This window comes from Eggerthella sp. BIOML-A4 (assembly GCF_009875575.1).
Lineage (GTDB): Bacteria > Actinomycetota > Coriobacteriia > Coriobacteriales > Eggerthellaceae > Eggerthella > Eggerthella lenta.
In genome coordinates, this window is record NZ_WWRX01000004.1 from 57,672 (window position 1) to 115,342 (window position 57,671).

The following is a 57,671-nucleotide window of genomic DNA, read 5'->3' on the forward strand; positions in this document are numbered from 1 at the left end:
GCTTTCGTCTTCCGGCGTCATGCAGACGGGGTGGTTGAAGCTGGGTGGAACGTGGTACTGGCTCGATCCGCAGACTGGCAAGATGGCAACGGGCTGGACGACGGCTTCGGACGGACATCGCTACTACTTCGACGGATCGGGGGCCATGCAGACGGGTTGGGCGAAGGTAGGCGGAACCTGGTACTACCTGTCCGGCTCCGGGGCGATGCAGACGGGCTGGCTGAGCAAGGGCGGCTCCTGGTACTGGCTCGACCCGGAATCCGGCGCCATGGCCACGGGCTGGGAGAAGGCCTCGGACGGCAAGTGGTACTACTTCGAAGGCTCCGGCGCCATGCGCTCCGGCGGCTGGATGAAGCAGGGATCTTCCTGGTACTACCTCTCCGGCTCCGGGGCGATGCAGACGGGCTGGCTGAGCAAGGGCGGCTCCTGGTACTGGCTCGACCCCGAGAGCGGCAGGATGGCCACGGGCTGGGAGAAGGCCTCGGACGGCAAGTGGTACTACTTCGAAGGCTCCGGCGCCATGCGCTCCGGCGGCTGGATGAAGCAGGGATCTTCCTGGTACTACCTGTCCGGCTCCGGCGCGATGCAGACCGGCTGGCTGAGCAAGGGCGGCTCTTGGTACTGGCTCGACCCCGAGAGCGGGAGGATGGCCACCGGCTGGGCGAAGGCGGCCGACGGCAAGTGGTACTACTTCGAAGGCTCCGGCGCCATGCGCTCCGGCGGCTGGATGAAGCAGGGCTCCTCCTGGTACTACCTGTCCGGCTCCGGGGCGATGCAGACGGGCTGGCTGAGCAAGGGCGGCTCCTGGTACTGGCTCGACCCCGAGAGCGGCAGGATGGCCACGGGCTGGGAGAAGGCCTCGGACGGCAAGTGGTACTACTTCGAAGGCTCCGGCGCCATGCGCTCCGGCGGCTGGATGAAGCAGGGCTCCTCCTGGTACTACCTCTCCGGCTCTGGGGCGATGCAGACCGGCTGGCTGAGCAAGGGCGGCTCCTGGTACTGGCTGGACCCCGACTCCGGCGCGATGGCCACGGGCTGGGAGAAGGCCTCGGACGGCAAGTGGTACTACTTCGAAGGCTCGGGCGCCATGCGCTCCGGCGGCTGGATGAAGCTGGGCGGAACCTGGTACTACCTCTCCGGGTCGGGCGCCATGCACACCGGCTGGCTTGATCTGGGCGGCAAACGCTACTACCTAAACGAGTCAGGGGCGATGATCACCGGAAAGGCGACTATCGACGGCGAGACCTACCGCTTCGATTCGTCGGGCGTGCTGCTGCCGTCCGACTCCATCATGGGTCCTTCACTTGCGACGGTGGACCAGATGGTGGCGCTCTTCAACGCACAGGGTGTTCCTTATCCTGTTGATAAGTACACGTCGCGAGGGGCTGCCACCATCAAGGACTTTTGCCAGGCGCTGCTGGACCAGGCTCGATCCGAGGATGTCCGCGCCGAGGTGCTGTTCGCTCAGGCCATGGTGGAGACCGGATGGCTGCAGTTCGGCGGAGACGTGGACAAGAACGGCAAAGTGCAGTGCAATTTCGGAGGACTAGGCGCAACGGGCAACGGCGTTGCCGGAGACGAGTTCCCCGATGTGAAGACGGGGCTCTTGGCTCAGGCGCAGCACTTGAAAGGATACGCCTCGACGGCACCGCTCAATCAGCCCTGTGTCGACCTGCGGTTCAAGCATCTGAACGGCAAGCGCGGCTCGGCACCCACGGTCGACAAGCTTTCCGGCACCTGGGCGGCTGACAAGACCTATGGCACGAAAGTCATGAACGTTGTAGACAAGCTTTTGGGTTATTGATTCGGCGGCGACGGGCATCTCCTGCATTAATTCGGCGCGCTCTCCGAGAACGGGGAGCGCGTTTTCTATGTGTTCATATTTTGTAGTAGAAAAATATAAATGAACATACCGTTCAGATTCTTTAAAATACAATAAAAAATGAACTTCGACGCACGATCGAGATCGTCTGAATCTGCCATGAAAGGATGCTCCGTTTTGATCACAAAGAACGAATTCGCGGTGCTCGCTGCGCTCGAACGCGAACCGGGGACGAGCCAGCGGGCGATCGCCGCTCGTAAGGCCATGTCGTTGGGTTCGGTGAACGCGGCCTACAAAGCGCTGGTCGACAAAGGGCTTGTCGTCGACGGCGCACTGTCCGACGCCGGGTTCGAGGCGCTCGCTCCTTTTAAGGTGGACAACGCTATCATCTTGGCAGCTGGCCTGTCGTCGCGGTTCGCTCCTATTTCCTACGAGAAGCCCAAAGGTCTGCTGCATGTTCGTGGAGAGATTCTGATCGAGCGTCAGATCCGCCAGCTTCAGGAGTCCGGCATCGACGACATCACTGTGGTGGCAGGGTACAAGAAGGAGTACTTCTTCTACCTTGAAGAGAAGCACGGCGTGTCCATCGTCGTGAACGAGGAATACGCCACGCGGAACAACCATTCCTCTCTCATGGTGGTGCGCGAGCGTCTGGGCAACACGTTCATATGCTCTTCCGACAACTACTTCGTCGAGAATCCCTTCGAGCCGTACGTGTGGAAGGCCTATTACGCTGCCCAATACCAAGAGGGCCCTACGAACGAATGGTGCATGCGTTTGGGTTCGGGCAACCGCATCGTTTCGGTCGATATCGGTGGCAGCGACTCTCTTATCATGCTCGGCCATGTTTACTTCGATAAAAACTTTTCCCGTGCCTTTTCCCGAATACTCGAGGAGGAGTACGATCTGCCGACGACGGCCGATAAGCTGTGGGAAGAGCTGTACGTCGACCATATCGCGGAGTTGGACATGGTTGCGCGCGAGTACCCCGTCGGAACGGTATTCGAGTTCGACACACTCGACGAGCTGCGCGAATTCGATCCGCGTTTCCTGGAAAACGTCGATTCCGAGGCGTTCGACAATATCGTTGCAGCGCTCGGGTGCGACAAAGACGATATTCGCGACGTGTATCCGCTGAAGCAGGGCCTCACCAATCTATCGTGCCATATCCGTGTGGGCGACTCCGAATACGTGTATCGCCATCCCGGCATCGGGACGGAGGGCATCATCGATCGCCGAGCCGAGGTGGTGGCTCAAGGCGTGGCGCGCGATCTGGGGCTTGATCGTACGTTCATCACCGAGGATCCCGAAAAAGGCTGGAAGCTGTCGCGCTTTATCCCCGATTGCCGCCAGCTCGATCCGCATGACCCTGAGCAGGTCAAGCGTGCAATGGAGATGGCTCGTCGCCTGCACGAATCCGGTGCGAAGGTGGAGCGCTCGTTCGATTTCTTCACCGAGGGCAAGCGTTACGAGCGTCTGCTGGAGCGCAAGTCCGGCCGCATTGAAGTGCCGGGTTATGCTGAGATGGCTGCACGGGCCGAGGAACTCAAGCGCTTCGTGGATGCAGACGATGCGCGCATCTGCCTGACCCATAACGACTTCTTCATGCTGAACTTCCTTATCGACGACCAGGACGACATGTCGCTCATCGATTGGGAGTATTCCGGCATGTCCGACTACGCAAGCGATTTCGGCACGTTCACGGTGTGCTGCCAGCTGAGCGAAGAGGAGGCGTCGCGTGCCCTTGCGTATTATTTCGGGCGCGAGCCGTCTGCGGCGGAGCGCCGTCACAACTTCGCCTTCGTGGCGCTTGCGGGATGGTGCTGGTACGCGTGGTCGCTGCTCAAAGAGGCAGAAGGGGACATGGTTGGCGAGTGGCTGTACGTCTATTACCGTTACGCGAAGGATTATCTGGACAAGGTGCTGGACTGGTACCGTCAGGGAAGCGACTAAGGGGAGCGCCATGAAGGGTTTTGGAAGAATGAAGTTCGGTCTGACGAGCGGCTTGCTCTGGGGTCTTGACACGGTCGTCCTCGGAATCGGATTGTCGATGAGCCCTTTCATCGGCACTGCCGAGGCGATTGCGTTTGCAGCTATCGCGAGCGCCGCTTTGCATGACATCTTCTGCGCGATCTGGCTGTTGATCTACATGGGCGTGCGGGGTCGTCTGGGCGACACGTTAGCGGCGCTTAAAACGCGCAGCGGCAAGGCGGTCATTCTGGGGGCGCTTTTGGGCGGGCCTATCGGCATGACCGGCTACGTGATAGCCATCAACAATATCGGTGCCGGCTATACTGCCATCATCTCGTCGTTCTATCCTGCAGTTGGAGCCTTCCTCGCCTTCGTGTTCCTGAAGGAACGCATGGCGCCTAAGCAGTTCGTCGCATTGCTGGCGGCCCTTGCCGGTATCATCGTCATGGGCTATGTGTCTTCCGGCGAATCGGAGCTGGGCAATCCGATCCTCGGTTTGTTCGGTGCGCTGTTGTGCGTTTTGGGATGGGGATCCGAAGCCGTCATCTGCGCTTGGGGTATGCGCGACGATGCCGTCGACAACGAGACGGCGCTTCAGATCCGCGAGACCACGTCGGCGCTCGTGTACGCGATCGCCGTATTGCCGCTATTCGGTGCCTGGGGTTTCACGGCCGCAGTTGTTCCCAGTCTCGCGACGGGCGTGGTAGGGCTGGCTGCTTTGGCTGGAACCGTGTCGTACCTGTTCTACTACAAGAGCATCTCGTCGCCTATCGGGGCGGCGAAGTCCATGGCTCTCAATATCAGCTATTCGGCCTGGGCCGTCCTGTTCGCGCTCGTGTTGCAGGGAACGATGCCGACGCCGATATCGATCGTCTGCTGCGTGGTCATCTTGGCGGGCACTGTATTGGCCGCAAGCGACTGGAACGAGCTGTTCGGCCGTGAGAAGGCGAAAGCGTAGGCGCCTCTGCCTCGATGCCTGCTAGCGCATCGAGGTTGAAAGTCCCCACTCTTCCAGGTTCGTCAGCGCTTCCAGCACGGCAACGTGGCTCTCGCGCAGGTCGGGCATGAGGGCGCGGGCCTGCTCGATATCATCGGCGCGCAGGGCGTCGGTGACGCCCGCGGCCAGGTCGTAAAGGCGCACGAACGACAAGTTGCCGGCGACGCCTTTGAGCGAATGAGCTTCGCGCTCGGCTGCGGCTGCGTCGCCGCTGGCCATCGCGGCTTCGAGCGCATCGACATGCGGGTCGTCCAGGTACTTCACGGCGATGCGGGCGAACAGGGACTCGTTGCCGCAGAATCGCTCCATCGCTTCGGCGTAATCGATGCCGTACCGTGCAAGCATTGCCGTCTGATCGTTCGTCATGGTCTCACTCTCCTGCGTGCTTTTTGTCGAGCGCCCCCATTGCGTGGCGCACGACCATGATAGAGGGTGAGGGGCGTGCGCGTCGGGTCGGCAGGGGTCACGTTAGCCGAACGTTACTTCTCCGACCCGTCCTCTACGAAGACGCCCTCCTGGTTGAATACGGCCGAGAACGTCTTGAAGAACACCTTAACGTCGAGCGGGAAGGACACGTTGCGCACGTAGTGCACGTCGAGCGCCAGACGGTCGTGCCAGGGCAGCGAGTTGCGTCCGTACACGGCGGCGTACCCGGTGATGCCGGGCTTCACGGTGAGTTTGAGGCCTTCCTCTCCCTCATAAAGCTCCGTTTCGCGGCGCAAGTCGGGGCGGGGCCCCACGACGCTCATGTCGCCTTTCAGTACGTTGAGGAACTGCGGCATCTCGTCGAGCGACGTCTTGCGCATGAATGCACCAACCCGCGTCATGCGCGGGTCGTCGGCGCCGTTGTAGGTGGAGCCGTCCTCCATGATGAGGTCGGGCGCGTTCACCCGCATCGAGCGCAGCTTGTACATCTTGAAATCGCGCCCGTCTTTTCCGACGCGCGGCGCGTTGTAGAAGACGGGGCCCTTGTCCTCGAAGTGGATGAACGGTGCCAGCACCGCGATGATCAGCAGCACGAAGGGCAGCGCCACCAGCCCTACGACGATGTCGCACACGCGTTTTCCGAACCTCACGTACATCAGCGGACGCCTTCCGCCTCGAGTCCGTCCAGGGCGCGCTTGAACGATCCCGCCACGTAGTCCACGTCCTCGTCGGAGAGCAACGTGTGCAGCGGCAGCGTCACCTCGTTCTCGAACTGCGCAAGCGCGTTCGGGAAGTCGGCGATGGCGAAGCCGAGGTCGCGGTACGCGGTGAGAAGGGGCAGCGGCTTGTAGTGCACGTTCGTCGCCACGCCGTCGTTGGCCATCCGCTCGATGAGCGCGTTGCGGAACGCCGACGATTTGCCCGTGAGGCGCACGAGCATGAGATGCCCGCTCGACTCGAAGTCTTCGCCGTAATGCCTCAGCAGCTCGACATCGCATTCGCCCAGGTTGCGCTCGTAGCGCTCGACGATGGCGCGCCGACGGGCGAGCGAGGCGGGGTAGCGGCGCAGCTGCGCGAGGCCGAGGGCCGCCTGAATGTCGGTCATGTTGCACTTCCACCCGGGGAAGGCGATGTCGTACTCCCAGGCGCCCGCGCGGTTCTTCGCCAGCGCGTCCTTCGTCTGGCCGTGCAGCGACTGCAACATGAACCGGCGGTACAGCTCGTCGGAATCGAACGCGCCCGCGCGCCATGCAAGCGCGCCTCCTTCGGCCGTCGTCAGGTTTTTCACGGCGTGAAACGAGAAGGCGGTGAAGTCGGCCACCGACCCGGAGGGACGTCCCTGATATGTCGCGCCGAACGAGTGGGCGGCGTCGGCTAAGACGATGACGCGATCGAACGCGCTCTGCAGCTCCGTCGCGGGCTTCCAGCGGTCGCTCGCCGAATCGAGTGCGGCGAACAGACGGTCGTAGTCGACCATGCGTCCTGCGATGTCCACGGGGATGACGGCGCGCGTGCGCTCGGTGACGAGATCGGGCAGGGCGTCGTAATCCATCTCGTAGGAGCCGGGCGCCACGTCGCAGAGCACCGGAGTCGCACCCACATGGCAGATGACCGAGCAAGAGGCCGTGTACGTGTAGGCGCTCGTGATCACCTCGTCGCCCGGGCCGATGCCGAAAGCGCGCAGGGCGCATTCGAGCGCTGCGGTGGCCGACGCGAACGTGGCCGAGCGCTCGGCCTGTGCGAAGAGGGCGATCTCGCGCTCGAACTCCTTCGTCTTCGGGCCGGTGGTTATCCAGCCGCTTCTCAGCGCGTCGGCCACCTCGTCGAGCTCCGCCTGCGTGATGTCGGGCGGTGAGAACGAAATGCGTTTCTGCTCAGTCACGATTGCTCCTTGGTACCCTGTAAACGGCGTGCGACCTGCGTGATCGCACGCAATCGGCGTATGCAAGCTCCCTATTTTGACGCGCTCCGCCCGCTTTGGCGAGTCGTTCGACAGAAATCACAGCAACGTGCGCAGCAAATCCACGATCTCGCGGTACGCGCGGGGTTGGTCGAACTCCTTTTCGGCGACGGCACGCGCCTTCGAGCCCATGATCTTGCGCAGCGACGCGTGACCTGCGAGCTTCGCGATGGCGTCGGCCAGCGCCTGCGCGTCTTCCGCTTCGACGTTCGCTCCGAAGCCGTCGGCGGTCACCTTCGCGCGGAACTCGGGGCTCGAGCCTGTGTTGATCATGGGATTCCCGCTGGCCAGGTAGTCGCCGATTTTCGTGACGATGCTCTGCGCCGCCGATTTGACGAGCGAGTTCACCGTGATGTCCGATGCGCACAAGTACGCCGCCATCAGCTCGTAGGCCGTGTAGCCCAGAAAATCCACGGGGGCGTTCAGCTGCACGGCCAGCGCTTCGAGCTTCTCGCGATCGGGACCATCGCCCAGCACCTTCACGCGCACGGGGGGTAGCGCAGGCGGCAGTTCGTCGTCCTTCGATGCGGCGCGCACGAGGCGCCCGCGCTCGAGCAGCGCGGCGGCTTCGACGAGGGTCGCCACGTCATAGCTGGCGCCGAGCGTTCCGGCGTAGACGACCCACAGCTCGCCTTCCGGTTTGCGTACTGCGGGCGCGTTGATTCGGGCGCCCTCGTCGAACGCCGCCAAGTCGTTGCCCACGTACACGGTTGCCTTCGGGTAGGGCTTCGCGCGATCCTTCGCCGGACGCGCTGCGTATTCGTCAGAGGTTCCGACGGCAGCTGACAGCAGCTGATAGACGCGCTTAGCATCGCGCGAGAAGGGGTAGAAGGCCACGTCGCTGACCACGGGCACGTCCACCACCATGCGCATGGCCTCGGGCCATAGGTCGTTGATGTCGGCGACGAAGGGGATGCCCTGCTTGTCGGCCTCTTCGGCGCATACGCGCGCGACGTCGTTCGGCGGAATCTCCGCGTAGACGAGGTCGTAGGTGCCCGCCGTGCGCTCGAAATGCTCGCGCAAATTCTTCGCCGCCACGCGATGGCTGCGAATGCGCGTGAGATCGAGGTTCTTCGTGTAGCCGGGCTCGTCGATGAACACTACGTTGTAGGGAAGGTTTCGGTAGCATGCTTTCGACGTGTCGCGATGCGCCTTGTCCCAATGCTGGAACGATGACGTGATGAGGTCGACTTCGAAGCCCTCGCGCGCGAGCAGCTCCGACAGGAAGCGAAAGCGCGTGTAGCCGCGCGTCTCGTCGCCCAGCTTCACTCCCATCGTGACGACGGCGAGGCGCTTGGGCTTGCGGGTTTGGTATCGATTGATTTCCATAGCAAGCCAGTATACCAACTTATAGAGCCTTCATGCCCGACGGCCCGCGCGAAAACAGGCGCGAGCCGTCGGGACCGCGACAGCTTCCTTCCGTTGCTACCCTTCCTCGTCCTTCTTCGCCACGAGGACGGGGATCTCGGCGGAGCGCAGGACGCCGTAGCTGACGCTGCCCAGCATGCCGCGCAGCACGCCGAGGCCGCGCGAGCCCATGACGATGAGGTCGCAGCCGTGCTCCTTCGCGAAGTCGTTGATGCCGTCGACGGGCGACGGCGCGTTGACGGCGGCGATGTCCACGTCGTTGAGCATGCCGTCGAGCAGCCCTCCGATGGCCTGCTTCATGTCGTCCTTCTCGCGGTCGAGCGCCGCCTCGACGAGCTTCTTGTACAGGTCGGGCTGGATGACCAGCGGCGGCGCGCTCTCGTACGGGTTCGCGTCGAGACCTAGCGCAGGCGGGATGTCGGAGACGAACACGACCCCGATGACGTGCAGCTTGATGGCGGGATCCTCCTCCGCCAGGCCCTTGGCCAGGGTCAATGCATGCAATGCGTGGTCGGATTTGTCGAACGGCACGAGGATGTTGGTGAACTTCATGGTATACCTCCTGATCGTCGCTGATCGGATGGATAAAGTATAGCACGCGGCGCGCAGCGCGGCGAAGCGGCAAGGTTCTGGCGACGGACCGTCACCATCGTCCCTCTCGCGAAACGCAACCGAAACACCGGCGAGTATAATGGTGGTTCGAGAGAGAAAGGATCGTCCGATGACCGTGACCCCCGAGCAAGACTTCGTCCTGAAAACCATCAAGAGCCGCGACGTCCATTTCGTGCGCTTCTGGTTCACCGACGTGCTGGGGCGCATGAAGTCGTTCGCGGTCATCCCGAGCGAGCTGGAGGACGCCTTCGCCGACGGCATGGGCTTCGACGGCAGCTGCATCGAGGGCTTCTGCCGCACGCAGGAGTCCGACATGCTGGCGTTCCCCGATGCCTCCACGTTCCAGGTGCTGCCCTGGCGGCCGGAGTCCAACGCGGTGGCGCGCATGTTCTGCGGCCTGCGCACGCCCGACGGCACGCCGTTCGAGGGCGACCCGCGTCAGGTGCTGGCCCGCACGGTGGAGAAGGCGCAGGAGATGGGGTATGCGTTCAACGTCGGCCCCGAGCTGGAGTTCTACTACTTCAAGGACGCTGAGGGCACCGAGGTGCTCGACCGCGGCGGCTACTTCGACCTGACCAGCCTCGACTACGCTTCCGACCTGCGGCGCGACACCGTGCTCACGCTGGAGAAGATGGGCATCCCCGTGGAATACTCGCATCATGAGAACGGCCCGTCGCAGCATGAGATCGACCTGCGCTTCACCGACGCGCTGTCCATGGCCGACGCGGTGATGACGTACAAGCTGGTCGTCAAGGAGATCGCCATGAAGCACGGTGTGTACGCGTCGTTCATGCCCAAACCCATGGCGGGCGAGCCGGGCAGCGGCATGCACGTGCACCAGAGCCTTTACGACCTCGACGGCAACAACGCCTTCTACGATCCGGACGATCCCCAGGGCTACCGTCTGTCGAAAGTGGCCAAACGCTACCTGGCGGGCCTGCTCAAGTACGCGCCCGAGTTCTGCGCCATCACGAACCAGCACGTGAACTCGTACAAGCGCCTCATCGCCGGCGGCGAGGCGCCTATCTACCTGTCGTGGGCTCGCTCGAACCGCTCCACGCTCGTGCGCGTGCCGGGCTACCGACCTGCGAGCGAGGGCGCGTGCCGCCTCGAGCTGCGCAGCCCCGACCCCAGCGCGAACCCCTACCTTGCCTTCGCCGTCATGCTGGCGGCGGGCCTCGCGGGCATCGAAGAGGAGCTGGAGCTGCAGGAGCCCAACGAGGACCAGGATCTGTTCATGCTGTCGCGCCAGGATCTGCGCCAGCAGGGCATCGCCACGCTTCCCGAGAGCCTGGGCGAGGCGGTGGAGCTGTTCGCGGAATCCGAGCTGATGCGCGCCACGCTGGGCGATCACATCCATTCGTACCTTGTGGCCGCGAAACGCGCCGAGTGGAACGACTACCAGGGGTACGTGTCGCAATGGGAGCGCGACCGCTATCTCGCGGTGCTGTGACGTGCGAAAGGAGGGGGCATGCAGCGCAAGCAGGTGATATTCGTCGCCGACAGCCTCGACAACGCGCATAAGTTCCAGCAGGTGCTGTCGAGCCTGGACGTGGACGTGGCAGCGGGATCCTCCGCCCAGTTCAAGAAGCTGCTCGGGCGCCATCCCGCATGCGATCTCGTCGTATACGAGGCGCGTGGCGGCGCCTCGGAGGACGTGGCCGGCATCGAGGCGCTGCTGCTCGAGGACGGAACGGCATCGCTCCTGGTCATCGTGGGGGAGGGCCAGCTCGCGCGCTTTCGTCTGCCGGTGCAGGTGAAGAGCGACTTCGTGATGCGAAACGCCTCGCCCGAGGAGTGCGCGGCGCGCATCCGCCAGCTGCTGTGGCCCGGCAACGAGGCCGCCACGTCCGACTGCCTCGTCGTGGAGAACATGACGGTGAACCTGGCAACCTACCAGGTCACCGTGGCCGGCGAGCCGCTCGACCTCACCTACCTCGAGTACGCGCTGCTGGCCTTCCTCGTCACGCACCCCTCGCGCACGTACTCGCGCGACGCGCTGCTGCGCCGCGTGTGGGGCTTCGACTACTACGGCGGCTCGCGCACGGTGGACGTCCACGTCCGCCGTATCCGTGCGAAGCTGGGCCCCGAACTGGCTCAGCACCTGGAAACCGTCCGCGGCGTCGGCTACCTCTGGAGCGCATAGGTCGAGCAGTCCGCCACCCGCCCAAACCTCCCAACAAGAACCTCCTCCACCAAGGTAGCATGAGAGCGTTGCCGCCTCGCAGGTCGTCCCCGCCAGGCGCAGCCGCCTCGCAATATGGTGCTTTCAAGGAGATGCCGGCAGCTTCGGAGGCTGTGCGGTGCTCACCAAGCGAGTTCCGCACGAGCCGAAACGCCCTGTGGGCGTTTCGTGCGAGCAGGACTGCCGAGCGACTGAGCATCGCACAGCCCCCGAAGCGGACAACGCATATGCGCTATACTGAACCCCCGAAAACACCACCCGACGGAGGACAGCCCATGCCGAAGAAGATCGCCGTCATCGACGGCAACTCGCTTATGCACCGCGCCTACCATGCCGTGCCCCAAACCATGAACGCCCCCGACGGGCGCCCCACCAACGCCGTGTTCGGCTTCATCGCCATGCTTCTCAAGTTCATCGACATCGCAAGCCCCGACGCTCTCATCTGCGCGTTCGATGCGGGCCGCCCCGCGTTTCGCATGGAAGCGCTCGAGCAGTACAAGTCCCAGCGCCCTCCCATGGACGACGACCTCAAGGTGCAGTTCCCCATCATCGAGGAGCTGTTGGAGGCCATGAACGTGCCCGTGGTGCGCATCAAGGGCTGGGAGGGCGACGACGTGCTGGGCACCATCGCCGCGCGCGACGAGGAGCTGGGCTACGAGACGCTGCTGGTGACGGGCGACAAGGACGCCTACCAGCTGGCCACCGACATGACGCGCATCGTCACCACGAAGAAGGGCATCACCGACGTGGCCATCTACGGCCCGGCCGAGGTGCTCGAGCGTTACGGCGTGCGCCCCGACCAGTTCATCGACTTCCTCGGCCTCAAGGGCGACTCGTCCGACAACATCCCCGGCGTGCCCGGCATCGGCGACAAGACCGCGGCGAAGCTGCTGCAGACCTACGGCAGCCTGGAGGGCATCTACGAGCATGTGGACGACCTCAAGGGCAAGCAGAAAGAGAAGATCGTCGACAACAAGGACATGGCATTCTTGAGCCGCGACGTGGCCACCATCGTGCGCGACCTCGACTTCCCGCTCGACCTCGAAGCATGCTCGTTCCCCTCGTTCGATTCGGAAAAGGTGACCGAAGCGTTCAAGGGCGTGCAGTTCAACGCGCACCTCGGCCGCGTGCTCAAGCTCGTGGGCAAGGAGCTGGAGAAGAAAGCGGCTCCGCTTGCGGTGGAGCCGGTGGTCTCGGGGTCAGAGGCGCACGCGCTCGTGGACGCGGCCGTCGCGCGCGGCGAGACGGTGGGCGTGGCGTTCATCGAGCCCGAGCAGGTGTCGCTGTTCAACGCGGGGCTCCATTGCGCGGTGAACACGAGCGAGGGCACGGCGCTGTTCGAGGACGACGAGGGCCGCGAGGCGTTCGCGCGCATCGTGCGCGCCGGCTCGTTCGCCGCCCTCGACGTCAAGCGCGAGGTACATCGCGTCTATCCCGCCGACACGGCCAAGATCGCGCTTGTGGAGGATGCCGAGCTCATGAGCATGCGCGCGTTCGACCTGGGACTGGCGGGCTACGTGCTGAACTCGTCGGTGTCCGAGTACTCCTACGACGCGCTGCTCGACGCCTACTGCGGCGGCGTGCTGCCCGAGGCCAAGGACGAGGCCGGCAGTGCGGCCGCGCAAGCCGCGGCGGCCCGCATGCTGGTGAAGCCGCTCACCGACGCGCTCGGGCGCGACGAGAGCAAGCGCGCCTACTTCGACATCGATCTGCCGCTCGTGGCGGTGCTCGCCATCGTCGAGCGAACGGGCGCCGCGGTGGATTGCGACCGTCTGGCCGAGCTGGGAGCGACGACGCAGGCCGAGCTCGATGAGCTGCGCGCGCGCATCATCGAGATCGCGGGGGAGGAGTTCAACCTCGACAGTCCCAAGCAGCTCGGGCACATCCTATTCGAGGTGCTGGGCCTGCGCACGCTCAAGAAGAACCAGCGCGGCTACTCCACCGACGCCGCCGTGCTCAAGGAGCTGTCGAACGACCACGAGATGCCGGCGCTCGTCCTGCGCTACCGCGAGCTCGCGAAGATCAAGTCCACCTACATCGACGCCCTGCCGCGCATGCGCGCCGACGACGGGCGCGTGCACACGTGCTTCAACGAGACCGTGACCACGACGGGCCGCCTCTCGTCGTCGGAGCCGAACCTGCAGAACATCCCCGTGCGCACCGAGTTCGGCCGCCAGATCCGCGAGTGCTTCGTGCCGCTGGAGAAGGGCCACAAGTTCCTGTCGGCCGACTATTCGCAGATCGAGCTGCGCCTGCTCGCTCACCTGTCGAACGACGAGCACCTCGTGGCCGCGTTCTGCTCCGGCGCCGACTTCCACGCCGCCACGGCCAGCCGCGTGTTCGGCCTGCCCGTGGAGGACGTGACGCCCGAGCTGCGCAGCCGCGCGAAGGCCGTGAACTTCGGCATCGTGTACGGCCAGCAGGCGTTCGGCCTGTCGCAGAGCCTGGGCATCCCGTTCGGCGAGGCCAAGGAGATGATCGAGCGCTACTTCGAGGCCTACCCCGGCGTGCGCGCCTACCTCGACCGCACCATCGCCGAAGCGAAGGAGAAGGGCTATGCCGAGACGATGTTCGGCCGCAAGCGCCATATCCCCGAGCTCAAGGCCGCGAACGCCACGCAGCGCGGCTTCGGCGAGCGCACGGCCATGAACCACCCCATGCAGGGCAGCGCGGCCGACATCATCAAGCTGGCCATGACCGAGGTGCAGCGCCGCATCATGGAGCGCGGCTTCGAGGCGAAGCTGCTGTTGCAGGTGCACGACGAGCTGGACTTCAGCGTGCCGGAAGGCGAGATCGAGGAGCTGTCGGCCATCGTGAAAGACGTGATGGAGCACATCGTGGATCTGCGCGTGCCTCTCGACGTCGACGTCTCCTATGCCGATAACTGGGCGGAAGCGCACTGAGGTTACGTCGACTCGGCGGCCGACGCTCAGAAGCCGCATCATTGGTCGCTGATTTTGCTGGACTTGTGATGTGTAAAAAAATCACACCACGCCGCCGCGTGTGGCTAGAGTATCTGCTATCATATAAACGTTGTGCTCTGTGGAGGCACAGCGTAGGAAGAGTGCGATGATACGCGTGGATCGTGCATAAGATCACATTGACTTGCTACGGTCACGCTGGTAAGCTATCGCCTTGCGTTTATTCATATCAAGGAGACACTCATGTACGCAATTGTAAAAACGGGCGGCAAGCAGTACAAGGTCGCACCCGGCGACAAGCTGAACATCGAGAAGCTTGACGCCGCCGTGGGCGACAAGGTCGAGCTGGAAGCCATCTGCGTCGTCGACGGCGCCAAGGTGGAAGCCGACCCCGCGAAAGCGGCCGCAACGAAGGTCACCGCCATCATCCTCGAGCAGTTCAAGGGTGAGAAGCAGCTGGTCTTCAAGTTCAAGAAGCGCAAGAACTACAAGAAGCTGCGCGGCCATCGCCAGCAGCTCACGCGCGTCCAGATCGAGTCCGTCGGCTCGGCCAAGGCTGAGAAGCCGGCCGTCAAGAAGGCTGCGAAGAAGGACGATGCCGAGAAGAAGCCGGCTCCTGCTAAGGCCGCCGACAAGCCCGCGTCCGAAGACGCCGAGTAAGCATAAGGAGGGAATACCATGGCACACAAGAAAGGTCTCGGTTCCAGCCGTAACGGCCGCGATTCCCGCGCACAGCGTCTCGGCGTGAAGATGTTCGCCGGCCAGGCTGTGAAGACGGGCAACGTCATCGTCCGCCAGCGCGGCACGCACATCCATCCGGGCGAGAACGTCGGTCGCGGCAAGGACGACACCCTGTTCGCCCTGTGCGACGGCAAGCTGGAGTTCACGAAGGGCGCCAAGCACAAGGTGCACGTGCGTCGCGAGGCGTAAGGTTCCGCCTGCCCACGACTGCGTGACGTTATCTGTTTTCGCATGCCCCCTGCTCGTCAGGGGGCATTTTTCATATACAATCCGAGTTGTCGTGTTCAAGCGAGCAACCCGTTGCGCCCCTCGAGGCGCGGATCGAAATAGAGGTACCACCCGTGTTCATCGATAAAGTACGCATCCATGTCAAAGGCGGCAACGGCGGTGCCGGCTGCATGTCATTTCGCCGCGAGGCTCATGTGCCGAAGGGCGGTCCGGACGGCGGCGATGGCGGTCACGGCGGCAACGTTGTGGTCGAGGCCGATGCCAGCCTGTCCTCGCTCATCGAATACCGCTTCAAACACCATTTCAAAGCCGAGCGCGGCACGCACGGCAAGGGCTCGCGCATGCACGGAGCCACCGGCGAGGACCTTGTGCTCAAGGTGCCGATGGGCACGGTCGTCCACGAGTATTTCGAAGAATCGAAGGAAGTGGGCGAGCTCATCGCCGACCTCACGCACGACGGCGAACGCGTCACCGTGGCCGAGGGCGGCATGGGCGGCCGCGGCAACATCCACTTCGTGACGCCGACCCGACGCGCGCCCGCGTTCGCCGAGCTGGGCGAGCCGTCGCAGGAGCGCTGGATCGAGCTGGAGATGAAGCTCATGGCCGACGCGGCTCTCGTGGGCATGCCGTCGGCGGGCAAGTCGTCGCTCATCGCTAAGATGAGCGCGGCGCGGCCGAAGATCGCCGACTACCCGTTCACCACGCTCGTGCCGAACCTCGGCGTGGCGCGTTCGGGGGACTACAGCTTCGTCGTGGCCGACATCCCCGGCCTCATCGAGGGCGCGCACGAAGGGCGCGGTCTGGGACACGAGTTCCTGCGCCACATCGAGCGCACGGCGCTCATCGTGCACGTGGTGGACCTGACGGGCGACTACGAGGGACGCGATCCGCTGGAGGATTACGATATCATCAACCGCGAGCTGGCGCTGTACGCCGACGAGCTGGCGGCGCGCCCGCGCATCGTGGTGGCGAACAAGATCGACGTGCCCGGCGCGGAGGAGGTTGCCGACCGGCTGGCCGAGCGCGTGCGCGAGGACTCGATCGCGGCAGCGGGCGGCGACGAGTTCGCCCCGAGCCCCGTCGATCCGAAGCTCTACCGCATCAGCGCGCTCACGGGCGAGGGCGTCGACGGCCTCAAGGCCGCCATCGCGACCAAGGTGCACGAGCTGCGCGAGGAGCTGCGCGCGCTTTCGGAGGCCGACGTGCAGTACGAGCACGTGTGGGAGCACAAGCGCGAGGAACGCGACAAGCAGTTCAAGGTCGTGCCGCTCGGCGGCGGGGTGTTCCGCGTCGAGGGCCCGCAGGTGGAGCGCATGGTGGTGCAGACCGACTGGGAGAACGAAGAAGCCATCGCGTTTTTGCAGCACCGCCTCAAGCGCCTCGGCGTGGAGAAGGCGCTTGAGAAGGCGGGCGCCGTGGACGGCGACGAGATCCGCATTGTCGGCCGAGCGTTCGAATTCGAGTCGGTTCGCACGGCGGAGGATCTGTTCAAGGAGCTCGACCTGTGATGAAGCCGGCTGGATGCGCGCATGCCGCCGATCATGGCAAGCGCCTCGTGATAAAAATCGGGTCGTCCACGCTCACCACGTCGGAGAGCAAGATCGACTACGCCTACCTCGCGGAGGTGACCGACCAGGTCGCGCGCGTGCGCGCCGCCGGTTGGCGCCCCATCGTCGTCACCTCGGCCGCTATCGCCTGCGGCCTCGAGCGCTTAAGCATCGAGAAGCGCCCGCACGACATGCCCAGCCTGCAGGCGGCCGCCTCGGTGGGGCAGAGCGCGCTTTCCACGGCGTACGCCGAGGCGTTCGCGCGCCACGGCATCGTGACGTCCACGGTGCTGCTGACGCGCCGCGACACGGCCGACCGCCGGGCGTACCTGCACGCGCGCGACACGTTCGACCGCCTGCTGGAGCTGGGGGTGGTGCCCATCGTGAACGAGAACGACACCATCTCGGTCGAGCAGATCCGCTTCGGCGACAACGATACGCTGGCAGCGCTCGTGGCATGCCTCGTGGAAGCCGACCTCATGGTCATCCTCTCGGACATCGAGGGGCTCTACGATGCCAACCCGCATCACCATCCCGACGCGAACCTCATCGGCCGCGTTGAGGCCATTGGCCCCGAGATCATGGCCGTGGCGGGCGAAGCCGGCACCACGGTGGGCTCGGGCGGCATGATCACGAAGATCAAGGCCGCGCGCGTGCTCATGGTGGCCGGCATCCCGCTCGTGGTGTGCGACGGTCATCGTGCGGAGGCCATCGTGGACGCGGCGGCGGGCGAGGACGTGGGCACACTGTTCGTGGCTGCGAAGAAGCCGCACGAGATCACGCCCAAGAAGCTGTGGATCGCGCTCGGCGATGCCGCGCGCGGCGCGCTCGCTGTGGACGACGGCGCGAAGGCGGCGCTCATCGAGCGCGGCAGCTCGCTTCTGTCGGTGGGCGTGCGCTCGGTGGAAGGGCGCTTCGAGGCGAACGACATCGTCGACATCAAGGATGCGACGGGGCATCTGTTCGCGCGCGGCAAGGTGGCGTTCGCTAGCGACGAGGCGGCGTTGGCCATCGGGCGCACCCGCGCGGAGCTGCAGGCGAACCGCCTGCTGGCAAGCTTGGCCGACAAGCCGCTCGTCCATCGCGACGAGTTGGTCGTCTTCGAATAGGGGGGAACCATGGAACGGGAAACGGTGCGGGACCAGGTGCGGCGCATCGCCGAGGAGGCGCGCGCGGCGAGCGGGGCGCTCGCGCAGACGAGCGCAGACGAGCGCAACGGCGCGCTGGCCTCCATGGCGGCGGCGTTGCGCTCGCATGCGGCCGCCATCGTCGAGGCGAACGGCTGCGACATGGACGCGGCGCGCAAGGCCGGCACGAAAGAAGGCCTCCTCGACCGCCTCATGCTCGACGAGGACCGCGTCGAAGCCATGGCGGCCGCGCTCGAGGACCTCGTCGCTCTTCCCGACCCGTTGGGGGCGGTGCAGCAAAAGCGCACGTTGGAAAGCGGCATCGAGCTTCAGCGCGTGAGCGTGCCTCTGGGGGTGGTGGCCGTCGTGTACGAGGCGCGCCCGAACGTGACGGCCGATGCGGCCGGCATCTGCCTGAAGTCGGGCAACGCGGCGGTGCTGCGCGGCGGCAGCATGGCGGCGGCCTCGAACGAGGTGATCGCACGCGTGCTGCACGAGGCGGCGGTGGAGGCGGGCATGCCCCGCGGCTGCATCGGCGCCGTCACATTGGCCGACCGCGCGGCGGCCGACGAGCTCATGCAGCTGCACGGCGTGGTGGACGTGCTCATACCGCGCGGCGGAGCGGGCCTCATCCGCCACTGCGTGGAGACGTCGAAGGTGCCGGTCATCGAGACGGGCACGGGCAACTGCCACGTGTACGTGCACGAGAGCGCCGACTACGATAAGGCGCGCGCCATCATCGTGAACGCGAAATGCCGCCGCCTCGGCGTGTGCAACGCCGCCGAGACGCTGCTCGTGGACGAGGCCGCCGCCGAGGGCTTCCTGCCCGCGGCGCTCGCCGAGCTGGCCGCGCGCGGCGTGACGCTGCACGCCGACGAGCGCGCGGCCGCCGTTGCCGCGGCCGGCGGCACGCCCACGGTGCCCGCCGGGGAAGCCGACTGGGAGACCGAGTACCTTGCGGCCGACCTGGCCGTGCGCGTGGTCGGCGGCGTCGACGAGGCCATCGGCCACGTGAACCGCTACGGCACCAAGCATTCCGAGGCGATCGTCGCCGAGGACGAGGCCGCTGTCGAGGCGTTCCTCGCGCGCGTCGACGCGGCCGCCGTGTACGCGAACGCGTCGACGGCGTTCACCGACGGAGCCGAGTTCGGTCTGGGCGCCGAGATCGGCATCTCGACGCAGAAGCTGCATGCGCGCGGCCCGTTCGCGCTCGATGCGCTCACCTCGTACAAGTACGTGCTGCGCGGATCCGGGCAGGTGCGCGCGTAGTGGGACGCATCTGCGATCATTTCGACGACCTGGGACGGGACGGCGGACGCGCGCGCCTCGGCATCATGGGCGGCACGTTCGACCCCATCCATATCGGGCACCTCGCGTGCGCCGAGCAAGCGCGCGAGGCCTACGACCTCGACGGCGTGGTGTTCGTGCCCGCCGGCAACCCCGTGTTCAAGAAGGACCGCCCCGTCACGCCGGCTGCCGAGCGTCTGGAGATGTGCCGCATCGCCACGCGCAGCAACCCGGCGTTCGACGTGAGCGCCATCGAGATCGAGCGCGGCGGCGACACCTACACCGTGGACACGCTACGCCAGCTGCGCGCGCATTACCCCGATAACGTGGAGCTGCGCTTCATTACGGGCGCCGATGCCGTGTACCATATCGTGCAGTGGCGCGAGAGCGCGGCCATCGCCGACCTCGCCCGCCTCATCGCGGTCACGCGCCCCGGCTACGCGCTGTCGGAGGAGCGGCGGGCGTTCATCGCCGAGCACGGCAACTTCGCCATCGACTACCTCGAGGTGACGGCGTTGGCCATCTCGTCCAGCGACCTGCGCCGACGCGTAGCGGCGGGGAAGTCGATCCGTTATTTGACGATGCAGGGCGTGCTCGACTATATTCAAGAGCGAGGCCTGTACCGAGCCGATCCCCATCACGAAGGAGGCGTGCGATGAGCGAGGACGTGCTTTCGGATGCGTTCTTCGATGCGCGCGAGCGCGATCTGAAGAAACGGTTGAAGCCCAAGCGGTTCGAGCATGCGCGAGGCGTGTCGAAGACGGCCGCGTCGTTGGCCGAGACGTACGGCGTCGACGTGCGCAAGGCGCGCTTGGCCGGCCTGCTGCACGATTGGGACAAGGAGTACGGCGACGACGAGATCCGCGAGCGCGCTCGCGCGCTGGGCGTGGACGTGGACCCGTACGTGCTGGACACGATGCCGCGTCTGCTGCACGGCCCCACGGCCGCGGCCGAGCTCGTGCGCGCGTACCCCGACCTGTCCGCCGACGTGGTCCAGGCCATCGCTCGGCACACGGCCGCGGCGGTGGGCATGAGCGATCTGGACATGATCATATACATCGCCGACGCCATCGAGCCCAGCCGCGACTTCGACGGCCTCGACGAGCTGCGCGCCGCCATCGGCGCGGTGCCGCTCGAAGAGCTCTTCATGATGACGTTCAACCATATCCTGCTGACGCTCGTGGAGCGCCGGCGACGCCTGCACCCGGCAACCGTCGAGGTGTGGAACCATTACGTGGCCCGATCGCGCGACGCGAAGGCCGAGAAAGGAACAGCGTGAGCACAACGACGACCGAGAAGACTTCGAGGGAATGCGCCCTCATCGCGGCCTGCGCGGCCGACGAGAAGAAGGCCACCGACATCATGGTGCAGGAGGTGCGCGACCTCATCGGCGTGACGGACTACTTCGTCATCGCCACGGCCTCCAACAACCGTCAGGTGGAGGCCATCATCGACGAGATCGAGGATGCGGTGCGCACGAAGGCGCAGATGAAGCCCCTGCATCGCGAGGGCACGCAGGACGGCACGTGGTCGCTTCTGGACTACGGCAGCTTCGTCGTGCACGTGTTCCAGCCCGAGACGCGCGAGTACTATCGCCTCGAGGCGCTGTGGAACGACGCGCCCGTCATCGACCTCGCCGCCGAAGCGGGCCTTACCGACATCGAGTACTCCGACCGCATCGCCAAGATGCTGGGCAAGGAGTAGCTTTCGCGCATCGCCGCTTTGATGCGTCCTGCGCCGCCGCCTTCCGCGGCGGCGTTTTTTTGTTTCGTCAACCTTCCGCTTGCTCGGCGCGCAAGGCTTTCGGCAGCGGGACGGCGGCGCCGAGGGCCGCGGCGGCCAGCATGACGACGATGCCCTTCACGGGGAAGCAGAGGAACAGCAGCAGCACGGTCATGAGCGGCTGGCGCATGACGCCTCCCACGAGCGCGGCCGTGCTTGCGCACAGGCAGAACACGGGGTCGGCGCCGGTGAGCATGGCCATGCCGTAGCCGATGGAGATGCCGGCGAAGATGACGGGGAAGAAGTGGCCGCCGCGCCAGCCGAAGCGGATGCACAAAGGCGTGACGAGCACCTTGCCGAAGCCCGTGGCCAAAAGCGCGAACGCCGTCATGGTGCCCCAGACCTCTCCCAGCTGCTCGGCCTGCGTCTCGCCGGCGAACATCGTGAACGGCAAGGCGATGCCCATGAGCGCCAGCACGAGCCCGGCGATGAGCGCCTTTGCCACGGGACGCTCTCCCATGCGTTCGGACAGGCGCTCGAACAGGCCGTCGAACGCACAGAACAGCCAACCGCCTGCCGCGCCCACCAGCGCGAGCGGCACGAGCCACAGAAGCTCGGTCGCTCCCACGTGGATGTCGGTGAAACGAGGCAGCGACAGCCCGCCGCCGAACAGCGCGCCCAGTCCGAGGAAAGCCGCCAGCGCACCAGCGATGGCGCACAGGTACACGACGATCTTCGACGACTTCGGCAGCGTGATGGCTGCCTGCGCGCCCTTCGCCTCGTCGCCGTCGTCGTACAGCGGCGCGGCGAACCCGAAGAGGGGCGCGGTGAAGATGGCCGACAGCGCCGCCATGGTGCCGACCGACGTGAGCTGCTGGAAGTCCGAGCCGAAGCGCTTCATGCGATCGCCCACCCACGTGCAGATGCCCGCGACCGCCCCGGTGAGGCCCGCCTCGGGGCCTACCGACCCGCCGAAGAACAGGGGCAGCAGCGCGGAAACGGACATGACGCCCAGCTTGTCGTAGTCGTAGCGGCCGTCGCGCTTCACCTTCGCCATCACCTGGTTCAAGTCTTCGGGATACGATCCGAACTTCTTGGCGAACAGCCCGATGACCAGGCCGCCCACCAGGCAGGCGGCCAAGGGGAAGTACGGGCCGAAATGCGCGGGCAGCCGGTCCCAGATGAACGTGATGCCCAGGTTCATGGCGAACAAGAGCAGCCACACGAACGCGCCGGCGATGGCGCCGGTCACGATCACCGAAGCGACGAACAGCGTTCGGTTGGCAAGCTGAGCCCCTTTCATGTCGCCCTCTTCCTAACAGGAGACGAGGTCGCGGGCGGCGGGCAACCCGTAGGCGCCCTCGGCCTGCTCGACCGCACGCACGACGGCTCCCTGCATGGCCTCGGTGGCAAGGATGGCGAACGTATCGTAGTCGGCTTCCACCTCGCCGGATGCGAACGTGAACACGGTGTCGCCGTCGCCGGAAGTGTGCACGGGCTTGATGGCGCGCGCGTAGGCGTCGTGGACGGTCGAAGAAGCCTTCGTCGCCTGCGCCTTCGTCAGACGCGCGTTCGTCAGCACGACGCCGATGGTGGTGTTGGCGCACGGACCTGCGGCGGGGTCGGCTTCCTGCTCCGCATGCGCGGCCGCCTGCTGCGCGAGGACGCCGAACGCCTCGAGGGGATCCATGACGCGCCCTTCTCCGTCGCGGCAGCCGGCGATCCAGGCACCGTCCGCGCTGCGCACGTTGCCGAGCGCGTTCACCGCCACGACGGCGCACGCCGTGAGCTCGCCCAGGCGCAATCCGCAGATTCCGAGCCCGGCTTTCATGGCGCGCTCGCCGCCGAGGAGCTTGCCCACCGATGCGCCGCATCCGGCGCCCACGTTGCCTTCGGCCAGCGGTTCCGCCGCCTCGCGCTCGAACGCCGCCCTCGCAGCAGCGCGCCCCATGGCGGCATCGGGATGGGCGTTCTGCCCGACCAGCAGATCGAACAGGCAGGCTCCCACGACGATGGGCACGCGGGCGCTCTCCACGGGAAAGCCGATGCCGCGTGCGGCCAGCTCGTCCATGACGCCGGTCGCGGCGGCCAGCCCGAAGGCGCTGCCGCCCGACAGGACCACGCCGTGCACGGCCTGGATCATGTTCTCGGGCTTGAGCAGATCGGTCTCTCGCGTGGCAGGACCGCCGCCGCGCACGTCGACGCCGCAGGTGGCCCCGTCAGGAGCTATGAAGACGGTGCAGCCGGTGCCCGCGCGGGCGTCCTCGGCGTGCGCGCAGAGGAATGCGGGCAAATCGGCGAGCGTTGCGGGTTGCAGCATGGCGTTCTCCCTAGCGACGGGGCGGATCGATTCGCTTATTGTACACCGCGGATCGCAGCGGAGTCGAACCGATGTCGGCTTGCGCGAAGCTGGTTTCGGTAGTAAGGTCGATTCCTCTCTCGCTACGCACTCCCCTCGAAGAAGGGAGTGGATCATATGCCGGAATTCCTCAAGAAGGCGTCGTGCCGAGGCCGTCGTCCGCTGCATCTCGTCCCGCGGCGCCAGATACCTCGCCCCAACCTCATCGCTAAGCTTTTGCGCGAGCGGCACGTCGCGCGGTTCATCGTCGCGCCCGACGGCTTCGGCAAGACGGGTCTTGCGATGGAATACGCCGATACGGTGTTCTCGTTCGAGCATGTGGTCTGGCTCGACGGCCGCAGCCCGTGCTTCTTGCGCGATCTCGATCGCGGCGTCATAGCGCGCACGCTTTTGGAGGGCGACCCGCAGCCGTTCCTCGTCGTCATAGACGATGTGCCGCTGCTCGATCCTGAGCGCGCCGAGCTGTTATCCGACGAGCTCGATCTGCTGCTCGACCGCGATTGCGAGGTGATGGTGGCCTGCATGCCATCGCGCGACGCCTTCGCGCGTCATCGCGACCGCATCAAGCTCACGGCCGTCGATCTGCTGCTCACCGATGAGGAAGTGGACCTGCTCCGCACACCGGGGGAGCGCTCGAGCGATCCCGCATCGACGATTGCGCCCGCGTGCCGCGTCGCCACGTTCGTATGGGGGTCGGACGAGGAGCGCGCGGGGTTCTTGTCCGCCGTGCTTGGCGAGGAGCTTCCGGCCGACCTGCTGCTGCCGCTGTTCGTGATGGCGTCGCTGGGGAAGGGGACGTTCGAGGACGTGGCGGCGTTCGGCCCGTTCGGCCCCGATCAGGACGCGCTGCTCGCCGAGCAGTACCCCTATCTCGGCATCGACTCCCGCAGCGGCCGGTTCGAGGCCGCGCCGTTCGAGGTCGAAGCCCTCGCCGGCGCGTTTGCGCGTAAGCTGGGCGCGTTGGCCGATCGGTCGTTGTTCTCCGATGCGAGCACGCTCGTCGTGCGCTTGGGCGATGCGCTCGCGATGCGCGGCGAGCACGAACGGGCCTGCGATTTCGTACGTTTGCTGGCGTCGCGCGCCCCGCGAGCGTCCTGGCTCGCGAAACACGGGGCGGCGTTGCTCGAAGCCGCTTGCCTCGTGCCGGCCTGCGAGGTGCACCGCTCCTTATCGGGCGAGACGGCGGGGAAGGGCGCTCTGCTCAGCGCCCACGAGGCGGTTCGCCGCGCGCTTCTGGGGGATCGACAAGCGGCCTGCGTTGCCGCGCGCAAGGCGGTGCGCGACAGGAACGCGCCGTCCTCCGTGCGGATGACGGGCGCGTTGGTGCTCGCGCAATGCGCGGAAGCGGACGAGCGGCGGCGCGCCGACAAGCTCGTCGTGGCGCTGCTCGCGGCCGCGGGCATCGCGGATGCGGCCGAAGCGCCCCGTGAGGCCGTCTGCGCGAAGGCGCCGGAAGATCGGGGATGGCTCGCTGCGGGATGCGTGCATGCGCAGCTGCGGAAAGCGGGCTGCCCCGAGGCTGCTCGGGTATGGCTCGATTGGCACGACGACGGCGCGCGCGGGAGCTTCCTCAAGCAGTCGGCCGCCGAAGTGCTGCGTCAAGCTGCGGCGTCGGGAGCCGGCGAGGCCCGATCGATCGAGCTCGACCGTTTGGGCGCCTTCGTGCGCAAGGAGGTGTCCCAGGCGAGCCGCGGCACGCTCGGGCTCGGCGACGCTTTGGCCGGCATCGCCTACGAGCGGGCCTGCGAGCGCGGGGCGATCGCCGTTCCCGCGCTCGACGCGCAGGCGGCCCTCGCCGTCAGGCGCATAGAGATGCGCCTGTTCTCCCAGCGCAACGCGTGCGAGCGGCTGGAGCTGGAGCGATTGGAACGCGAGCGCGTATTCGTCGCCACCCATCCCGACGCATACCGTGAAGAGGGTCGCGCGACTCGCCTGCCGAAGCTGCCGTCCTCCGTGCCCGCGCTCACCGTCAACCTGTTCGGGGGCCTCGACGTGCTGATGGGGGATGAGCGGGTGGATCCGTCGCTGTTCAGCCGCCAGAAGGTCAAGACGCTGCTCGCCCTGCTCGTGCTGCACAACGGCCGCGAGTTCTCGCGCGACAAGCTGGTGGGTCTTCTGTGGCCCGACAGCGAGATCATGCACGGGCGCAAGAACTTCTACGGCATTTGGGCGATGCTGCGCCGCGCGCTGACGCTGCCGTCGGGCGAGTGCCCCTATCTCATTCGCCAGCAGCAGGGGTTGAGACTTGACGCGAGCCTGCTGACGAGCGATGTGGCGCAGCTCGAGGACGTGTGCCGCACGCTGCTGTTCGAGCGGCCCGGATACGGCGGCTGGGCGCAGGTGTACTCGCAGGTCAACGATCGCTTCTCGGACGATCTTCTGCCCAGCGAGAACGGCAACGACGCCCTCGCGTCGCTGCGCGTGGACTACCGCAACCGCCTCGTGGACGCGCTGGTGGCCGCCTCGACGCGCCTCGTCGCTGCAGGCGAGGCCCAGGAGGGACTCTGGTTCGCCCGTGCGGCGCTCCAGCGCGACCGCTCGCGCGAAGACGCCTACATCTGCCTCATGCAGGCCCAGCTGGCCGCGGGGCAGCGTACGGCCGCTCTCGAGACCTACTTTGCCTGCCGCCGCTTCCTCACCGACGAGCTGGGTATCGACCCCTCCCTCGAAACGATGCGCCTCTATCGCAGCATCATCGAAACCGAAACCGATTTCGAGTGACGGACGGGGAACGGAATAACGAGCATAGATTGCGAAAAAGGTATATTATGGATATAATTACTATATCTTTAGGTTCAATACTGACGTTCGAATGCGATCCGAAGAAGAGCGTGGCGAACCTTCAGAAGCACGGTATCGACTTCGATGAGGCGCAGCAGCTTTGGGAGGGCATCTACATCAAGGCTCCTGCGCGGAAAAGAGGAGAGCGACGATATGCGGTGGTCGGCGTCCTGCGCGGAGTCCATTGGACGGCGATCGCGACCGATAGGGGCGACCGCATTCGAATCATCTCGGTAAGGCGAGCGACGGAACAAGAGAGGATTCGCTATGAGCAACGAAAAGATAACCTCTGAGAATCTCGAAGAGCTGTTCGACGAAGGCTGCGACGTGACCGGGTTCTTCGATTTCGATTCCGCGGTGGTGGTCGAGGGGAGAACCGAGACGAAGCGCGTCAACGTCGACATGCCCATCTGGATGGTGGAGGCGCTCGACAAGGAAGCGAAGCGCGTGGGCATCGGGCGGCAGGCCGTGATCAAGATGTGGCTCGCCGAACGTCTCGACGAGGAGGCGCGCCGCAGCGCTTGAGCCGGCGGGCTGCGGCATGCGCGGCGGATCGGCGGCGCTTGCGTTCCCGATCCGCCGCTGCGCCTCGCGCCGCGCCTTGCGTGCCCTGTGAATTTCCTTTGAGGTCAGGCGCGATATGCTAGAGTAGCAAGTGCTGTATTCAAGTGAACAGGCGCGCATCGCCGCGCTGCAAGCCACGAAAAGGATGGCGCATACATGGCAGGATTTCTTTCCAAGCTCCTGACGCTTGGCGAGGGCAAGCAGCTCAAGCACTACGAAGCCACCGCGGCCAAGATCAACGGCCTCGAATCCGAGATGCAGGCGCGCTCTGACCAGGAGCTTCGCGCGCTCACCGCCGCGTTCCGCGAACGCGCCCAGAACGGAGAGGATCTCAAGAGCCTTCTGCCCGAAGCGTTCGCCGCCGTGCGCGAGGCCTCGGTGCGCACGCTGGGGCTGCGTCACTTCGACGTGCAGCTCATCGGCGGCATGGCTTTGAACGACGGCCAGATCGCCGAGATGAAGACCGGCGAGGGCAAGACGCTCGTCTCCACGCTGGCCGGCTACCTGAACGCCCTGCCCGGCAACAACGTGCACGTGGTCACCGTCAACGACTACCTGGCCCGTCGCGACAGCGAGTGGATGGGGCAGGTGTACCGCTTCCTCGGCATGGAGGTGGGCCTCATCCAGAACGGCATGCGCCCCGACAAGAAGATACCCGCCTACAAGGCGGATGTCACTTACGGCACGAACAGCGAGTTCGGCTTCGACTACCTGCGCGACAACATGGTGACGCGCGCAGAGGCCCGCGTGCAGCGCGGCCACCACTTCGCCATCGTCGACGAGGTGGACTCCATCCTCATCGACGAAGCCCGCACGCCGCTCATCATCTCGGGAGCGGGCACGCAGGCGGCCGAGACGTACAATAAGTTCGCGCGCGTCATGGTCGGCCTCGTGCCCGAGGCCGACTTCGACATGGACGAGGCGAAGAAGACCATCAACGCCACCGAGAGCGGCCTGGAGAAGATCGAGGCCATGCTCGGCATCGACGACATCTACGCCGACCCGTCCGGCCAGCTGCCGAACCACTTGCAGCAGGCGCTCAAGGCCCAGTTCCTGTTCCACCGCGACGTGGACTACGTCGTGGTGAACGGCGAGGTGAAGATCGTCGACGAGTTCACCGGCCGCATCATGGAAGGCCGCCGCTACTCCGAGGGCCTGCACCAGGCGCTCGAGGCGAAAGAGCGCGTGCTCGTGCGCGAGGAGAACCAGACGCTGGCCACCATCACGCTGCAGAACTACTTCCGCCTGTACGAGAAGCTCTCCGGCATGACCGGCACGGCCATGACCGAGGACGCCGAGTTCCGCGAGATCTACAAGCTGCCGGTCGTGGCCATCCCGCCGAACCGCCCAGTCGCCCGAAAGGACGAGGACGACCTCATCTACCGCACGGTGGAGGCGAAGTTCAACGCCGTGGCCGACGACGTGGCCGAGCGCAACAAGGCGGGCCAGCCCTGCCTCATCGGCACCGTGTCCATCGAGAGCTCCGAGAAGTTGTCGCGCCTGCTGGACAAGCGCGGCATCAAGCACGAGACCTTGAACGCGAAGAACCACGAGCGCGAGGCACACATCATCGCGCAGGCGGGCCGCGTGGGCGCCGTGACCATCGCCACGAACATGGCCGGCCGAGGCACCGACATCCTGTTGGGCGGCAACCCCGACGTGCTGGCCGACGACGTGCTGCGCGAGCGCGGGCTCGATCCGGACGCCGAACCTTTGACCGAGGACGGCGAGCCGAACCCGGCCCTTCCCACCGACGAGCAGCGCGCGGACGCGCTGGCCGAGGCGAAGCGCGTGTGCGCCGAGGAGCACGACCAGGTCATCGCGGCCGGCGGCCTCACCGTCATCGGCACCGAGCGCCACGAGTCGCGCCGTATCGACAATCAGCTGCGCGGCCGTGCCGGCCGTCAGGGCGACCCCGGCGTGACGCAGTTCTACCTGTCGCTCGAAGACGACCTCATGCGCCTGTTCGGCGGCAACCGCATGGACTCCATCGCCCGCATGATGGAGAAGACCGACATGCCCGAGGACATGCCCATCCAGGCCGGCATGGTGTCGAAGGCCATCGAAGGCGCCCAGCGCCAGGTGGAGAGCATGCACTTCGCCGCCCGTAAGAACGTCCTCGAGTACGACGACGTCATGAACCTGCAGCGCGTGGCCATCTACAGTGAGCGCAACGCCATCCTCGACGGCAAAGACATGGACGAGCGCATCCCCGAGATCATCGGCGACGCGGTGGAAGCCGTCGTCGCGGAGAACTGCCCGGCCAAGGTGCCCAGCGACGACTGGGATGCCAAGGCCGTGGAGCTGTGGGCCGCCAACATGACGGGTCGCGACGACTTCAGCGTGGCCGAGGTCGACCACGACGACGACCCCGCCGTGCTGTCCGAAGCGTTGGAAGCGTACTTGGAGGACGTGTTCGCGAGCAAGTCCGAGCAGCTGGGCGAGCCGGTGATGAAGATGCTGGAGGGCCAGGTCATGCTGCGCATGATCGACACGCGCTGGATGGCGCACCTCCAGGAGATGGACTATCTCAAGGCCGGTATCGGCCTGCGCGCGTTCGGCCAGCGCGACCCGCTGGTGGAGTACAAGAACGAGGCGTACAACGCGTTCCAGAACCTGACTGCGGGCATGTACGAGGATTATCTGCGCACGCTGTTGCGGCTCCAGGTGGCTGTGAAGCAGGAGCAGCCGGCGTTGGCGGAGGACAAGAGCCCGCTCGACGGAAAGGTGAGCTACTCGTCTCCCGAGCAGGCTCTCGAGCAGACGGGCGTGGGCGCCGCGCGCAAGCAGGCGGCCGCGGCTCCGCCCAAGTCCGCGGCGGCGAAGCCCCAGACGTACACGAAGGACAAGGACGATCCCTTCGCCAACGTCGGGCGCAACGAGCCGTGCCCCTGCGGCTCGGGCCTCAAGTACAAGAAGTGTCACGGACGAGATCAATAAGGAATCATGGCTGATAGAGACGAAAAAGACTTGGAGAAGGTAGCCCAGCGCGTCGAGGCGGCGCACGGCTACCTGCACATCGACGAGCGCGCGGCGGAGCTGGCGAAGCTCGACGAGGAGATCGCGCAGCCCGGCTTCTGGGACGACGCCTCGCATGCCCAGAGCGTGTCGAAGCAGGCCAGCGTGCTGCGCGACACCATCGCAGAGTACGACGAGGCCGCAGCGTTGTTGGACGATGCGCGCGCCGCGTTCGACTTGGCATCGGAGGACGAGCTGTTCGCCGAGGAGGCCTCCGCGGCTCTCGACAAGCTCGACGAGCTGCTGGACGCGCTCGAGATCAGCTCGTGGTTCTCGGAGCGCTTCGACGGCGGCGACGCCATCCTGACGGTGAACCCCGGCTCCGGCGGCCTCGAGGCCCAGGACTGGACCGACATGCTCTACCGCATGTACGTGCGCTACGCCGAGAAGAAGGACTGGAAGGTCACCGTGCTCGACGTGGTCCCGGGCGAGGGCATCGGGCTGGACAAGGCCACCATCCAGATCGAAGGACGCAACGCCTTCGGCATGCTGAAAAGCGAGAGCGGCGTGCACCGCCTCGTGCGCATCAGCCCCACCGACGACAAGAAGCGCCGTCACACCACGTTCGCGGGCGTGGAGGTGCTGCCGGTGCTGCCCGACGACATCGAGGTGGATCTCAACCCCGCCGACGTGCGCGTGGACGTGTACCGCTCCAGCGGCCCCGGCGGCCAGTGCGTCAACACCACCGACTCGGCCGTGCGCCTTACGCACATCCCCACGAACATCGTGGTGACGTGCCAGAACGAGAAGTCCCAGCTGCAGAACAAGGAAGCGGCGTTCCGCGTGCTCAAGGCGAAGCTCTACGAGCGCGAGGAGCAGAAGCGCCAAGAGGAGCTGGCCGAGCTGCGCGGCGACCGCATGGACAACACCTTCGGCAGCCAGATCCGCAACTACGTGCTGTACCCCTACCAGATGGTGAAGGACGTGCGCAGCGGCATCGAGACCGGCAACGTCGACGCCGTGCTGGATGGGGAGTTGGATGAGTTCGTAATAGGCTACCACCGTTGGCGAGTATCTCAATGACGGTTGCTGGATGACGGCCGGCTGTGGCGGCGCATCTTGCCTTTCAGAACCCGCGCGGCTTCGCACACGGCCCATCAGGCCGCTTAGCTCAGCCGCGCGGAACCTTCAAGGCAACCTGCACCACCACAGCCAACCTGTTGTTTACATTGTTGAGTTCTAGAAAGGAACAGGCATGACCGAACTTGAACGGCGGGCGAACGAGATGCGCTCCGACATCGTGCGCATGATCGCGGAGGCGGGCAGCGGGCATCCCGGCGGGTCGCTGTCGTGCGCCGACATCCTTGCGGCGCTGTACTTCGGCGGAGTGCTCGATCATGATCCCGAGCGACCCGATTGGGAAGAGCGCGACCGCTTCATCCTGGCGAAGGGCCATGCGGCTCCGGCTTTGTACGCCGTGCTCGCCCAGGCGGGCTACTTCCCCCGCGAGGAGCTGCTCACGCTGCGCAAGCTGGGCACGCGACTGCAGGGCCATCCCGACTCGAACCTCGTGCCGGGCGTCGAGGTGTCCACGGGCTCGCTCGGCCAGGGCCTGTCCGTCGCGGCGGGCGCCGCGGCCGGTCTCAAGCTGGACGGCAAGCCGCAGAGCGTGTTCGCCTTGCTCGGCGACGGCGAATGCCAGGAAGGGCAGGTATGGGAGGCTGCCATGTTCGCGGCGCATCGCAACCTCGACAACCTGGTGGCCGTCGTGGACCGCAACTGCCTGCAGATCGACGGCGACACGGCCGATGTGTGCGATCCGGGCGATCTCGCAGCGAAGTTCCAGGCCTTCGGCTGGGATGCGCGCGAAGTGGACGGCCACGACATGGCCGCGCTCGTGGAGGCGCTCGCTGCGGCGAAGGCCGATCGCGCGGGCAAGCCCCATGCGCTGATCGCGCGCACGGTGAAGGGCAAGGGCGTGTCGTTCATGGAGAACCAGGCGGGTTGGCACGGCAAGGCGCCGAACGCCGAGCAGATGGAGACCGCGCTGGCCGAGCTGGCGGCGCCGAGCGGAGAGGAGTCCAGCCGTGGTTAAGCTGGCGAACGAAGAGCAGTCCCAGGTCAAACGTGCCACGCGCGCCGCATACGGCGCCACGTTGGCCGAGCTGGCGAACGAGGGTTTGCCTGTGGTGGCCGTGGACGCCGATCTGACGGGCTCCACCACCACGAAGAAGCTGGCCGACGCGGGCTTCGCCGACCGTCTGTTCAACTGCGGCATCGCCGAGCAGAACATGGTGGATGTGGCCGCCGGCCTCGCGGCCACCGGCCATATCGCCTACACCGGCTCGTTCGCCGTGTTCGGAACGGGTCGCGCCTACGACCAGATCCGCAACACCGTGTGCTACAGCAACCTCGACGTGAAGATCGCCCCCACGCACGCCGGCATCTCCGTCGGCCCCGACGGCGGCAGCCATCAGATGCTCGAGGACGTTTCGCTCATGCGCGGGCTTCCGAACATGCGCGTGCTCGTGCCGGCGGACTACGCCGCGGCTCGCGCGGCCATCCGACTGGCTGCTGAAACGCCAGGCCCTGTGTACGTGCGCATGGGCCGCGCATCGGTGCCGGCCGTCTATGCCGACGGGGTGGAGCTGGAGCTCGGGCGCGCCTACGTGCTGCGCGAAGGCTCGGACGCCACCATCGTCGCCTGCGGCGTCGAGGTGGAGCAGGCGCTGAAGGCTGCCCAGATGCTGGCCGCCGAGGGCGTCGAGGTCGAGGTCATCGACGCGTTCAGCGTGAAGCCCCTCGACGAGGACACCGTTCTCGCGTCGGTGGGGAAGACGGGGCGCGCCGTGGTCGCCGAGGAGCACAGCGTGTACGGCGGCCTCGGGTCGGCCGTGGCCGAGACGCTCGCGCGCTCGAATCCGGCTCCGGTCGAGTTCGTGGGCATGCGCGACCAGTTCGGCAAATCGGGCGAATTCGAGGAGCTGCTCGACTACTTCGACCTGGGTTCCAGGGCGATTGTCGAAGCTGTGAAGAAGGTCATGGCCCGATAGTGCTTCTGCTAGAATCAACCCGTCTCAGTACCCTACTATTCGAACGGAGCACTCTGTGACGAACGACATAAGCCAAGGGGTTCCCGCGCGTCCCGCACGACGCGGCGGCGCCCACGCGGCGCCCGCGCGGCAGACCACGTCGCAGCTTTCTGCGTCGCTGCCGGTGCTGGAAGTCGATGACATTCCCCAGCAAACAGGCACGCCGGTCATCACGTTCGACCATGTGACGAAGGTGTACCCGGCTCAGCCGAACAAGCCGGCGCTTAACGATATATCCCTGCAGATCTACGCGGGCGAGTTCATCTTCCTCGTGGGCCATTCCGGCTCCGGCAAGTCCACGTTCATCCGCATGCTCATCCGAGAGGTGAAGCCCTCGCAGGGCCACATCTACGTCGCGGACGAGGACCTGACCACCATGCGCAACTGGCGCGTGCCCTACCTGCGCCGCAACATCGGCTGCGTGTTCCAGGACTTCAAGCTGCTGCCGAACAAGACCGTGTTCGAGAACGTCGCGTTCGCGCTCGAGGTAATCGGCAAGAGCCGCCACGTCATCAAGACGCAGGTACCCGAGGTGCTGCGCCTCGTCGGTCTGCAGGACAAGCTCAACAAGCGCCCCGACCAGCTGTCCGGCGGCGAACAGCAGCGCGTGTCCATCGCGCGCGCCATCGTGAACCGCCCGCCGCTTCTGGTGTGTGACGAGCCTACCGGCAACCTCGACCCGCAGACGTCGCGCGGCATCATGGATCTGCTCGAGCGCATCAACCGCACGGGCACCACGGTGCTCGTGGCGACGCACGACCGCGAGATGGTGGACAACATGCGCCGACGCGTCATCGCGCTCGACCGCGGACACCTCACCCGCGACCAGGATCGGGGGGTGTACGGTTTCGATGTCTAGTTTCTTCTACTTTATCAAGGAGTCCCTCAAGGGCTTCACGCGCAACCTGTCGACGGCGCTGGGATCCATCGTGACCATCTTCCTGTCGCTGCTGATCATCGGCGTGTTCCTCGTCGGCGGCTTCGTCGTCGAGAAGCTCGTCTCGTCGGTGGAGAGCGAGGTGTCCATCACGGCCTACGTGTCCGACGATGCCTCCGATGCCGATATCCAGTCGGTCGAGAACTTCATCGAGGGGCTCGACGGCGTGGCATCGGTGGGCTTCACGAACAAGGAGCAGGCGCTCGAGAAGTTCCGCTCCTCCACGACGTCCGACATCATCGACACGCTGGACGGGCAGAACCCGCTGCCGCGCTCGATCGACGTCGAGCTGTCCGACCCGCAGCTGGTCGAGCAGGTGGCCGATGCGATCCGCGGCAACTCCACCTACCAGCAGATCATCGGGTACGACACGCCCGAGCAGTCGCTCAAGTACGGCCAGCAGACGGTCGACCGCCTGTTCACGCTCACGAACTACGTGCGCTACATCGGCATCGCGCTGGTGGCTCTGCTCATCTTCATCGCCATGGTGTTCATCAACAACACCATCCGCCTGGCCATTCTGGCGCGCCGCAAGGAAATCGCCATCATGCGCCTCGTGGGCGCGTCGAACGGCTTCATCCGCGGGCCCTTCCTCATGGAAGGCGCGCTGCACGCCATCATCGGCTCGCTTTTGGCGGTGGGCTGCCTTGAGCTTCTGCGCACGCTCGCGCTGCCGAAGCTGCAGAGCGCGCTCATGTTCCTCAACTTCGACCTGAGCCTGAACACCTTCCTGTTCATCTACGCCGTGCTGGTGGGCGCGGGCCTGCTCATCGGCCTGCTGGGTTCGGCGTTCGCCATGCGCCGCTACCTCAAGGTGTAACCGGTTGAACGGCCATGGCCAAGCATACTGACACTTCGCATGTTGCGGCGTCCGCCCGTCGAGCGCGGGCGCGCAACATGCGCCTTATCAAGGCCTGCATCGTCGTCATCGTCGTGAGCGTCGCTTTCGTCGCGGGCTTTACTGCGCGAGGCGACGCTTCTCTTCTCGAGTCGCTCGGCTTCACGTCGCTTGTGGTGGACGTCGACCGCAATCCGGGATCCACCACGTCGGGCGACACCTACGACTCCCTCGGGGCGCGCGTGGAGGAGGTCGAGGGCATCATCGACAACGACAGCTTGGACTCCTACGATTTGAACATGGCCACGACCAACGTGCTGAACGCGCTTTCGGACACGACGGAAGACGCGTATCTGCGCTATTACGATCCTGCGCGCTACGCCGCGCTCATGCAGGACAGCGCCGAGCAGTCGGCGGGCATCGGCGTGCTGTTCTCCGAATACAAAGGGCGCGCTTACGCGGCCGACGTGTTCGAGGGTTCGGCCGCCCAGATGGCCGACGTGCGCAGCGGCGATTTCGTGGTGGCCATCGACGGCGACCGCGGACACGAGTGGACCACGAACGAGGTGACCTCCGCGCTCAAGCGCGAGGAGGGCGAGAACGTCGTCATCACGTGGCGGCGCGCCAGCTCGCTCGACGACGAGGGCGGCGAGGAGTTCACTACGACGCTCGTGTGCTCGAACTACGCGGTGAAGAACGTGGAGACCGAGCTTTCCGACACGGTGGGCTACATCAAGCTCAAGCAGATCACGCAGAACGCGGCAGACCTCGTGAAGAACGCGGTCGCCGACCTCGAGTCGCAAGGCGCCACATCGTTCGTGCTCGATATCCGCGACAACCCCGGCGGTTTCCTCACGCAGTCGGTGGATATCGCCAGCCTGTTCGTGAAGAGCGGCACCATTGTGAAGATCCAGACGAAGGCCGAGGAGACGTCCAAGACCACCTCGCGCCCCTACGTGACGGAGAAGCCGCTGGTCTTGCTCGTGAACGGCAAGACCTCCGCTTCCGCCGAGGTGCTGGCCGCGTCGCTCAAGGACAACCAGCGCGCCACGCTCGTGGGATCCACGACGTTGGGCAAGGGCTCGGTGCAGGTGACGCGCGATTTGAGTTTCGGCGGAGCGCTGCGCTACACCGCCGCGTTCTACAAGAGCCCGCTCGGACACGACATCGAAGGCGTGGGCGTCACCCCCGACGTGATGGTGGGTTTGGCGGAGGGCGAGGATAACCAGAAGGCTCTCGCGCTCGAAACCGCCCAGTCCCTCGTGAAGGGCTAGCCGTGGGGCGGACGCGTTCCCATACGCGCCGGCATCCCCGTAGCAACCCGCGGGGCGTGCTGAGCGTGCGCGGAGGCGGCTTCGGCTTCGTGCAGACGGCGGAGGGCGAGTTCTTCGTTCCGGAATCCAAGATGGCGGGTGCGTTCGACGGCGATCTCGTGGAAGTGGCGCCGCTGCCCGTGCAGAGCGGCCGCAAGAAGCAGCCACATGAACGCAAAGCAGATCTTCGCGCAGGAGAGAAGCCGGCGGCGCGCGTGCTGCGGGTCGTCGACCGTGCGCACGACACGCTCGTGGGGCGCTACGAGGTGGCCGAACCTTTCGGCGTGGTCGTGCCCGAAGATGCGAACATCCCCTATGACATATTCACCATGCGTGCCGACCGGCCCGACATCGAAGACGGATCGCTCGTGCGCGTGCGCATCACGACGTTTCCTTCGCGCAACACGGCGGCCACCGGCGTTATCGAGGAGGTGCTCGGGCTCGCCGACGACGAGCACGCGGCCGTAGACGTGGTGATCGCCCGTCACAAGCTGGAGACGGTGTTCTCCGAAGGGGCGCTTTCGGAGGCGCGAAGCGCGGTGCTCGACGAGGACGGCGCGTTGGCGTCGGGGTACCGCGACTTGAGGGAGCGTTTCACGTTCACCATCGATCCGGCCGATGCGAGGGACTTCGACGATGCGGTCAGCCTGGAGCCCGTTTCGACCTGCGGGGTTGGAACCGGCATCCGCGTGGTGGACGAGCGCGGGCTCGGGGTGGCGCGTTGGCGGTTGGGCGTGCATATCGCCGACGTGGCGCACTACGTGCCGTGGAATTCCTCGCTCGACCTCGATGCGCGCAGGCGGGCGACCAGCGTGTACCTCGTCGACCGTGTGATTCCCATGCTGCCCGACGAGTTGTCGGGCGATCTGTGCTCGCTCAAGCCCGACGAAGTGCGTCGTACGATGACGGCCGACCTCTACCTCGACGATCGGGCGCGGCTCGTGGCCTACGATCTGTATCCGGCGCTCATCCGCTCGCATGCGCGCCTGTCGTACGAGGAAGCGCAGGCGCTGCTGGACCGTTGTCATCCTGAGCGGAGCGCCGAAGGCGCGGAGTCGAAGGATCTCGTGCGGCGCGACGGCGCTTGCGCGCCGGGCGACGGGCTTTCCGACCGCCTCGCCGCGCTGTCGCGCCTGGCGAAGCAGCGGTTCGCCTCCCGCGAGAGGGCGGGCGGCCTCGACTTCGACTCGGTCGAGGCGCGCGTGGTTCTCGATGAGGAGGGGAGTCCGACGGGTATCGACTTGCGCGTCAAGACCGACGCGACCTCGCTCATCGAAGAGGCCATGATCCTTGCGAACGAGACCGTCGCCAAGCACCTGCGCGATGCGAAGTTCCCCAGCCTGTACCGCGTCCACGAGCAGCCTTCGGCCGACAGCTTGGCGGCGCTCGTGCCCGTGTTCCAGGACTTCGCGTGGTTCCGCGACATCGATCAAGCCGACTTCATCGCGGGCGATGCGCACGTCGTCCAGCGCGTGCTGGAGGCGAGCGCGGAGCGTCCCGAGGGCGAGCTCGTGTCGACGCTCCTGCTGCGGTCGATGAAGCGGGCGGTGTACCGTCCCGACTGCGCTGCGCACTACGGCCTGGCCAGCGGGGCCTACACGCATTTCACGTCTCCCATCAGGCGCTATCCCGACCTTGTGGTGCATCGTATGCTCAAGGCCCTCATCGGCGGACGCCCGGAGAAGTTCGACCAGGAAAAATCGGCGCTGCCATGGATCGCCGAGCACTCCTCCGACATGGAGCGCATAGCCGAGAAGGCTGCGCGCGAGTCGCAGGAGGTCAAGCTCATCGAGTATCTCGAGCGGTTCGTGGGGCAGACGTTCTCGGCGACGGTGTCGGGGGTGGCGACGTACGGCGCGTACGTGCGCCTCGACAACACGGCCGAAGGTTTGATCCCGTGCAAGAACCTTGGTTCGGAGTACTTCGCGCTCGATCCTGTGCAGCATCGTCTGACCGGGCAGGACACGGGCGCGTCGTATCGCCTGGCGCAGCGGCTCGCCGTCGTGCTCGTCTCTGCCGATCCGCGTGCTCGGCGCTTGGACTTTCGTCCTGCCCGCGACGAGCGATAGGGCGCCGGCATGGGACGGGTGCGCGAGGTCTTCGCGGCCATGGGTCGCGAGATGCGCAAGAACAAAGGGTCGTTTGCGGTATACGTGGTGCTGCGCCTTATCGTGTTGGCATGCGCGGTCGGCTCGCTCGCCTTCGACAACTACGAGGCGTTCTTCCTGTGCCTGCTCACGCTCGTGCTGTTCCTGGTCCCCACGTTCATAGAGGTGAACTTCAGCATCTCCATCCCCGAGACGCTCGAGGTGGTCATCGCGCTGTTCATCTTCGCGGCCGAGATACTGGGGGAGCTGCTCCACTTCTACACCATCTTCCCGTTCTGGGATGCGCTGCTGCATACGTTCAACGGGTTTCTGGCTGCCGCTATAGGCCTTGCCCTCGTGTCCATCCTTAACCGCTCGGATCGCATCGCGTTCTCTCTGTCGCCGTTCTTCTGCGTGGTGGTGGCGTTCTGCTTTTCCATGACCATCGGCGTGCTGTGGGAGTTCTTCGAGTTCGGCATGGACGAGATGTTCGGACTCGACATGCAGAAGGACACGGTGATGACCGGCATCTCCAGCACGCTGCTCGATCCGTCGGGCTCGCAGCATCCGCAACGTATAGACCGTATCGAATCCGTCGAGGTCAACGGGCAGGAGCTAGGTGTCGGCGGATATCTGGACATCGGGCTGCGCGATACCATGGGAGACCTGTTCGTGAACTTCGTCGGAGCGCTTGCGTTCTCGGTCATCGGGTACCGCTACCTCAAAAGCAAGGGCGAGGGCCGGTTCGTGCGACGTTTCGTGCCCACCCCCGCACCGCCCGACGATGTCGAAACTTTGACTATCTAACTACATACGGTATGATGCGGCCGATGTGAAACGACGGACGAGGAGGCGGGGATCGTGGACGGTTCGAACGAGACGGCGAGCGCTTCTCAAAGACGGCGCGAGGAAATCGACGACCTGCTGTCCGGCACGTTCAACTCCATCCTGCGCATCGAGGAGCAGTCGCTGGACAACCGCCTGACGCACGGGCTCACCATAACCGAGGTCCACACCATCGTGGCTATCGGCCTGCACGAGCGCAATCCGATGAACGTGATAGCCGCGCGCCTGAACGTGACCTTGGCTACGCTGACCACGGCGGTGAACAAACTGGCGAACAAGGGCTTCGTGGAACGTACGCGCGCCGAGGACGATCGTCGCAAGGTGCTGGTCTCGCTCACCAAGAAAGGCAGGCAGGTGCTGCGCGCGCACAACCTGTTCCACCATCAGATGATCGACGAGGCGTTGGCCGATCTTACCGAGGAGGAGGAGCGCGTGTTCGCCGGGGCGCTCAAGAAGGTGAAGGGCTTCTTCGACGCGCAGGCGTGAGGAGTTTGCGACCTGCGGGGCAGGCGTGAGCGGTCACGCAGCTCTCCTCGCACACGCAGCGATTGCTCGTCGCACTGCATGACCGCTCACGCCCTGTTCGCGGTTGGGCTATTCGGCTGGATGCGTCGAGGGGGCCTGTCTTGGGTGCGCCTGGAACGGGGCGGTGGGAATAAGAGGAAGGGCGCAGAAATCGTGGAGGGCGCATGGCGGCTCTTGCAATCGGAGTCCCGTCACCATACCATTACTTCCGGAGAAATACTTTGACTATCAAACTAAATTGCATGAAGCGAAAGGAACGCACCATGGCTACCATCGACACCGTGAAGGAAGTCCTCGTCGAGAACCTCGATCTCGAGGCCGAGAAGATCACCGAGGAGGCCACGCTGGAGTCGCTCGGCATCGACTCGCTGGACATGGTCGAGCTCATCTGCGACCTCGAGGAGAAGTGCGACGTCGAGTTCGGCGAGCCCGAGGGAATCGAGACGGTGGGTCAGCTGGTCGCGCACATCGATTCGCTGTAACGCGCGTTGATCGGGCCCCGTACGGGGCCCGCTTGTATGACGGGGCCCGAACGGGGCCGTGGGTTCGAGGAAGAGAGAGCATGAGCATGAAGACGCGGGTAACGGAACTGCTGGGCATCGAGGTGCCCGTCGTGCAGGGCGCGATGGCGCGCATCGCGGATGCGAGCCTGGCCGGCGCGGTGAGCGAGGCCGGCGGCCTCGGCATCATCGCATGCGGCGGCGCGCCGCTCGACTGGGTCGAGGAGCAGGTGCGCATCGCCCGCTCGATTACCGACAAGCCCATCGGCGCGAACGTCATGCTCATGGATCCGAACGCGGGCGAGACGGCCGAACTTCTGGCGAAGCTGCGTGTTGACGTCATCACGACGGGCGCGGGTTCTCCCGCGAACTACATGCAGCTGTGGAAGGACGCCGGCATCAAGGTGGTGCCCGTGGTGGCCTCCAGCGCGCTGGCCGCGCGCATGGAGCGCCTCGGAGCCGACGCCGTGGTGGCCGAGGGCACCGAGGCCGGCGGCCATATCGGCGAGCTGACCACGATGGCGCTCATCCCCGCAGTATGCGACGCCGTGTCCATCCCCGTGATCGCCGCAGGCGGCATCGCCGACGGGCGCGGCATGGCCGCCGCCTTCGCGCTGGGCGCCGAGGGCGTGCAGGCGGGCACCCGCTTCCTCACGGTGGACGAGTGCACCATCGCCGACGCGTACAAAGAGCGCGTGATCGCCGCCAAGGACGCCGACACCATCGTCACAGGCCGCGGCAGCGGGCATCCCGTGCGCTGCCTCAAGAACAAGTTCGCCCGTACCGTGCGCAAGCTCGAAGGCGACGTCGCCGCCAACGGCGACGAGCTGGAGGCTATGTACGTGGGTTCCCTGCGCCGCGCCGTGGAGGGCGACGTGGACAACGGCACCATGATGGCGGGCCAGTCGGCCGCGCTCGTGCACGAGCGCGCCACGGCGGCCGAGGCTATCGCTCGGATGATCGAAGAAGCCGAGGCTCTGGGCGGTCTCGACTTGGAAGCACTGGCTGCGCTGAGCGCCCGGCGCGGGCGTGCGATCTAGGGGGCTCTTGATGGATGAGGAAAAAGGGCTTCGGAAGCCTGTGGGTGTGGAGCGAGGAGGGGCGGCGGCGTCCACCAAGCGAGTTCCGCAGCGAAGCGAGGACTGTTTGAGCGACTGGACGTTGCCGCCCCTCCTCGCGCGCGCGCCCGTCTTCATGTTCTCGGGGCAAGGGGCGCAGAAGCCCGGCATGGGCGCGGACCTGCTCGATATTCCCGAGGTGAAGGGAACGTTTTCCTGCGCGTCCGACGTGCTGGGGTACGACGTGGCCGATCTCGTGCTCAATGCCGATCCCGACGAGCTCAACGACACGCGCAACGCCCAGCCGGCGCTGTGCGTGCTGTCGGTGGGCATCGCCCGCGCGCTCATGGCGCGCGGCGTGCAGCCTGCGGCGGTGCTGGGCTTCTCGCTGGGGCAGGTGAGCGCGCTGGCCGTGTCGGGCATGCTGAGCGACGAGGCGACGTTCGCGCTGGTGAAAGCGCGCTCCGAGCTTATGGCCGAGGCCGCTGCGGCGCACCCCGGCGTCATGAGCGCGCTGCTGAAGGCCGACGAGGACGGCGTGGCTGCGCTCTGCGAGCAGTGCGCCGAGGGCGAGGTGCTGGTGCCCGCGAACTTCAACTGCCCGGGGCAGATCGTCATCGCCGGTGCGCCCGCGGCCGTCGAGCGCGCCGAGGCGGCATGGGCCGAGGCGGGGAAGCGCTCGTCGCGTTTGGCCACCTCGGGCGCGTTCCATAGCCCGCTCATGGCCGATGCGGCGGCGGGGCTCGCAGCTTACTTGGATAACGTCGAGTTCTCGGAGGCGCGCATCCCGCTCGTCTGCAACGTCACTGCCGCGCCGCTGTCCGCCGCCGACGCGCGCGAGAACCTCGTGCGCCACCTCACGAGCCCCGTGCGCTTCGATGCGAGCGTGGCTGCGTTGACCGCCGCAGGGGCGGACATGTTCGTCGAAGTCGGCTTCGGCGGCGTTCTGGCGAACCTCGTGAAACGCATCGACAAGACCGCGACGCGCGCCTGCGTGCAGGACCGCGCGAGCTTCGACGGCTGTCTGGCCGTCGCTTCCGCAACCGATTCCGAATAGGAGCTTCTACTCCCATGACCAACGAAACCGAAACTCCGCGTCGAAGCGCGGTCGTCACCGGCTCGAACCGCGGCATCGGCCGCGCGGTGGCCGAGGAGCTGGCGCGCGCGGGCTTCGACGTGTGCGTGAACTGCTCGAGCGAGCGCGGGCTGGACGAGGCGCGGGCGTTCGCCGCAGCCCTGGAGGCCGACTGCGGCGTGCGCGCCATCGCGGTGGCCGCCAACGTGGCGGACGCCGCCGAGGCCGCTGCGCTCGTCGACGCCGCCCAGGAAGCGTTCGGCCGCGTGGACGTGCTGGTGAACAACGCCGGCATCACGCGCGACGGGCTGCTGGCGCGCATGAAGGACGAGGACTTCGACGCGGTGATCGACGTGAACCTCAAGGGCACGTTCAACTGCTGCAAGGCCGCGGCGCAGCGCATGATGAAGCAGCGCTACGGACGCATCGTCAACATGTCGAGCGTCGTGGGCGTGGCGGGCAACGCGGGCCAGGCGAACTATGCGGCCTCGAAGGCCGGCGTCATCGGGCTCACGAAGTCCATCGCCCGCGAGCTGGCGGCCCGCAACGTCACGGCCAACGCCGTGGCCCCGGGCTTCATCGCCACCGACATGACTGACGCGCTGTCCGAGAAGCAGCGCGAGGCCATCGTGGGGCGCATCGCGTCCAAGCGCCTCGGGGAGCCCGAGGACGTGGCGAAGCTCGTGCGCTTCTTGGCCAGCGAGGACGCGGGCTACATCACCGGACAGGTTGTCTGCATCGACGGAGGTATGTCGCTATGAGCGAGAACATTGCGAACGCGGCGAGCACGCGCCGCCCCGACGGCACGCACCGCGTGGTCATCACCGGCATGGGCGCGGTGTCGCCGGCCGGCGTGGGCGTGCAGGCGCTGTGGGACGCGGTCATGGGCCGCGCCTGCTGCATCGGCCCGGTCACGCGCTTCGACACGGCCGACTACGACGTGCACATCGCCGCCGAGGTGCGCGATTTCGACGCTGCCGAGCACGGCATCACGAAGAAGGAGGCGCGCCGGTTCGAGCGCTTCGTGCAGTACGCCATCGTCGCTTCCGACGAGGCGCTGGCGCAGTCGGGCCTGAACCTCGAGGCCGAGGACACCGCGCGCATCGCGTGCGTGTTCGGCACCGGCATCGGCGGCATCGACGAGCTGCAAAGCGGCTTCTTCACCTTGGCCGAGAAGGGTCCGAAGCGCGTGAGCCCGCTGTTCATCCCCACGATGATCGGCAACATCGCGGCGGGCAACCTCTCCATCCGCTACGGGCTGCGCGGCGAATGCCTGAACGTGGTCACCGCCTGCGCCACCGGCGCGCACTCCATCGGCGCGGCCGTGCGCGACATCCGCCACGGCTACATCGACGCGGCGCTGGCCGGCGGCTCGGAAGAGTCCGTGTCGCCCATCTGCCTGGCCGGGTTCTCGAACCTCGGCGCGCTGTCGAAGGCCGAGGATCCGACGCAGGCCTCCCTGCCGTTCGACGTGCGCCGCGCGGGATTCGTGGCGGGCGAGGGCGCGGGCGCGGTGGTGTTGGAGTCGCTGGAGCATGCGCTCGAGCGCGGCGCCACGGTGCTGGCCGAGATCACGGGCTTCGGCTCCACGGGCGACGCCTACCATATGACGGCTCCCGAGCCCAGCGGCGAGGGCGTGGCGCGCGCGATGCGCCAGGCGCTGGAGGAGGGCGGCTTCACGCCGGACGACCTGGGGCATCTGAACGCCCACGGCACCGGCACGCCGGCGAACGACGCCACCGAGTCCAAGGCGCTGCTGGCGCTGTGCGGCGAAGAGGCGGGAAGCCGGATCCCGGTGACGTCGGTGAAGGGCACGACGGGCCACACGCTGGGCGCCGCGGGCGCTATCGAGGCCATCGTCACGGCTTTGTCCGTGATGAACGACTGCGTGCCGCCCACGGCCGGCTTCGCCGAGGCCGATCCGGAATGCCCGGTCAGCGTCGTCATCGAGGCGAAGACGGGCTATCCTCAGAAGGTGGCGCTGTCGAACTCGCTCGGATTCGGCGGCCATAACGCGAGCTTGGCCGTTTCGCCGTATCGCGCATAGGTTGGGAGGAGCCGAACCATGGACATCGAATACCCTTGCGGCAAGGACGTCGTCGAGGCGGTGCTGCCGCATCGCGACCCGTTCTGCTGGGTGAGCCGCATCGTCGCGTGTGAGCCGGGCGTGGAGGTGACGGCCGAGCTCGACGTCGACCCGGAGCTGGCGCTGTTCGCGGGGCATTTCCCGGGGCATCCCGTTTTGCCGGGCGTCATCATCATGGAGGCGCTCGCGCAGGCGGCATCGTTCTGCATCCTCGTCGAGCGCGGAGCCGAGGGCTCCATCGGGTTCCTCACCGGCATCGACGGCGCGAAGTTCCGCCGCCAGGTGGAGCCGGGCGAGACGCTCACGCTGAAAGGGCGCATCGTGAAGTCCTCGTCGCGTCTGTGCGTCGCAGAGGTGGAGGCGAGCGTCGACGGCGCGGTGTGCGCGTCGGCGACGCAGAAGTACGTGCTGGCGAAAGCGGAAGCTTAAAAGAGCGAGAGGCCGTTCGATGAAGAGTGCCAAGCAGAACTACATCACCATCGGATCCGACGGAACGGTGCTGCCCCAGGGCAAGCCGCGCAAGGCGGCCGAGCCTATCGGCGAATCGGCCGACGTGGCCTACCGCCTTGCGCGCATGGCCGAGGAGGCCGCCGCTTCGCTTCCCATAGCGCCGAACGCGCACGATGCTGCCGACGCGGCCGACTACACCGCCGTGCCGCGGGCGTTGGCCACCGCCGCCCCGCGCACGCCGAAAGGCGCCGGGGGGATCGATGCGGGCTCCAAGCCCGTCGCGCTCGTCATGGCGCGCCCGAAAACCGCGAAGCGCCTGATGCAGGCCGTGGGCGATGCGGGTTTCGCCGCCTGCGCAGTGTACACGCAGGATCATCGGGGCGATAGCCACATCAAGCTCGCCCAAAGCGCGGTGAGCCTGGGCGAGAAGTACTCCGACGCGCTGTTCTGCAACGGCCATGCCGTGCTGACGGCCATCGACTCCTGCGGGGCTTCGGTGGTTCTGCTGTGCGACGAGGCGCTGCCGCTGGCCGAGGTGGACAGCTTTCTCGCTCGCACGGCGGCTCGCGGCGTGCGGGTGTTCCGCCCGCTCAGCAATGACGCGCCGCTTCTGGGCTGGGTGCTGTGCACTACCGACAAACCCGCTATCGACGGCGATTCGTGGCGCGCGTGCCCGCACTGCGGCCTCAAGTTCGACGGCCCCAGCCTGGCCGCCGGCCATTACGTGTGCCCCGCTTGCGGCGGTTACCTGCGCATGTCGTCGAGCGAGCGCATCGACGACTTGCTGGATGCGGACAGCTTCGTGGAATGGAACCGCACGGTTCCCGAAACCGACCCGCTCGAGTTCCCCGGCTACCTGGGCAAGCTCGAGGCTCAGCGCGAGAAGACGGGTCTGGAGGAGGGCGTGCGCACCGGCGTCGGACGTATCGCGGGCTTGCGCGTGGCCATCGGCATCATGGAGTCGCAGTTCTTCATGGGCTCGATGGGCTCGGTCGTGGGCGAGAAGGTGGCGCGGCTCGTGGAGCGCGCGACCGACGAGCGTCTGCCCGTGGTGGTGTTCACCGCGTCGGGCGGCGCGCGCATGCAGGAGGGTCTCGTGTCACTCATGCAGATGGCGAAGGTGTCGTGCGCGCTGGAGCGCCATGCTGCGGCGAAGCTCCCCTACATCTCGGTGCTCACCGATCCCACGACGGGCGGCGTGACCGCGTCGTTCGCCATGCAGGGCGACGTGATCCTGGCCGAGCCGCGCGCGCTGATCGGCTTCGCGGGCCAGCGCGTCATCAAGGACACCATCAAGCAGGAGCTGCCCGAAGGCTTCCAGACGGCCGAGTTCGCGCTGGATCACGGGCTGATCGACGCCATCGTGGAGCGCGGCGAGCTGCGCAGCGTGCTGGCTCACTTGCTGGCGTTGCACCTTGCCACGGCATCGGCTGTGCGCGGCGAGCAGGAGCACGAGCCGGGCGATCGCGATATCCTCGTCAGCTACGAGGCGGTGCGCGAGAACCTGGCCAGCGGCACCGATACGTACAACACGGTGACGTACGGCGATTTGACCGTGGGCGGCGGCTTGCCTTTCGCCGGAGGGGTGGACTCGGCGCGCGCCAAGCTGCGCGGGCGCATGGCGGCCGTCACCGAGCGCTTCGACCGCCGCGGCTCCTCCATGCGCAAGCGTTTGGAGAAGGCGCTCAGCACGGGCGGTTTCGATGCGGAGGCCGGCGTGTCTTTGGAGGACGCGTCCGCTGCGGCGCGCGAGGCCACTGCGCCCACGTCGAACCGCGCATGGGAGAGCGTTCAGTTGGCGCGCAACGTGCATCGTCCCACGGCGCTCGCCTACATCGACTCGTTCGTGGACGGGTTCATCGAGCTGCACGGCGATCGCATGTTCGGCGACGACGGCGCCGTGGTGTGCGGCCTCGGCTGGATCGGGGGTCGCGCGGTGACGGTGATCGCGCAAGAGAAAGGACGCGACCTCAAAGAGCGCATCGCGCGCAACTTCGGCTGCCCGCAGCCGGAGGGCTACCGCAAATCTTTGCGCCTCATGCGTCAGGCCGAGAAGTTCGGCCGCCCCGTGGTGTGCCTCGTGGACACGCAAGGCGCGTTCTGCGGCATGGAGGCCGAGGAGCGCGGGCAGGGCAACGCCATCGCCGACAACCTGCTGGCGCTCGCGGGCCTGCGCGTGCCCGTGGTGAGCGTGCTGTTGGGCGAGGGCGGCTCGGGCGGCGCGCTGGCGCTGGCGCTGGCCGATCGCGTGGCCATGCAGGAGCACGCGGTGTACTCGGTGCTGTCGCCGGAGGGCTTCGCGTCCATCCTGTGGAAGGATCGCACGCGCGCCGCCGAGGCGGCCGCCGTCATGAAGATGAGCGCGGCCGAAGCCTGCGAGATGGGTATCGTGGACGCCGTGCTGTCCGAAGGAGCGGGCCCTGCGCATGAGAACCCCGAGCAGGCGGCCGAGGGCGTGCGCTCCTACGTGTGCGCCACGCTTGACGAGCTATGCGCAACGCCGACCGACGAGCTGCTGCGAGCCCGCTACGAACGCTTCGGCAAGTTCTAAGCCGCGCCTCATCCGTCCAGCAAATCGAGCAGCTCCTCCTGGCTCAGGCTCGCCAGCGACACGCCGCCGGCGCCGATCACCTGGTCGGCGAGGTCGGTCTTCGCATCCTGCAAATGCAGGATGCGCTCTTCGACGGTGTCCTTCGCGATGACCTTGTGGACGCTCACCACCTGCGTCTGGCCGATGCGGTGCGCGCGGTCGGTGGCCTGGTTCTGCGCAGCGGCGTTCCACCAGGGGTCGGCGTGCACCACCACCGACGCGCCGGTGAGGTTGAGCCCGGTGCCACCCGCTTTGAGCGACACGAGGAACACGGGCGTGTCGTCGTCGTTGAACGCGTTCACCAGATCGAGCCGGCGCTTCTTCGGCGTGGTTCCCGTGATGGTGAAGTAGGGCACGCCGTGCGCGTCCAGCACTTCGGCGATCAGCGAAAGGAAGCTTGTGAACTGGGAGAACACAAGCGTCTTCTCGCCGGCGTCCATGGCCGATTCCACGATCTCTGCGATGGCGTCCAGCTTTGCCGCGTGCCCGGCGTAGTTCTCGTACAGAAGGCGCGGGTCGCAGCACAGCTGGCGCAGCTTCGTCAGCTCGGCGAGCACCTCCACTTTGCGCTCGTGGAACTGCTTGTTGTTGCGGTTGTTCTTCTGCAGGGTCAGCGCGTCGCGCAGCTGCTGCTCGTGGGCGGCGTACAGGCGCTGCTGCTCGGCCTCCATGGGGACGTACACCACCGATTCCAGCTTGTCGGGCAAGTCTTGCAGCACGTCGGCCTTCAAGCGGCGCAGCATGAACGGTGCCACGAGGGAGCGCAGACGGCGGGCGGCGTCCTCGTCGCCTCCGGTGATGTCCAGCTCGAAGTGCTCGCGGAAGCGCATGTAGGATCCCAGAAGCCCGGGCATGAGGAAGTCGAAGATGCTCCACAGCTCGCTCAGACGGTTCTCCATCGGCGTTCCGGTCAGCGCGAAGCGGTGGCGCGCCCGCACGCGCTTCGCGGCGCGCGCCGTCTTGGTGGCGTGGTTCTTCACGTACTGCGCCTCGTCGAGCGCGCAGCAGTAGAATTCGCGCCGGGCGAAGTCCTCCGCGTCGATGCGCAGCAGGTCGTAGGAGGTGATCAGCACGTCGCAGCAGCGCCCGTCGCGGGCAAGCTCGCTTTCGCGTGCGTCTCTCTCGCACGCCTCGGCGCGGATGCGCATGCGCTCGCGCTTGGCGCCCACCGCGGCGCGCACGTCTAGGGTCGGGGCGAAGCGCTCGAACTCGGCCATCCAGTTGTACACGAGGGAGGCGGGGCACACGATGAGGCTGGGCCCAACGGCGCGCGCCTCGCTCTGGCGTGCCAGCAGAAACGCGATGAGCTGCACCGACTTGCCCAGGCCCATCTCGTCGGCCAGGATGCCGCCGAGATCGCGGTCGGCCAACGCGCTCATCCAGCGCAGCCCTTCCGCCTGGTAGGGGCGCAGCGTGGCGGCCAGCTGGTCGGGCACCGGGCACGGCTCGCCGGCCGATGCCCGGAAGCTTTCCAGGTAGCGCATGAACGAGCGGTTGCGCTCTGCGCCCTTGAACTGCTCGTCGAGGTAGAACGCGTGGTAGGCGGGAAGCTCCACCGCGCCTGCGGCCAGCTGTTTGGGCGTGAAGCCGAAGTCCTCCGCAAGGTGGTCGAGCTGAGCGAGGTCGTACTCCGTCAGATCGAGGTACGCACCGCTCTTCAGACGGTGGAAGCGCTTGCGCCGCCGGTAGCTCGCCAGCAGCGCCGCCACCTCGGCCGGGGGCAGGTCGTCGGTGGACACGGCCAGGTTGATGAGGTTGCCCGCCAGCGAGATGCCCACCGAGATGCGTGGCTTCTTGTCTACGAGCAGCCGGTCGAACGCGGGCGTGGTGAACGCCTGGCCCAGCGCCTGGAACTGGACAAGGCCGCCGAACACGAGGTCGGCCACCGCCGTCTCGTCGCTCAGCATGATGGATGGGGGAGCTTCTAATGTGTCGAAATACTGCTTGACCAGCCGCCTCGCGCGACCCTCCAGCTTCTCGTCGCGCAGGGGGCCCGCCTCGTCGCGAGCGGGGGAGTCGAGCAGCGGATAGCGGCGTTCGCCGTACACGGCTTGCGCGTCGCAGGTGACGTCGCGGTCGGTCTTGTCGAAGTAGAACTCCAGCTTGCACGGCACGGGGCGGAACAGCCCGATCTCGGTCGGCGTTTCCACATGGAGGCGCTTCTCGATGGCGGGCAGCACGGTGGCGCAGAACAGGGGCATGTCGGCGAGGCTGACGAACAGGCGGGCATCGTCGTTCTCGTACACGGTGCGCAGGAAGCCCGCCGTGCGCGCGAAGTCGGCCGAGCAGCGGAAGAACGTCTCGCCCTGCCACAGGTACATGCGGTCGCCCTGCGCCACGAAAGGCAGCTCGTCGGCTTCGATGGCGTAGCCGCCGTCGTCGGTGCGCCGCACCGAGACCTCGACATCGGGGTCGGCGCTGACGACATGCGCGCGGGTGAGGGAGCGCGTTCCGTAGTCGGTGCCTTCGACGGTGAAGGGGCGGCCGTCCAGCAGATCCAACAGCTCGATGAGCTCGTAGTCCGACAGGTCGAGGTCGCGTCCGATCTCGTCGCGTCCGCGGTAGCGCCAAAACGCGCTGCCGGGGGCCTGCTCGCGCAGCGCCACGGCGCGGTCGAGGAACCGGGCGATGGGGCGCGCCGACTCGGCGAGCATCGCCGGGACGTGCGTGAACGCGAGCTTCTTGCCGTAGGAGAACCGCTCGCCGCGCCGCATGCGGCCGACGAAGTCCGAGATGCTCTTCATGACGTAGGAGCCCTGGGGGCCGACGACCTTGAAGTGCGCCGACCACGACCGATAGCCGTACACGACGGTTGCTTCCAGATCGATGCCGCCCTGTTCCTCAGCTTCTGCAGCGGCTTTGCTGCGCTCCATGAGCTCGAGCAGGCATGAAGACGTGGTCGGCGCGCGATGGGCTCGGTAGCCCATGAACTTCTCAGGCGCGTCCAGATACGTCAACGCCAGAGCCACGCAGTGCTTGCACATGCCGTCATACTCGCGGTAGGCGGGGCAGGTGCAGGCGTAGTCGACCAGGTCGCCTTCGTCCTCGTCGAAGGTGACGGAGGTGCGGTAACGGTCGTTCCAGCCGCTGCTGCTGGCAACGAACGCGGACAGCGTGGTCTCGGGAGGGTTGTAGCGGACCTGCTTTGTGAGGATGTTGCGGTCGGAGGCTGCGATGGACCGTGCCCGTTGCAACGTGCGCGCATGGCAGTGCCTGCTGATGTCGTCTTCGGATAGCATGCGGTGCGGCGGCCCTCCCTCGAAAGCATTGCAGAACATCCGTACAATGGTACCAGAAATCCAGAACCGTGCGCGCCGCGTTGGGCGAACGCGGGTGTTCCCTGCGTCCGTTCGGAATGCTATGCTGTCCGCAATCGCTCCTCGCAGGGAAGAGCGCGGGTGTAATTCGCGGTGAACGAACGGATGGTGCCATGCTCGCGCATGCAGTCGACGCGTCGGAATCCTCGCAGCCTCGGCAAGGGGTGCGAGGCCTCGTCATCGCCACGTTCGCCTTCGTCACCGTGTTCGCCGCTTCGGCTGTGCCTATCCCTTTGTACTCCGAGTACAAAGGGGCGATCGGGCTCACCGACGCCGACATCTCCGCCACCATGCTCATGTACCTGTTCGGCGTCGTGCTGACGCTGTTCTTGTCGGGATCGCTGTCCGATGCGGCGGGACGGCGCCCCTTGGCGGCGGCGTCGCTGCTGCTTGCCATGCTCGGTTGTTTCCTGTTCTTGAGAGCGGCCGATCCGACGATCGTGCTGGTTGCGCGAGCCGTGCAGGGCGTGTCGTGCGGCTTGGCCATGAGCGCCGTTTCGGCGCTGGTCGTCGATTCCGCCGTGGGGCGCTACGAGGGGTTCGGGCTGGCGGTGGCCGGTTGCGGCGCGCTGCTGGGCGTGATGGCGGGCTCGCTGGCCGTGGGGTTCTTGTCCTTGGTCACCCAACAGCACGCGCTGATCTATTGGATCATGATCGCGTTGCTGGCGCTGGGCGCGATCCTCATTCCCGCGGCTCCCGAAACGGTCGTCAGCCGCGTGCCGCTGCGAACCGCCTGCAAGCCGGTGATCGGCGTGGATGCGAAGCTGCGTGGTGTGCTGCCCATCGCCGCGTGCGCCTACGTCGCGTCGTGGGGCGTGGGCACGTTCTTCCAATCGTTCAGCTCGCCGGTGGCGGCGGAATGCTTCGGTTCGAGCGACCCGTTCATGGCATCGGCTATCCTCGCGCTGTCGATGGCGCCCAGCGCGTTGGGGGCGCCGCTTGAGGCGCGCATGCCGTCGGGCGTGTCGTTGCGTGTTTCGATGGCGGCGCTCCTCGTGTTCACGTGCGCGATGTGCGTAGCGATGGCGGCCGGGGCTTTGGGCGCTTTCCTCGTGCTGGTGGCGTTGTTCGGCCTGTCCACGGGCATGTGCCTGTCGGGCAGCCTGCGCCTCTTGTTCGCGCGGGCCGACATGCGCAGCACGGCGACGGTGGTGTCGACCATCAATCTCATCGGCTACACGGGATCGGCGGTTCTTAGCGGGATGATGGGCGCGCTCGTGGGCGCGACGACGCTCGTGGGCGTGCTTGCGGCGCTGGCCATGTTCGCGGCCGTCGCCACGGTTCTAGTGTTCGCGCGCACGCGCTAACGCAGCGGAGTCGCGGGCTTTGCTATACTGGGTTTTTCGACGAAACGAGGACGAGCGATGCCGATAGCCGTGAGCGCATGCCTGCTGGGGGAGCCGTGCCGCTACGATGGGAAGTCGCGTCCCTGCGAGGACGTGCTGAAGCTGCACGACGCTTGCGAGATGGTTCCCGTGTGCCCCGAGGTGCTGGGCGGGCTGCCTGTGCCGCATGCCCCCTGCGAGATCGCCGCCGCCGAGCGCGCGCTGCGCGTGACGGACGCGGACGGGGTCGACGTCACGGACGCGTTTTTGGCCGGAGCCGCCAAGACGGTGGAGCTGGCGAAGGAGCAGGGGTGCAAGCTGGCCGTGCTCAAGGCGAAGAGCCCTTCGTGCGGATGCGGCCTCGTGTACGACGGCGCGTTCGCCGGCGAGCTCGTGCCCGGTTACGGCGTGGCGGCGCGCGCCTTGCGCGAGGCGGGCGTGCGGGTGCTCGACGAGGTGTGGTTCGCGGCTTGTGTTCGGGCCGGCGAGGCGCGGCATCCCGGTTGTCCGCCGGCGATTCTGGCGGAGACGTCGGGGGAGTGCCCTGCGCTCGAGACCGAGCGCCTCGTGCTGCGCCCGCTCGTTTCCGACGATATCGACGACGTGTACGCCTACTGCAGCGATCCCGCCGTCGGGCCCGATGCCGGATGGGCCCCGCACCGCACGCGCGAGGACTCGCGCATGTTCGTGGAGGTGATCGCGAGCGAGCCTCATGTGTTCGGCATCTTCGAGAAGACGGGCGCGGGGACGGGAGCCACGGGGCCGTGCATCGGGTCGATCGGCCTCATCCGCGATCCGCAGCGGCGCAACGTCGACTGCCTCATGCTGGGCTATGCGCTCGCGCGCACGGCATGGGGGCGGGGCTGCATGACCGAGGCGGCGGACGAGATGCTGCGCTACGGCTTCGAGGAGCTGGGGCTTGGCCTGATCACGTGCACGCACTACACGTTCAACGATCGTTCGCGCCGCGTGATCGAGAAGGCGGGCTTCGTCCACGAGGGCACCATCCACGGCGCCGAAGCAACCCCCGACGGCCTCATGCAGGACTTCGAATCGTACTATTTTCCCCGCGAGCTTTGGGATGAGGCGAAGGGACGGGGCTAACGTCTCATTTCGAGGTCGACCGCGGCCAGCTTGTCGACGAGCTTGCGGTAGATCCGGTCGCGCATCCACGGTTCCGTCGATGCGGCCAGCGCCTCGTCGAGGTCCATCCAGCGCACGCCGCTGTTCTCGTCGGGCTTGACGCGCAGCGGGTCGTCGGGCGACGCGACGGCCAGATACGTCACGTTGAGGTGTACATGCGAGCTGACGTAGCGCCCGCGTTTCTCGTGCCCGTCCACGGTGAGCACCTCGAGCGAGAAGATGTTCCCCGGCCCGCACGGCACGATGCGCGCGTCGGCGACGCCGGTCTCCTCCTCCAATTCGCGCAGCGCCACCTGTTCCAGGTCGCGCTCTCCGTCGGCGTGCCCGCCTATCCAGCTCCACGACCCGTACGTGTTGTGGAACACCATGAGCGTCTTGGTCGCGGTCGGGTCGACCGTCCAGATCGAGCACGTCATATGCGCGAGCGAGTCGCGTTGGAAGACCCGCGGGTCGGCTTCCAGCTGTCGGAGGATAACCTCGCGATCGGATGCCTCCTGCTGGTTGAAGGGTTGGTAGGAGCGTATGTCGGTGGTGAGGGACATGGGGGTATTGTACAACCCGGTTGTTCTTCGGGCATGCTTCATGCACCTGTTTTTTGGATTAGACATTCTTTCAATGATAAACGAAAACGCTTTTCTGCAAGTCCCGCTTGGGGGACATGCGAAAACAGTTTCCAGAGTATCATCGAGAGCTATAAAAATGATTAGAGAGCTTATGCATGTCAAGATGAGTTATATTTTATAGCTGAACGGCGCGCGATTGCGCCAACTGACGGGAGGTATTCATGTACGTATCCCATGTTGCCGAAGATGGGCGTATCGAAGAAGTGGCCGACCATCTTCGCGAGGTGGCCGAGATGGCGGCTGAATTCGCGCGGCCGTTCGGAGCCGAGTCTTGGGCTTATGCGGCAGGCATGGCCCACGATATCGGCAAGTACTCCGCAGAATTCCAGAACCGCATCCTCCGTGACGGCCGCAAGGTGGACCACTCCACGGCGGGGGCTTATGAGCTATATGAGCGGGCCGGGTTGCCACTGCTCGGCTTCTGCATCGCGGGACACCACGGAGGCCTGCCCGATAGCGGATCATTGGCCGAACCGGATGGACCGTCGCTGATAGGACGCTTTCGCAAAGCGGAGCATCGCCAGCTTCCCGACTATCGCGCTTATGCTCGCGAGGTCGAGCTGCCCGAGACGGAATCGGTCACTTTCGACAACATGGCTCATTTCGATCCCTTCTCGATCGCCTTTTTGACGCGCATGGTGTTCTCGTGTCTGGTCGATGCGGACTTCCTCTGCACGGAGCGCTTCATGAAGGGGTCGGCGCGCGAGCATCTGAACGCCGATTCGCTCGAAACATTGAACGAGCGCCTCGAGTGCGTGATCCAATCGTTCTACCCTCCTCGAACCGAACTCAGCAAGACGCGTTGCTCTATTCTGGACGCGTGTGCCGAATCGGCATCGGATGCTCCAGGCGTTTTCTCGCTCACGGTTCCCACCGGCGGCGGCAAGACGTACGCCTCGCTGCGCTTCGCTTTGCGGCATGCGCTCTCTGACGGGCATAATATGCGACGCGTCATCTATGCGGTACCCTACACGTCGATCATCGAGCAGAACGCCGAGGTGTTTCGCAAGGTGGTCGGCGCGAACAACGTTCTCGAACATCATGGCAACTTCGATTTCGATAATGCGGGCGAAGATGGAGGGCTGTTGCGACTTGCGACGGAGAATTGGGATGCGCCCGTCGTGGTCACAACGAATGTGCAGCTTTTCGAATCGCTGTACGCCAGCAAAACGTCGCGTTGCCGCAAATTGCACAATATCACGAACAGCGTGATCGTGCTCGACGAGGCTCAGATGCTCCCTGCGAAGCAGCTGCTGCCTTGCGTGCGGGCGCTGGCCGAGTTGGTTCACCGCTATGGATGCACGGTAGTGCTCTGCACGGCCACCCAGCCGTCGCTAGACAAGATGTTCGGTTTGTACGGATGTCCGGTGCGCGAGATCGCTCCCGAGCCGCAAGCTCTGTACGAGCGTTTGCGGCGCACTGAGTATCGCTTCATCGGCAAGATCGAAGATGCGGTGCTCGCTGACAGGTTGTCTTCTCGTGAACAAGTGCTTTGCGTCGTCAATAGTCGAAGTCAGGCGAAATCCCTCTATGATTTGGTGCAAGCGTCGTCGGATGACGGAGACGGCGTGTTCCATCTGTCCACGCTCATGCATTCGGTTCATCGAGAGAAGGCGCTCGCCGAGATACGCCTGCGGCTGGTTCGAGGAGAAACCTGCAGGGTGATCGCAACGAGCTTGATCGAGGCCGGTGTCGATGTCGATTTTCCTATCGTGTACCGCGCGCTTGCCGGAGTGGACAGCATGGTTCAATGTGCTGGTCGATGCAACCGCGAGGGAAGGCATCCTGTTTACGAGAGCGTCGTCTACCTGTTCGAGCCGGGTACGGGGTACGGCGTTCCGAATGATATTAGTCAAAAATGCGCGATCGCGCGTTCGGTAATGCTGGAGATGGGGGTCGACATCCGAGCTGCCGAGGCGGTGGAAGAGGGTGTCGCATGCGATATCGGTTCGCTTGGGGCGATCGCGTCGTATTTTGAACAGTTGCACGATATACGCCGCGACCGGCTGGATGCGGAAGGCGTGCTCGAGGACCTCACGGAAATTGGTCGGGCGGAGTTCCATGAAGGCAAGTCGGTTCCCCTTATCCCCTTCAAGCATGCCGCCGATCGCTTCCGTATGATCGAAGACGGATCGTGCTCCATCATCGTTCCTGATCCCGCGATAGCGCAGCAGCTTCACGAGCTTCGCGTGGGAGTCGCTTCCCGGGGTTCGATGCGCCGGGTGGCGCGCTATTCGGTGAGTCTCTACGACAATGACGTCAAAGCGTTGCAGAGCACGGGTGCCATCAGATTGCTGGATGGGGATACATACGAGTTGGTGGATACCGGCCTCTACAGCGAAGAAACGGGACTCGATGCCTCGCAGGCTGGAGGAAAGGGCTTGTTCTTGTAGCGGCCGAAAAGCCGAGCTTTTTCAAAGTTGTACCAGAACAGTCCCACGCGTGCAGTTCGAAGCTGGTATGCTGCATGTATAAGCACCTTGATAATTTTATGAAATCAAGGATCTCGATCATCTGAAGAATCGAGCGGTAGAAAAGAGTAAAACGTACAGGAAGGAGGTGTCCTATGGCTTATGGCATTTGCGTCGAAGTATGGGGCGATCGAGCGCTCTTCACGCGTCCGGAACTTTCGGTGGAGCGCGTGTCGTACGACGCGATGACTCCCAGCGCTGCGAGAGGGCTGCTCGAGAGCATTTACTGGCATCCGGGCATGCGCTACACCATCGACCGTATCCATGTGCTCAATCCCATCCGATTCACGAACGTGCGCCGAAACGAGGTGAAATCGAAAGCGCTCGCCAGTACCATGCGCACGGCGGCGACAGGGGGAGGAAAGCTTCCCTATATCAATACGAAGGACGATATCCAGCAGAGGGCGTCACTCATCCTCATCGATGTTCGCTATGTTATAGAGGCTCATTTCGACCTCACCGACAAGGCCACGCCGGACGACAACGCTGGTAAATTCAAGGACATTATCAGGCGAAGGCTCGAACGTGGGCAGTGCTACTCGATGCCCTACTTCGGAACACGCGAGTTCCCGGCGCATTTCAAAGCATGCGAAGAGGTTCCGTCATCTTGCGGGTTCTATGCAGACGAAAGCGAACGTGACCTCGGCTTCATGTTGTACGACATGGACTACCGCGATCCGAAGAACATTGCCCCTATGTTCTTCCGCGCGGTCATGCGCAACGGGGTGATCGACGTGGCGGGAAGCGAGGTGTTTCGATGATCCTTCAAGCGCTGGTCGGCTTTTACGAGCAGCTCGCTAAAGAGCATCCTGAGAAGATCGCTCGGGTGGGGTGGTGCTCGCGTCAGGTGGCGTTCATGCTGGTGCTGTCGTCCGAGGGCGAACTGGTCAATGTTATTCCATCCGATGAGAAGCGCGGTTGGACGATGATGGTTCCCGAGCAGGTGAAGCGCACGGTGGGTGTGGCAGCGAACCTGTTATGCGACAACGCGACCTATCTGCTTGGCATCGATGCGAAGGGCAAGCCCGAACGCGCTCGGCAGTGCTTCGAAGCTGCGAGGGAGCGGCATCTCGCGTTCTTGCAGGGGGTTGGTTCTCCGTCTGCAGCGGCGATCCGCCGTTTCTTCGAAACGTGGAACCCTGAAGATGCGCTTTCCCGCGTGGCCGTTACGGATGCAGGGGAGGCTTTGCTCGCTGGAGGGAATCTCGTGTTCAGAGTGGACGGCAAGAACGCGCTGGACGATCCCGCCATCCGGTCGGCTTGGGAAAAGGCCTGCGAAAAGCCCTCGGAGGGCGCGGCTGTTATGACCTGTCTAGTATCGGGCAAACAAGCTCCTATTGCCCGGCTGCATCCCGCCATCAAGGGCGTTGTGGGCGCGCAGGCCATGGGTGCTTCGCTCGTCGGGTTCAACGCGCGAGCATTTGAATCCTACGGGCACGACGAAGAGCAGGGCCTTAACGCGCCGGTGAGCGAGTACGCGACGTTCGCTTATTCTACGGCGCTCAACTACCTGCTTTCAGATCGCAAGCACCATATGAGGATCGGCGATACGACAGTAGTGTACTGGGCTGACAAGCACGATCAGGCCTGCGTCGACATCATGTCCGATTTCTTGAATCCTCAAACAGGAGGTGGCGACGATAAAGACAACGAAAGCGGCAAAGGTGATCCCGATCGCGTCATAGACGCGGTTATGCAGAGACTTGCGCAAGGGCTTCCTATTGGGGAGGTCGATCCTGATGCCAACTTCTATGTGCTCGGACTTGCTCCGAACGCTGCTCGCTTGTCGGTTCGTTTCTTTCAGCGGGATACGTTCGGC

Annotated in this window: 48 protein-coding genes (2 of these 48 cut by a window edge); 39 read left to right on the forward strand and 9 right to left on the reverse strand. The window is 65.7% G+C overall.

The window, feature by feature from the left end:
* The 3 genes from GT613_RS04250 to GT613_RS04260 form a co-directional block, all read left to right on the forward strand.
* On the forward strand, positions 1-1,804 hold the 3' portion of the coding sequence (locus GT613_RS04250; protein WP_161172513.1) for an N-acetylmuramoyl-L-alanine amidase. Its footprint begins 1,625 nt before the window's first position; only the last 1,804 of its 3,429 coding nucleotides appear in the window; the start codon falls outside the window, past its left edge; its stop codon occupies positions 1,802-1,804.
* Between the two features lie 195 nt (positions 1,805-1,999).
* A complete protein-coding gene (locus GT613_RS04255) occupies positions 2,000-3,775 on the forward strand; it encodes an NTP transferase domain-containing protein (protein ID WP_114551045.1) in 1,776 nt (591 codons plus the stop codon).
* A gap of 10 nt (positions 3,776-3,785) precedes the next feature.
* Complete coding sequence (locus GT613_RS04260; protein WP_009608788.1) at positions 3,786-4,751, forward strand: DMT family transporter; 966 nt, start codon at positions 3,786-3,788, stop codon at positions 4,749-4,751.
* A gap of 21 nt (positions 4,752-4,772) precedes the next feature.
* Here the strand turns inward: GT613_RS04260 and GT613_RS04265 are convergent, their stop codons facing one another.
* From GT613_RS04265 to GT613_RS04285, 5 genes are all read right to left on the reverse strand, one after another.
* Positions 4,773-5,156, reverse strand: coding sequence for an Hpt domain-containing protein (locus tag GT613_RS04265; RefSeq protein WP_114551536.1), 384 nt, complete (start codon positions 5,154-5,156; stop codon positions 4,773-4,775).
* Between the two features lie 113 nt (positions 5,157-5,269).
* The gene (locus GT613_RS04270) at positions 5,270-5,872 is read right to left on the reverse strand and encodes a sugar transferase (RefSeq protein ID WP_035585066.1); all 603 of its coding nucleotides are present in this window, start codon (positions 5,870-5,872) and stop codon (positions 5,270-5,272) included.
* Positions 5,872-7,098 carry a DegT/DnrJ/EryC1/StrS aminotransferase family protein gene (locus GT613_RS04275; RefSeq protein ID WP_009304113.1) on the reverse strand — a complete coding sequence of 409 codons (1,227 nt, stop codon included), beginning with the start codon at positions 7,096-7,098 and terminating at the stop codon, positions 5,872-5,874. The genes GT613_RS04270 and GT613_RS04275 overlap by 1 nt, the downstream gene beginning before the upstream one ends.
* A gap of 117 nt (positions 7,099-7,215) precedes the next feature.
* Positions 7,216-8,505: a glycosyltransferase family 4 protein gene (locus GT613_RS04280; protein ID WP_009304114.1), complete on the reverse strand. Its 1,290-nt coding sequence runs from the start codon at positions 8,503-8,505 to the stop codon at positions 7,216-7,218.
* A 96-nt stretch (positions 8,506-8,601) separates the two neighbouring features.
* The gene (locus tag GT613_RS04285; protein WP_009304115.1) at positions 8,602-9,096 is read right to left on the reverse strand and encodes a universal stress protein; all 495 of its coding nucleotides are present in this window, start codon (positions 9,094-9,096) and stop codon (positions 8,602-8,604) included.
* Positions 9,097-9,265: 169 nt separating this feature from the next.
* Between GT613_RS04285 and GT613_RS04290 the strand changes: the two genes are divergently transcribed.
* From GT613_RS04290 to rsfS, 11 genes are all read left to right on the forward strand, one after another.
* On the forward strand, positions 9,266-10,609 hold the full coding sequence (locus tag GT613_RS04290; RefSeq protein ID WP_009304116.1) for a glutamine synthetase family protein: 1,344 nt from the start codon (positions 9,266-9,268) through the stop codon (positions 10,607-10,609).
* A gap of 18 nt (positions 10,610-10,627) precedes the next feature.
* Positions 10,628-11,302 carry a response regulator transcription factor gene (locus GT613_RS04295; RefSeq protein ID WP_009304117.1) on the forward strand — a complete coding sequence of 225 codons (675 nt, stop codon included), beginning with the start codon at positions 10,628-10,630 and terminating at the stop codon, positions 11,300-11,302.
* A 314-nt stretch (positions 11,303-11,616) separates the two neighbouring features.
* Complete coding sequence (polA, locus tag GT613_RS04300; RefSeq protein ID WP_009608783.1) at positions 11,617-14,244, forward strand: DNA polymerase I; 2,628 nt, start codon at positions 11,617-11,619, stop codon at positions 14,242-14,244.
* 261 nt (positions 14,245-14,505) lie between these two features.
* Positions 14,506-14,922: a 50S ribosomal protein L21 gene (rplU, locus tag GT613_RS04305; RefSeq protein WP_009304119.1), complete on the forward strand. Its 417-nt coding sequence runs from the start codon at positions 14,506-14,508 to the stop codon at positions 14,920-14,922.
* An 18-nt stretch (positions 14,923-14,940) separates the two neighbouring features.
* Positions 14,941-15,192: a 50S ribosomal protein L27 gene (gene rpmA, locus GT613_RS04310; RefSeq protein ID WP_009304120.1), complete on the forward strand. Its 252-nt coding sequence runs from the start codon at positions 14,941-14,943 to the stop codon at positions 15,190-15,192.
* A 152-nt stretch (positions 15,193-15,344) separates the two neighbouring features.
* On the forward strand, positions 15,345-16,739 hold the full coding sequence (gene obgE, locus GT613_RS04315; protein WP_009304121.1) for a GTPase ObgE: 1,395 nt from the start codon (positions 15,345-15,347) through the stop codon (positions 16,737-16,739).
* Positions 16,739-17,887 (forward strand): glutamate 5-kinase, encoded by a 1,149-nt coding sequence (gene proB, locus GT613_RS04320; protein WP_009304122.1) that lies wholly within the window; start codon positions 16,739-16,741, stop codon positions 17,885-17,887. Before obgE ends, proB begins: the two co-directional genes overlap by 1 nt.
* Before the next feature lie 9 nt (positions 17,888-17,896).
* Positions 17,897-19,174 (forward strand): glutamate-5-semialdehyde dehydrogenase, encoded by a 1,278-nt coding sequence (locus GT613_RS04325; RefSeq protein ID WP_009608781.1) that lies wholly within the window; start codon positions 17,897-17,899, stop codon positions 19,172-19,174.
* The gene (gene nadD / locus GT613_RS04330) at positions 19,174-19,851 is read left to right on the forward strand and encodes a nicotinate-nucleotide adenylyltransferase (RefSeq protein WP_009304127.1); all 678 of its coding nucleotides are present in this window, start codon (positions 19,174-19,176) and stop codon (positions 19,849-19,851) included. Before GT613_RS04325 ends, nadD begins: the two co-directional genes overlap by 1 nt.
* Positions 19,848-20,471 carry a bis(5'-nucleosyl)-tetraphosphatase (symmetrical) YqeK gene (yqeK, locus tag GT613_RS04335; protein ID WP_009304128.1) on the forward strand — a complete coding sequence of 208 codons (624 nt, stop codon included), beginning with the start codon at positions 19,848-19,850 and terminating at the stop codon, positions 20,469-20,471. The genes nadD and yqeK overlap by 4 nt, the downstream gene beginning before the upstream one ends.
* Positions 20,468-20,896: a ribosome silencing factor gene (gene rsfS, locus GT613_RS04340; RefSeq protein WP_009304129.1), complete on the forward strand. Its 429-nt coding sequence runs from the start codon at positions 20,468-20,470 to the stop codon at positions 20,894-20,896. Before yqeK ends, rsfS begins: the two co-directional genes overlap by 4 nt.
* Before the next feature lie 67 nt (positions 20,897-20,963).
* Here the strand turns inward: rsfS and GT613_RS04345 are convergent, their stop codons facing one another.
* Together GT613_RS04345 and GT613_RS04350 are read right to left on the reverse strand one after the other, a co-directional pair.
* Complete coding sequence (locus GT613_RS04345; RefSeq protein WP_009304130.1) at positions 20,964-22,217, reverse strand: chloride channel protein; 1,254 nt, start codon at positions 22,215-22,217, stop codon at positions 20,964-20,966.
* Between the two features lie 12 nt (positions 22,218-22,229).
* Positions 22,230-23,234, reverse strand: coding sequence for a P1 family peptidase (locus GT613_RS04350; protein WP_009304131.1), 1,005 nt, complete (start codon positions 23,232-23,234; stop codon positions 22,230-22,232).
* Positions 23,235-23,390: 156 nt separating this feature from the next.
* Here GT613_RS04350 and GT613_RS04355 point away from each other — a divergent pair, with 156 nt between their 5' ends.
* The 20 genes from GT613_RS04355 to GT613_RS04450 all read left to right on the forward strand — a co-directional run bounded on the left by GT613_RS04355 (position 23,391) and on the right by GT613_RS04450 (position 46,934).
* Complete coding sequence (locus GT613_RS04355) at positions 23,391-25,994, forward strand: BTAD domain-containing putative transcriptional regulator (RefSeq protein ID WP_161172514.1); 2,604 nt, start codon at positions 23,391-23,393, stop codon at positions 25,992-25,994.
* 47 nt (positions 25,995-26,041) lie between these two features.
* The gene (locus GT613_RS04360; RefSeq protein WP_009304133.1) at positions 26,042-26,347 is read left to right on the forward strand and encodes a BrnT family toxin; all 306 of its coding nucleotides are present in this window, start codon (positions 26,042-26,044) and stop codon (positions 26,345-26,347) included.
* Complete coding sequence (brnA, locus tag GT613_RS04365; protein ID WP_009304134.1) at positions 26,322-26,579, forward strand: type II toxin-antitoxin system BrnA family antitoxin; 258 nt, start codon at positions 26,322-26,324, stop codon at positions 26,577-26,579. The genes GT613_RS04360 and brnA overlap by 26 nt, the downstream gene beginning before the upstream one ends.
* A gap of 195 nt (positions 26,580-26,774) precedes the next feature.
* Positions 26,775-29,558, forward strand: coding sequence for a preprotein translocase subunit SecA (secA, locus tag GT613_RS04370; RefSeq protein WP_009304135.1), 2,784 nt, complete (start codon positions 26,775-26,777; stop codon positions 29,556-29,558).
* A gap of 6 nt (positions 29,559-29,564) precedes the next feature.
* Entirely contained in the window at positions 29,565-30,659 is a 1,095-nt protein-coding gene (prfB, locus tag GT613_RS04375; protein ID WP_009304136.1) for a peptide chain release factor 2, read from the forward strand.
* Between the two features lie 172 nt (positions 30,660-30,831).
* Positions 30,832-31,671 (forward strand): transketolase, encoded by an 840-nt coding sequence (locus GT613_RS04380; RefSeq protein WP_009304137.1) that lies wholly within the window; start codon positions 30,832-30,834, stop codon positions 31,669-31,671.
* On the forward strand, positions 31,664-32,629 hold the full coding sequence (locus tag GT613_RS04385) for a transketolase family protein (RefSeq protein ID WP_009304138.1): 966 nt from the start codon (positions 31,664-31,666) through the stop codon (positions 32,627-32,629). The genes GT613_RS04380 and GT613_RS04385 overlap by 8 nt, the downstream gene beginning before the upstream one ends.
* Positions 32,630-32,837: 208 nt before the next feature.
* The gene (ftsE, locus tag GT613_RS04390) at positions 32,838-33,527 is read left to right on the forward strand and encodes a cell division ATP-binding protein FtsE (RefSeq protein WP_197054159.1); all 690 of its coding nucleotides are present in this window, start codon (positions 32,838-32,840) and stop codon (positions 33,525-33,527) included.
* Complete coding sequence (gene ftsX / locus GT613_RS04395; protein WP_009304140.1) at positions 33,520-34,425, forward strand: permease-like cell division protein FtsX; 906 nt, start codon at positions 33,520-33,522, stop codon at positions 34,423-34,425. Before ftsE ends, ftsX begins: the two co-directional genes overlap by 8 nt.
* A gap of 14 nt (positions 34,426-34,439) precedes the next feature.
* On the forward strand, positions 34,440-35,717 hold the full coding sequence (locus tag GT613_RS04400) for a S41 family peptidase (protein WP_009304141.1): 1,278 nt from the start codon (positions 34,440-34,442) through the stop codon (positions 35,715-35,717).
* 2 nt (positions 35,718-35,719) lie between these two features.
* Complete coding sequence (locus GT613_RS04405; RefSeq protein ID WP_009304142.1) at positions 35,720-37,825, forward strand: ribonuclease R family protein; 2,106 nt, start codon at positions 35,720-35,722, stop codon at positions 37,823-37,825.
* A gap of 9 nt (positions 37,826-37,834) precedes the next feature.
* A complete protein-coding gene (locus GT613_RS04410) occupies positions 37,835-38,650 on the forward strand; it encodes a hypothetical protein (protein WP_009608786.1) in 816 nt (271 codons plus the stop codon).
* 54 nt (positions 38,651-38,704) lie between these two features.
* Positions 38,705-39,175: a MarR family winged helix-turn-helix transcriptional regulator gene (locus GT613_RS04415; RefSeq protein WP_009304144.1), complete on the forward strand. Its 471-nt coding sequence runs from the start codon at positions 38,705-38,707 to the stop codon at positions 39,173-39,175.
* Between the two features lie 302 nt (positions 39,176-39,477).
* Complete coding sequence (locus tag GT613_RS04420) at positions 39,478-39,696, forward strand: acyl carrier protein (RefSeq protein WP_009304145.1); 219 nt, start codon at positions 39,478-39,480, stop codon at positions 39,694-39,696.
* A gap of 80 nt (positions 39,697-39,776) precedes the next feature.
* Positions 39,777-40,754: a nitronate monooxygenase gene (locus GT613_RS04425; RefSeq protein ID WP_009608782.1), complete on the forward strand. Its 978-nt coding sequence runs from the start codon at positions 39,777-39,779 to the stop codon at positions 40,752-40,754.
* A gap of 10 nt (positions 40,755-40,764) precedes the next feature.
* The gene (locus tag GT613_RS04430) at positions 40,765-41,829 is read left to right on the forward strand and encodes an ACP S-malonyltransferase (RefSeq protein ID WP_009608784.1); all 1,065 of its coding nucleotides are present in this window, start codon (positions 40,765-40,767) and stop codon (positions 41,827-41,829) included.
* A gap of 14 nt (positions 41,830-41,843) precedes the next feature.
* Positions 41,844-42,608 carry a 3-oxoacyl-[acyl-carrier-protein] reductase gene (gene fabG, locus GT613_RS04435; protein ID WP_009304148.1) on the forward strand — a complete coding sequence of 255 codons (765 nt, stop codon included), beginning with the start codon at positions 41,844-41,846 and terminating at the stop codon, positions 42,606-42,608.
* Positions 42,605-43,894 (forward strand): beta-ketoacyl-ACP synthase II, encoded by a 1,290-nt coding sequence (gene fabF, locus GT613_RS04440; protein WP_009304149.1) that lies wholly within the window; start codon positions 42,605-42,607, stop codon positions 43,892-43,894. The genes fabG and fabF overlap by 4 nt, the downstream gene beginning before the upstream one ends.
* 18 nt (positions 43,895-43,912) lie before the next feature.
* Positions 43,913-44,362, forward strand: a complete 450-nt coding sequence (fabZ, locus tag GT613_RS04445; RefSeq protein WP_009304150.1) for a 3-hydroxyacyl-ACP dehydratase FabZ — start codon at positions 43,913-43,915, stop codon at positions 44,360-44,362.
* Positions 44,363-44,381: 19 nt separating this feature from the next.
* Positions 44,382-46,934: an acetyl-CoA carboxylase carboxyl transferase subunit gene (locus GT613_RS04450; RefSeq protein WP_009304151.1), complete on the forward strand. Its 2,553-nt coding sequence runs from the start codon at positions 44,382-44,384 to the stop codon at positions 46,932-46,934.
* 8 nt (positions 46,935-46,942) lie between these two features.
* Here GT613_RS04450 and GT613_RS04455 read toward each other — a convergent pair whose 3' ends face one another.
* Positions 46,943-50,212: a DEAD/DEAH box helicase gene (locus GT613_RS04455; RefSeq protein WP_161172515.1), complete on the reverse strand. Its 3,270-nt coding sequence runs from the start codon at positions 50,210-50,212 to the stop codon at positions 46,943-46,945.
* A gap of 191 nt (positions 50,213-50,403) precedes the next feature.
* On the opposite strand from GT613_RS04455, the gene GT613_RS04460 reads away from it, so the two are divergent.
* Together GT613_RS04460 and GT613_RS04465 are read left to right on the forward strand one after the other, a co-directional pair.
* On the forward strand, positions 50,404-51,597 hold the full coding sequence (locus GT613_RS04460) for an MFS transporter (RefSeq protein ID WP_009304153.1): 1,194 nt from the start codon (positions 50,404-50,406) through the stop codon (positions 51,595-51,597).
* Between the two features lie 57 nt (positions 51,598-51,654).
* Entirely contained in the window at positions 51,655-52,719 is a 1,065-nt protein-coding gene (locus GT613_RS04465; RefSeq protein WP_161172516.1) for a GNAT family N-acetyltransferase, read from the forward strand.
* On the opposite strand, the gene GT613_RS04470 is transcribed toward GT613_RS04465, so the two are convergent.
* A complete protein-coding gene (locus GT613_RS04470) occupies positions 52,716-53,300 on the reverse strand; it encodes an NUDIX hydrolase (RefSeq protein ID WP_009304155.1) in 585 nt (194 codons plus the stop codon). The two genes, GT613_RS04465 and GT613_RS04470, sit on opposite strands and share 4 nt — an antisense overlap.
* A 242-nt stretch (positions 53,301-53,542) precedes the next feature.
* Between GT613_RS04470 and GT613_RS04475 the strand changes: the two genes are divergently transcribed.
* From GT613_RS04475 to cas8c, 3 genes are all read left to right on the forward strand, one after another.
* Entirely contained in the window at positions 53,543-55,774 is a 2,232-nt protein-coding gene (locus tag GT613_RS04475) for a CRISPR-associated helicase/endonuclease Cas3 (RefSeq protein ID WP_009304156.1), read from the forward strand.
* Positions 55,775-55,947: 173 nt separating this feature from the next.
* Entirely contained in the window at positions 55,948-56,613 is a 666-nt protein-coding gene (gene cas5c / locus GT613_RS04480) for a type I-C CRISPR-associated protein Cas5c (protein WP_009304157.1), read from the forward strand.
* Positions 56,610-57,671: the 5' portion of a type I-C CRISPR-associated protein Cas8c/Csd1 gene (gene cas8c / locus GT613_RS04485; protein WP_009304158.1), read on the forward strand. 723 nt of this gene lie beyond the right edge of the window; only the first 1,062 of its 1,785 coding nucleotides appear in the window; the start codon lies at positions 56,610-56,612; the stop codon falls past the right edge of the window. Before cas5c ends, cas8c begins: the two co-directional genes overlap by 4 nt.

Coding starts and splice junctions, on each gene's coding strand:
- GT613_RS04260 (WP_009608788.1), top strand. CDS start 3,786: ATGAAGGGTTTTGGAAGAATGAAGTTCGGTCTGACGAGCGGCTTGCTC.
- GT613_RS04265 (WP_114551536.1), bottom strand. CDS start 5,156: ATGACGAACGATCAGACGGCAATGCTTGCACGGTACGGCATCGATTAC.
- GT613_RS04270 (WP_035585066.1), bottom strand. CDS start 5,872: ATGTACGTGAGGTTCGGAAAACGCGTGTGCGACATCGTCGTAGGGCTG.
- GT613_RS04280 (WP_009304114.1), bottom strand. CDS start 8,505: ATGGAAATCAATCGATACCAAACCCGCAAGCCCAAGCGCCTCGCCGTC.
- GT613_RS04285 (WP_009304115.1), bottom strand. CDS start 9,096: ATGAAGTTCACCAACATCCTCGTGCCGTTCGACAAATCCGACCACGCA.
- GT613_RS04290 (WP_009304116.1), top strand. CDS start 9,266: ATGACCGTGACCCCCGAGCAAGACTTCGTCCTGAAAACCATCAAGAGC.
- GT613_RS04295 (WP_009304117.1), top strand. CDS start 10,628: ATGCAGCGCAAGCAGGTGATATTCGTCGCCGACAGCCTCGACAACGCG.
- polA (WP_009608783.1), top strand. CDS start 11,617: ATGCCGAAGAAGATCGCCGTCATCGACGGCAACTCGCTTATGCACCGC.
- rplU (WP_009304119.1), top strand. CDS start 14,506: ATGTACGCAATTGTAAAAACGGGCGGCAAGCAGTACAAGGTCGCACCC.
- rpmA (WP_009304120.1), top strand. CDS start 14,941: ATGGCACACAAGAAAGGTCTCGGTTCCAGCCGTAACGGCCGCGATTCC.
- proB (WP_009304122.1), top strand. CDS start 16,739: ATGAAGCCGGCTGGATGCGCGCATGCCGCCGATCATGGCAAGCGCCTC.
- GT613_RS04325 (WP_009608781.1), top strand. CDS start 17,897: ATGGAACGGGAAACGGTGCGGGACCAGGTGCGGCGCATCGCCGAGGAG.
- yqeK (WP_009304128.1), top strand. CDS start 19,848: ATGAGCGAGGACGTGCTTTCGGATGCGTTCTTCGATGCGCGCGAGCGC.
- GT613_RS04345 (WP_009304130.1), bottom strand. CDS start 22,217: ATGAAAGGGGCTCAGCTTGCCAACCGAACGCTGTTCGTCGCTTCGGTG.
- GT613_RS04350 (WP_009304131.1), bottom strand. CDS start 23,234: ATGCTGCAACCCGCAACGCTCGCCGATTTGCCCGCATTCCTCTGCGCG.
- GT613_RS04355 (WP_161172514.1), top strand. CDS start 23,391: ATGCCGGAATTCCTCAAGAAGGCGTCGTGCCGAGGCCGTCGTCCGCTG.
- GT613_RS04360 (WP_009304133.1), top strand. CDS start 26,042: ATGGATATAATTACTATATCTTTAGGTTCAATACTGACGTTCGAATGC.
- brnA (WP_009304134.1), top strand. CDS start 26,322: ATGAGCAACGAAAAGATAACCTCTGAGAATCTCGAAGAGCTGTTCGAC.
- secA (WP_009304135.1), top strand. CDS start 26,775: ATGGCAGGATTTCTTTCCAAGCTCCTGACGCTTGGCGAGGGCAAGCAG.
- prfB (WP_009304136.1), top strand. CDS start 29,565: ATGGCTGATAGAGACGAAAAAGACTTGGAGAAGGTAGCCCAGCGCGTC.
- GT613_RS04380 (WP_009304137.1), top strand. CDS start 30,832: ATGACCGAACTTGAACGGCGGGCGAACGAGATGCGCTCCGACATCGTG.
- ftsX (WP_009304140.1), top strand. CDS start 33,520: ATGTCTAGTTTCTTCTACTTTATCAAGGAGTCCCTCAAGGGCTTCACG.
- GT613_RS04400 (WP_009304141.1), top strand. CDS start 34,440: ATGGCCAAGCATACTGACACTTCGCATGTTGCGGCGTCCGCCCGTCGA.
- GT613_RS04410 (WP_009608786.1), top strand. CDS start 37,835: ATGGGACGGGTGCGCGAGGTCTTCGCGGCCATGGGTCGCGAGATGCGC.
- GT613_RS04420 (WP_009304145.1), top strand. CDS start 39,478: ATGGCTACCATCGACACCGTGAAGGAAGTCCTCGTCGAGAACCTCGAT.
- GT613_RS04425 (WP_009608782.1), top strand. CDS start 39,777: ATGAGCATGAAGACGCGGGTAACGGAACTGCTGGGCATCGAGGTGCCC.
- GT613_RS04430 (WP_009608784.1), top strand. CDS start 40,765: ATGGATGAGGAAAAAGGGCTTCGGAAGCCTGTGGGTGTGGAGCGAGGA.
- fabG (WP_009304148.1), top strand. CDS start 41,844: ATGACCAACGAAACCGAAACTCCGCGTCGAAGCGCGGTCGTCACCGGC.
- fabF (WP_009304149.1), top strand. CDS start 42,605: ATGAGCGAGAACATTGCGAACGCGGCGAGCACGCGCCGCCCCGACGGC.
- fabZ (WP_009304150.1), top strand. CDS start 43,913: ATGGACATCGAATACCCTTGCGGCAAGGACGTCGTCGAGGCGGTGCTG.
- GT613_RS04450 (WP_009304151.1), top strand. CDS start 44,382: ATGAAGAGTGCCAAGCAGAACTACATCACCATCGGATCCGACGGAACG.
- GT613_RS04455 (WP_161172515.1), bottom strand. CDS start 50,212: ATGCTATCCGAAGACGACATCAGCAGGCACTGCCATGCGCGCACGTTG.
- GT613_RS04460 (WP_009304153.1), top strand. CDS start 50,404: ATGCTCGCGCATGCAGTCGACGCGTCGGAATCCTCGCAGCCTCGGCAA.
- GT613_RS04465 (WP_161172516.1), top strand. CDS start 51,655: ATGCCGATAGCCGTGAGCGCATGCCTGCTGGGGGAGCCGTGCCGCTAC.
- GT613_RS04470 (WP_009304155.1), bottom strand. CDS start 53,300: ATGTCCCTCACCACCGACATACGCTCCTACCAACCCTTCAACCAGCAG.
- GT613_RS04475 (WP_009304156.1), top strand. CDS start 53,543: ATGTACGTATCCCATGTTGCCGAAGATGGGCGTATCGAAGAAGTGGCC.
- cas5c (WP_009304157.1), top strand. CDS start 55,948: ATGGCTTATGGCATTTGCGTCGAAGTATGGGGCGATCGAGCGCTCTTC.